The organism is Alteromonas sp. AWM4_230 (assembly GCF_056158305.1).
Genome location: NZ_JBSWTB010000001.1, coordinates 2,872,990 through 2,930,660 on the forward strand (window position 1 = coordinate 2,872,990; position 57,671 = coordinate 2,930,660).

Sequence of the window (57,671 nt, forward strand, 5' to 3'; positions counted from 1 at the left end):
ACCCTGTTTTATCGGCTTTTGAGGTGCCTATTGTAGGCTTTCTATCGCTAATAATTTGCCTAGTCAGTTTAATGGCCCATGTAAAACTTCCTGGTGGCCTGCCTGGAACACTTGCCGCAATGATCGTGTGTATTCCCTTGTATTATCTCGTTGAAAGCTGGGGTTTTATACCTGAACATCAGCGTATTATCTTAGATAGTAACGAAATTTTAGGGCTACATATTCCTATATTGCAACTTGGTAGTCTTCAGCATCTATTTGGTAATACATTGGGTTATTTGGCAATCATCGCGCCCTTGGCTATCTTGGTGTCGGTAATAGCAACCAATATTGTGGCTGCGGCCAAGCACTCTGGTAATGATTACTCTTCCCGTAATGTGTTACTTACAGACGCTGCAGCCACGTTTGTATTAGGCCTGTTTGGAGGCATTGGACAAACTACGCCATATCTTGGGATCGAAACCTATAAGCGTATGGGGGCTGGCCATGTCTACGTTATCCTCACTATTATTGCGATGCTTATCGTTTGTTTAAGCGGGCTATTAAACTTAATGCTTAGTTACATACCTGCAACCATTTTTTTTCCTCTTCTGGTCATTGTCAGCATCGATATAGTTAGTCTGGCATTTGCGAGTTCCAGACAGTCAAACCATTCCCCAGCCATTGTTGTTGCCATGGTGCCTGCGGTAATGAACTTACTCTATATAAAGATTGATGAAATCATGACTACACTGCATTTCGGTATGCTATCCGTCCAAAATAAAATAGATACCGCAATGGCAGGTGGATTACCTGACACCTTAAAATTTGGACTACACACGCTGTTATCTAGTGAATGGTACAACAGTTATTACGCACTTCGCGTACTCTCTCAAGGTTACATTTTAACTGCCATCTTATGGGGTTCTACCGTGGCACTCATGATGGATAAACGGTTACGTGAAGCGTCACTATTTCTAATTATTGGTGGACTACTTTCTCTATTTGGAATTGTCCATTCTGTCGCGCCATCAGGGGCGATGTATTTTCCTTGGCAATTGCCTACTCATATTGGTGAGAGGTTACTCTCAATGCCTTATGAAATTGCTGCGGCCTACTTAATAAGCGCCATATTTTTATATGGTTTGTCGTTTCAAAAACAGCAATCGTATTAACAGGCTCTAATATTAAGCTCTTGAACCATATAGTTATTTTAATAACCTTAAGATAGGAATGATTTTGATGAAAATCCCTTTGATTGATTTTAGTTCGTACGATGAAACGAATGAGGAAGCAATAGCAACGATTGGAGAGCAAGTTAGTCGCGCACTAACCGACATTGGGTTTATGGCGGTAACTAATATTGGTATAGATGATGATGTACTGGCGAAAGAGTTTGCAACTAGCAAAGACTTCTTTGCGAAAAGTGACATAGAAAAAGAGAAGTTTGCGTATACCAGTGCCGCAGATAATTTCGGTTACCACGGCATGCTAAAAGAAAAACTAGACCCACTTAAACCTGCGGATTTAAAAGAAACCTTTACCATGCGCGCGCCATTTAAATATGCGCAAGATAAAACGTGTTGGCCATCTCCCGAGTTCCGAGATAACAGCATTAGTTTCTACCACGATTTGATTGCCTGTTCTAATAAAATTCTTACTGTTATAGCGTCAGCGTTAGATGTCGAACCGAACTATTTTGTAAAGTGCTTCAACCATGAGAATGTTTCTTTACGATTACTTCACTATCCATCGGTGGGACCAGAAGTTAACCCCACACAACTGGGGGCTGGCGCACATACCGATTACGGTATTATTACACTGCTATTTCAAGATAGCGTGGGAGGTTTAGAAGTGAAAGACAAAGAGGGTAAATGGCAAGCAGTAGATTATGTTGAAAACGCTATTATCATTAATACAGGTGACTTGATGGAGCGTTGGACGAATGGAAAATATAAGTCTACTCTACATCGCGTCCAGCCAAAAATAGGTCAGCAAGAGCGTTTTTCAATAGCTTTATTCATGGACCCTGACTCAGCAACAAATGTTGAAGTTATTGAAAGCTGTACTAGTGAAAGTAACCCAGCAAAATATCCCCCTATTACCGCTGGAGAACATATCCAAATGAAACTCTTGGCAACCCATACCTAATAAATAATGGGGTCAGAGTCTGAGGTATCCCCACAAATAAAATAACGATATCAGTGAGATAAAAAAGATAGGAACATTCATGACGTTTGGTGATCAGATCAATCGCCAAACTTCACCGAGGCCAAACAGTCATGAATGCCCTATCTATTGTGAATAATGTCGTATTACTTGTCAGCTATAAAATGCATAAAACTCGTCGGAACGCGGTAACAGCGTGCGTCAAAAGCTTGCTCTACGGAGAAAAGATATATGCCTGTCTTGTTTAGTACACACAAACATGCCTGTCACATTTAGTCTTTTTAGTGTAACGAAAGATGCCTGTCTTATTCAGTCTTCGGAGGCTCATATGTGTTATATTTTTAATGCCTGTGGAGTGTTTGACTACACCCCACAGGACTTTTTACAGGTATCCAGCAATGTGTGCAAGAGCTAAACACAAGCCAGTAAAGGCCGTGATAACTTTTGCTACATCAACTTTAACCTGAATGCTGAGTTTGGTAGACATGGCGTTAATCCAATTTACCGACTCAACCGGTTGAGTCATTAAAGACTCGAACTTATATAGCGCCTTGCCGGGCGCTTACCCACTACCTATCGCGAATCGGCTTTGGGCGGCAGCTACAAACTATCTCAGTTATTCATAACAGGGTTGCGATTATTACGCGACTCGACGCGATCAAGTTATGAGTCCGAAATAGTTCTCACCTTCAGCAATCGGCTAAGATTGCCAACGGAGGCCAGCAAGCCTCCTACTTTAAGCAAGCTAACACGGTCAGCTTACTCGCAGATTCAATAAAAATATAACAGTTTACTCGTCCCCAAACTGTCATGCTTATCCGCACTACTTTGGGGTACTTATCCTTTTTGTCTAACGACTTTAACCCACAACCGACAGAGAAATAAAGAAAAATCCGTAATGTCGTTTTTAGCTCATTTATTAAAAACACCAAATCGGCGAGCGGGTGCTTTTGGTGTATTTCACGCAAGACCAGAAAAGAAATATGCCTGTCTTATTAAGTATATTGTGCAAGTGATAGTTTGCTTTTCATGGTGATTCCGTATATCCACAAACATGCCTGTCTTATTTAGTTCCACAAGGTTAGTCGTACCGCTCACAAAGAATAAGACTAGAAATAGTCTTTATATGAAAAACCTAACACCGGAGATAGAATTCGAAGGCGAGACATACCTATTCCTAGCTCAGCAAATTAGTTCCATACCCGAATATGTGCTCAAGGACTGCATCGGTTCTTTAGCGCAATCCCGCGAATTGCTAATAAGTGCAATTGTCTTTGCTATTACTGGAATATAGCCTTCGATTTCAGACTCCGGCACGTGGACATTACGGCGTAATGTGGCCAAAAACGTGCACAAATGAGCCTGCCTTATTTAGTCTACTCCATCCGTGAAACAAATATGCCTGTCTTGTTTAGTATTAGAGCAAACCCACCGAACACCAAGAAAGTAATAAATAGTGCGAACAAAGCAAAGAACTTATTATCCGCAGAACTACTTTCTACTGAATTGTGATTAAATATGACTGACTCCATGTCTTAAAGCTGCCTTTTTTAAATTATTTTAGTCTACACGCTTTCGGTACATCATTTAGCACATAAAGAGCGTATCTTTCGTATCGTGCATTAAAGTAACCACAGGGCGCGCTCGTATTCAAACTTCCTGAAAGAGCGCTAACATTTTTAGTGCTTGCTGGCTCCACACATTCTTTCTGAGGCCATATCCCAATATTCTTGTGCCGTTGACATTCCCATTTCGTCCCTTCGCGTATTTATTTTCTCTATGTCTTGAACTGGAAAAGGTTTAAAGGTACTACCCTCACATTTACCTTGTGTTCCATAGAGTTGAGGCGTGTGAATTCTGTCATAAAGATATACGTAGTTACCTGGGTCAATCTCTTTAGTTAAGGCCAAAGGACGCATCATCGACAGCATATTTTTTTGTAACTGAAGGTCGTGGTCTGCGTGTTGCACAATAATCCACGCCGCTTGAGAAGCTTCTTTACCTACCATCTCTATAGTTGGCCAGCCAAATTCTTCAACTATCTCTTGGACTCTTTGAGATTGCTTTGCGCTAAGCACTCCAAAGTTTAACTGAGTTTTACCGTGCAATGTGTCTTGATCGAGCTTCATCATTTCAAGTAACTCAGCGCGCAAATCGGAGAACTCTTCATTAGCGTATGAGGGATTGCTTAAGGTTGTTATACAAGCTATTAAATATAAATACTTCATCTGTCTCTTCCATGAGGATTAAACACCCATTAAGGGTGAATAATGCGGCTAGTTTAAATAATTAAAATAAGCACAAAATTTATAACTTTTTAGCGGAACATGCCTGTCTTTTTTAGCTTTCAAACCGTCATGCTAATCCACACCATTTTGGGGCACTTTTCCTTTTTTCTTCTTACAACTCTAAACCATAACCAACAGAGAAAAAAAGAAAAAACCGTAATGTCGTTTTTCGCTCATTTATTAAAAACGCCAAATCGACATGCAGAGGATTTCGGTGTATTTAACGCTACACAAACATGCCTGTCTTGTTTAATCCTTAAAATGTGTAGCGAAGCGGAACCGAGCCAACAGTTACGAATCCGACTTGAACACCTTGTTATATTTTATAAACGATACCAGGGAAGCTCATCCGTTATATAAATACCACCTCTTGTGCATTTATTTGAATATGAATCGAAGTAGGCAGCATGGAATTGCTTGTCTTTTAAACGCCAACTATGAAGCTTTGTTAGCATTTCGTGGGTAGATAAGCCTTTGGGATTGTTATATTCATCTTTGTACATCATGTCGTAACTCCCATGAACATCCTCAGCCAGTATTTTATCTACTAAAACCCTTAATTCTTCTTTAGAAATGGCTTTCTTAAGGTAATCAGGAAACTCACGCTGGCAATAAGAGTGCTTGTTTCGCTCTACTTGCTTACTAACACTATTCGCCAATGACTTATAACCAGACTTTAAAGTTGGGAATGCAATTATAGCCAGCAGAATAATAATGATGATTACAAGTTGTCTGTTTGATAATTTCTTCATGTACACCAATGCTAGAGTAAAATATAACAGCTTACTCGTCCCCAAACCTTCATGCTATTCCACACCACTTTAGGGTACTTGTCATTTTTACATGTCACTACTCTAAACCATAACCACAAGAGAAATAAAGAAAAAGCCGTAATGTCTTTTTTAGCTCATTTATTAAAAACACCAATTCGGCGAGCAGGTGCTTTTGGTGTATTTCACGCAAGCCCAGAAGAGAAATATGCCTGTCTTGTTTAGTATTTTGTTTAGTTTTTTAGTTTTGCCCTGTGCGTAACTTTAAAATATTGGGGCGCAGACACTTGTGCAATAGACAAAAACGTGCCTGTCTTATTTAGTTAATGTGCAAACAATGTATACAAAGTAAGAAATATACCCAATAGAAAGAAAGCCCAAGCTACTATAATCATTGTTTGATCACTTATAATATAAAAAGCCTTTCTATCGCCCTGAGCTTTGCCAATTAGCGCCATTTGGGCCAATACTGCAGATATAATTGCAAAAGTTAAGCTTAAAGTGGGATAGTAAAAATCGTTAATCTCATGTCCCTCTAAAATTGTTTTTAGAGCGACAATCAAAAGCCCAATTGTTGACACACTAAGGGTAATTATTTGCTTTGTAACTTCTAGCGCAAGTGTATTTCTGTGTTCCAAGATAGAATCCTTTTTGTCGGTGGAGCTGCACATAACAGTTTACTCGTCCCCAAACCGTCATGCTAATCCACACCATTTTGGGGCATTTCTCCTTTTTTCTTCTTACAACTCTAAACCATAACCAACAGAGAAATAAAGAAAAAACCGTAATGTCGTTTTTCGCTCATTTATTAAAAACACCGAATCGACATGCAGATGATTTCGGTGTATTTAACGCTACACAAAGATGCCTGTCTCGTTTAGCCTTTATTGTTTAGTCCAAAAACACCAAATCGACATACAAATGATTTCGGTGTATTTAACGCTACACAAACATGCCTGTCTTGTTTAGTCTTTTATTAAAAACACCAAATCGACATGCAGATGATTTCGGTGTATTTAACGCTACACAAACATGCCTGTCTTGTTTAGTACACTGAATAAAATTAACTTTAAGTGATTCATACTCGATCTTCCTGAACGTGTTAAGCGCTTTGTTAGCCGCCATTTACCGTTAACAGTTCGGCTGCCGACTTGGCAGCCATAACTACGACAATTCCTAAACTAACCTGCAGGAAAAAGTATAGAAATACAAATTCGATTACAAAGAGTATTTTTCTGCATATTAGGCATTTAGTGACCCAGTAAAGTCCGTAACTTTTTGACTTTTTCCTTCTTGCGGCATACGTGTAACAACGTGAAAACCAAAGTTCAGTTTTAGGATAAAGGCTCTCAAAAAGTTGAATAGCGTTGCAAACAAACGCAATGACAAATGAAATGGCGAGGGAGTAAAAAATTGAGGTTTGTAGCGAATTTGTTAAATCAAACTCTGTGAAATTGAGTTGCTTTCCTACGATTATCGCAAATGAAAGAAGAATAACCTGAGGTGTCAGGTTTCTGAGAAATTCTAAATAAGACTTCTTGCCATGTCTTAAAACTGCTAATTTGTTTTTTAACACTCGATCCATCCTTGGTGGCTAACGCCCTGTTAAGGGGCTGATTAATGTTTGGCTAAAATGTGTAGCGAAGCGAAACCGAGCCAAACTTTAGCAGTCCCGCTTGAACAGCTTGTTAGGCATACTTACGCTATATTTTTTATGACAAAAATAGTAAAGGTAGTTATCGCAATACCAAATGATATCCATGTAACAAACATAGAATAACCGCCCATTTTTTGAACCCAGTCTTGGGGCTCTTCCCCCTGCTCCCAGCATATATGGGATAAAGAGATGGATGTAAAAGAAACAAGTGAAAATAACACGCTACACAAAAAACCAATAAGCGAAATTACAACCAAACACTTCCATTCAGGATTACTAAATATTTTTTCAAGAAAAGTAGCAATTATTACTATTGAACCGGTAGATAGTGTAGATATATGCTTTAGGTATTCAGCCCACAATTTAGATGTTTCGATATATTTCATTGTATGCCTAACAGTTTACTTGTCCCCAAACCGTCATGCTAATCCGCACCATTTTGGGGCACTTCTCCTTTTTTCTTCTTACAACTCTAAACCATAACCAACAGAGAAATAAAGAAAAAACCGTACTGTCGTTTTTCGCTCATTTAATAAAAACAGTAAATCGACATGCAGATGATTTCGGTGTATTTAACGCTACACAAAGATGCCTGTCTTGTTTAGTACCTCTCCTTTTTTCTTACAACTCTAAACCATAACCAACAGAGAAATAAAGAAAAAACCGTAATGTCGTTTTTCGCTCATTTATTAAAAACACCAGATCGACATGCAGATGATTTCGGGGTATTTAACGCTACACAAAGAAGCCTGTCTTGTTTAGCAGTGGTTGTAGGAAGTGCAATTGAAACATAAAAGAGATTAGTGGTAGTATTTTATTCATTTAATTATCCTTAATTAGCGAGTTCATAAACATCCCTGAAAAAGATGACTGTCTTATTTAGGCTTTTTAATGTTTCTTCATAATTAGACGATACAGCACTGACGCTTTCGAAATGGTGCATAATTTTCTTTAATGCTTTCGCCATAAGCGCTAACAGCTCATTGCCTCTAATATAGACAGAAACATGCCTGTCTTGTTTAGTATTCTGCATTAACCCACAACAGACAGAAAAATAAAGAAAAACCTTGATTTCGTTTTACGCTCATAAATTAAAAACAACAAAACAGAGTTCAAACGCTGCAGCTTCATTCCACCCAAAAAATAAACATGCCTGTCTTGGTTAGTATTAACTCAAATAAACCATTGCTTTGTTTCTATCAGTAATACTGATTATATCTAGTATTTTTTCCATAGCCGTCGGGCCTAAAGGCTTTTTAATTTTATTACTGATGATTTTAGCTCCCTTAAGGCGGTCTAGGACTGATAGTGCATCTATAATTTCAAAAGCTTGTTTACTAGAAATGGTATCAACTTTATTAATGCATTGGCGAAGAATATCGAGTCTGTCAAAAATTGAGCTTTTCTCTAGTGATTTTATTAGTGAATCAACATCTAGTGTCGTGTCAATTTGACGAGTATCGGACGGGCTATAACGATTTTTTAGCCAAGTTCCCAGTAATGTGCCAATTGCCCCCAAAAAAACAATCGCTGGCTCATAATCAGGATCACTGATCAACCAAGCTAAAGATAAAAGCGCTGTTAAAAAGGTTATTGTTAATATAGTTTTCAAATTCAGAATTTCCGTAGCAGCTAACGCCGCGCTCTGCGGCAAATTTGGAGCGCAGCGGAAAATTTGTCCGACAGCAGCGCCTTGTTATACCTTTACGGTAATGTACCTAAGCTCTCATACCCCAACAGAGCGAAAGGATTAAATGAACTCATCTCCCATCTCGGTAACCTTCTACGGCCTTGCTTATATGAATCTAAAACTTCTGCAAGATCAGCAGGAGAGTCAATCCCTAAAACCGTTTTAACTCGATCAAAGTATTTTTTCGACTTTGCGCGAGCGAATATTTCAAAAGAACTACCATAATGACCTAAATAAAGCAGAGTTTCTGGCCACCAACGGCTATAGTCATCACTCGCCGAGATTTCAGCGCGCATAAAGGCAACGAAGTCCGCTTGCATTAAAAACCTAAAGTCCAAGCCCGTTCCGTGACACCGCTCTTTCAATAGATCTGCTCGGAGTGACAACCTTCTTGTTTTTAAGCGTTTGTTCCTATGCTCAAGCGACTCCATATATTGCCGGATGTTTTCGAAACCAATCATAGTATCTCTGCCGTACTCAAACCTTCCCCCAACAAAATATTGCTGCATTAATAGCGAGGAGGCCAACTCAAAACGCTCGTACTTTAGAAACACTGCGAGCGTGTACAAGAAAAGTTCATGAACAATAAATTTGTAGTTATCCAACTCCCAGCGATTATATGAGGTTAGATGCTCAGGCCTATCCATATACGGTATTAGACTTTCAATAAAGCGATGAATCCTTTCAGAAAACTCAGGTAAAGGCTTGTATTGAGCAACCGCTATCATTAGCTGAACATACTCGTTTCTAGAAGGTATAAATGATTCTATATTTGATGTAATTGCATCATCGATTTCACCCTCTACATCGTGAACGCGAAAGCGTTCAAGGTTTTCTGTGAATAAGCTCAAGTACTCATCAAAGCACCCAAAAGCTGTTGACTTGTCATTCTTTATGGCATCTAAAGAACGTTTGTAAGCAGATGAAGTGCCCAGAGAAACAGACTCATTTTCTTCTAAAAAACTAGGCGCTTTCCCAACCTCCGGCTTTACATATAGTGGTTTGTTATAAATCCACCTGAGCAGTTTCTCAAAATTCTCTGCGTAACTATCTGGTTCGCTAAGGTCAATATAAATTCTAGATTTATAGTAAGTTGGTAGGTGTGCCTTGCCGCTCTCATCTCTCTCAGTAACAATAACGACAAACTTATCTTGCTCTTGTTTTTCATATACTTCGCGCGAAATAATTTGAGTCTCAGTGCCAACACCGCCGCATCTTCCGTCTGCTTTTTCTGCATAAGTTCTATCTGAGATTATTGCGACTTTATTAATTTCTGGGTCAGTTACCATCTTTTCCATAAAAGCATACGCATCATGACCTTCTTTTAGATCCCACTTGTCTAGTATCACATCGACACCAGATTCAGCCAGCTCTGTTGCAATCTGAAGAACAAGCTGTTCATGATCATGGCTTGACCAACTGTAAGAGATAAATAACTTTGGATTACTCAATTCTTCATTCCTTGCTGATTAGGTATAACAGTTTACTCGTCCCCAAACCGTCATGCTATTCCACACCACTTTAGGGTACTTATCATTTTTGTATGTCACTACTCTAAACTATAACCACCAGAGAAATAAAGAAAAAACCGTAATGTCGTTTTTAGCTCTTTTATTAAAAACACCAAATCGACATTCAGATGATTTTGGTGTCTTTCACGCAACCCAAACACAAAAAAGCCAGCATAAGCCGGCTTTCAAAACACAAAAATAAATGTCGTTCTAACTAAAAACTACTTCCCCTGCCTAGCAGCCAGCTTTTCCAACTGCTCATCAGTAGCAGGAAGCTGATGCTTCTCTTTCCACTCTGAATACGGCATTTTGTATACCACTTCGCGTGCGGCTTCGTAGTCGATATCAGCGCCCTGCTCGCTTGCAGCGGCTGAATACCATTTCGCCAAACAGTTACGGCAGAAATCCGCCAAAATCATCAGGTCGATGTTCTGAACGTCTTTATTTGCATCTAGGTGTTCTACTAAGCGGCGGAATACCGCTGCTTCTACTTCGGTTTGCGTTTGCTTATCCATTATCTAATACCTCTAAAAAAGCACTTTTCGTTATAGCTTGAACGTGTGGGTTAACAAGTAAAAACCCAACCCGTTATCTCTTTTAAAACCTAAAACGAAAAAAGGGAGCCAAGCTCCCTTTTTACTTAAACATAACTAACTAGGTTTAAAACCTAATTGCTATTACTCTGCGTCGTCAGACTTAGGCGCAGGCTTTTCTAGAAGCTCTTTAATGCTTAAACGTACACGGTTCTGGCGGTCGATTTCCATAACCTTAACGTCAACCATTTCACCTTCTTTAAGGTAGTCAGTAACCTTGTTCACACGCTCGTGAGCGATTTGTGAAATGTGAACAAGACCTTCTTTACCTGGAAGTACTTCTACGAACGCACCGAAGTCTACAATACGTGTAATCTTACCGTTGTAAGTCTTACCAACTTCAATCTCAGCCGTTACTTGCTCAATCTTGCCAATAGCGATGTCTGCTTTCGCACGCTCTGTAGCGAAGATTTTGATAGTACCGTCGTCTTCAATCTCGATGTTAGTGTCAGACTCCTCAGTAATTTGACGGATCATTGCGCCGCCTTTACCGATAACGTCACGAATCTTGTCTTGGTCAATCTTCATTGTGTAAATGCGTGGAGCAAATTCACTTAGCTCTTCACGGTGACCGCCAATTGCTTCGTCCATTACGTTAAGAATGTGCAAACGTGCTTCTTTTGCTTGTTTAAGCGCAATTTGCATGATTTCTTTAGTAATACCTTCAATCTTAATGTCCATTTGAAGTGCAGTAATACCGCCGGTAGTACCCGCTACTTTAAAGTCCATGTCGCCAAGGTGATCTTCGTCACCAAGGATGTCTGAAAGTACAACAAAGTTGTCGTCGCTCTTAACTAGGCCCATTGCGATACCCGCAACAGACGCTTTAATTGGAACACCTGCATCCATAAGCGCTAGTGAAGTACCACATACAGACGCCATTGAAGATGAACCGTTTGATTCTGTGATTTCAGAAACCACACGTACAACGTACGGGAATTCTTCTTCACTTGGCATTACTGCTTGAATACCACGCTTCGCTAGACGACCGTGACCAATTTCACGACGCTTAGGCGAACCAATCATACCGGTTTCACCAACACAGTATGGAGGGAAGTTGTAGTGAAGCATGAAACGGCTGTCGCGCTTACCTTGAAGCTCGTCAATCATCTGTGCGTCACGCTCTGTACCTAAAGTAGCAGCAACAATTGCCTGCGTTTCACCACGGGTGAATAGTGCAGAACCGTGAGTACGAGGAAGAATGCCTGTTGCTACGTCTAGAGCACGAATCATTGCAGGCTCACGACCGTCGATACGTGGCGCGCCAGAAAGGATGCGTGAACGTACTACGTCAGACTCAAGTTCGTGAAGAAGGTCTAGTACTTCTTTCTTGTCTTGCTCTTCGTCTTCAGCAAGGATAGCTTCTAGTGCTTTGTCAGTTGCTGCAGTTACTGCGTCTTTACGCTCTAACTTGTCAGAAATCTGGTAAGCCGCAGTCATTTCAGCTTCAGCTAGTGCTTTAACTTTGTCTTTAAGTGCAGTGTTTTCTGCTTCTGGTGCCCAGTCCCACTTCTCAGTGCCAACTTCAGCAGCAAATTCATTAACTGCGTTAACCACAGTTTGAAGTTGCTCGTGACCGAACATTACCGCACCTAGCATAGTATCTTCAGAAAGCACGTCAGCTTCTGATTCAACCATAAGTACTGCACCTTCAGTACCCGCAACAACAAGGTCAAGCTGGCTTTCAGCTTGCTCTTCTGCGCGTGTATTTAGAATGTATTCGCCGTTGCTATAACCAACACGAGCCGCACCGATTGGGCCGTTGAAAGGAATACCTGAGATAGCAAGCGCTGCAGAAGTACCAATCATAGAGATGATGTCTGTAGGGATATCTGGGTTAGCAGACATTACAGTAACAACAACCTGTACTTCGTTTTTGAAGCCTTCTGGGAATAATGGGCGAATTGGGCGGTCGATAAGACGCGCAGTCAATGTTTCGCCTTCAGATGGACGACCTTCACGCTTGAAGAAACCACCTGGGATTTTACCCGCAGCGTATGCTTTTTCTTGGTAGTTTACTGTTAAAGGGAAGAAGTCTTGATCTGGCTTTGCTTCTTTTTTACCAACTACTGTTACCAGTACAGACGTGTCGTCCATGCTCGCAAGAACCGCAGCTGTCGCCTGACGAGCAATTACACCCGTCTCTAGAGTTACAGTATGCTGTCCATACTGAAATGATTTAGTAATAGGAGTCACTATTTGTCCTTTAATTTCAATCTTTATTTTATCGCTTTTAAACGCGGCGCATAGTATAGCTTTGAAGTAGCTGTAATGCCATTGCCAAATACAGCCCCGCGTGGAATTTATTTAGTGAATTTGCGAAAAATCGCTATCAACCATGGCACCATGACTATATGAAATATCTGTGAAATTTCAATTATTGACTATATTTTCATCATACTGACACAAAACAGCGTATGCTAGAACAAAAAGCGAACAAAGTAACAACCCGTAGGTAATGCTGTGAACCATATACTGGCTATAAACATACGGGCAATAAAGATTATTCATAACAAGAACGTCTAATATTAGTGTGCTAAGGAGATAACCATGTTGGTACTTCGACTTAATAAAGCAGGCATGCCACAAGAGTGGATAGATGTTGAACAAGCCGCAAAGCTTTACAGTCAGGACAAGGTGCTATTCGAGCTAGGCAGTGATGCCATTACGCTTAAAGGTGGCTGGAATCACGAAGGGCTGCAAAGCGAACTTACCCTATCAAGTATTATCGCTTGCGACGGCAAGGTAACAGATTTGTCTGGCAAAGTTGCCCTTACCAACCGCTATTTATTTAGGCGCGACAGCTATTTGTGCATGTATTGCGGCAATAAGTTTACGCCAAAGCAGCTTACCCGAGACCACATTATTCCCCGCTCTCGCGGCGGAAAAGATATCTGGACGAACGTAGCCACCGCTTGTCAGCGATGTAATCATGCCAAAGCAGCGAAAACACCTGAAGAAGCGAATATGCCTTTACTCGCTGTGCCATTTAGGCCCAATGTTTACGAGCGCTTTTATTTAATGAACAGACGCATACTGGCAGATCAGATGGCGTTTTTAGAAGGGCATTTTTCCCACCAGCGGGAATGGACATGTAACGAATGAAATTTGGCGGATAAAGTACAACGAATGAACGGTAACAAATAACATTGAGCGACCAGTAAATTCGAAAACAGGTCGCTCCTTTGTTGAGTATTACAACCCTGTACTCGTTGTCGCTTGCTGTTCTGTAGTAGCTTGCGCTTGAAGATTGCTGTTACCAATCTCGCTTTGCTGTTGCATTAGCATCGCCTGCTCTTCTTTTTGCGCTCTAAACCACAAGCTTAACCAGTCAGAGCACATCTTGTGTTCTAGCTCATGGGCTTCCGCTGTTGGGCAGAAAAGACTTACCTTTACCACTACTTTCGCCAGTTCATTAGTTTTAATCTCAACTTCTGGGTCTATACGAATAAATTCTTGTTCTAAATGACGTTCAATCAAGCCTTTATAACGTTCTGCTACATCGCGAAAATATTCGCAATGGGCTTGAGCGCGAGCATGAAAAGCGGGTAACAAGCTATACGCATTTACCGTAGGCTCGTTAACAATTTCAAACGAGTGCAAACGGTAGCGGCGCATAAAGTTTAGGTTACGCACGGTTTGGGTAACTAGCTGACTGTTAGGTACGTAAACGTGTTTACCCGTGTAGTTAAAGCTTTCTGGGTCAACTTCTAAAAGCGCAGTTTTTGCCCAGTCCATTTCTACTACTTCACCAATGATATTATTCATTTGGATCCAGTCCCCTACCCTGAATGGCCTTGCGCCTAGGTAGTAAATGAAGCCCATAAAACATTGAATAAATTCTCGGGTGGCTAGCACTATAGCAACCATAAACGCGGCAATGGATATAGCGAGTGTTTGTATTTCAGAGCTCCACACCATCATCAACACAATGATGATAAATGCGTTCCCTAACTGCTCTAAAATATTAATCTGGTTTCTTCTATCTTCCCCGCGCTGAGAACTGATTCGTCTTATCAGCAACAGCACACCTTTTTTAGAGAAGTGCAATACAATTAAAAGTAGTAGTGATGTCAGCAGTTTATACTCATTGGCAAACGCAATAAGCTGATTCCATAACTGCGTGGGGTCTATCACAATCTCCATGTATGCTCCGTCTGTACTGGCGAGGGTAAATCTTTGAATAAAAATAAAAAAGCGCCGACGAATGTCAGCGCTTTTCATTATGAAGCATGTAAACCTGCGGCACAATGCCGACCAGTTGCAACAAGTATTATTTAGTCGCGAATTTGGCCTTCACCATTCACCAGATATTTCTCTGAAGTCAACGATTCTAGGCCCATTGGACCATAAGCATGTAGCTTAGTTGTAGCGATACCAATTTCGGCACCTAAGCCAAGCTGGCTGCCGTCAGAGAAGCGTGAAGAAGCGTTAACCATTACCACACTTGCATCTACTGCGCGTTGGAATAGCTTACCTTTCTCAGCATCTTCAGTAACGATAACTTCTGTGTGGTTACTACCGAATTGAGCAATATGATCTACTGCACCTTCGAAGTCATCAACAACGCGAATTGCGATTTCTAAACCAAGATACTCTTCACCGTAAGCGTCTTCTGAAATTACGTCAGCGCCGTCGAAATACTGGCTACCTTTTTCGTTTACGTGAACCGTTACGCCTTTCTCTTTAAAGGCATCGGCCACTTTAGGTAAGAAATCACCCGCAATAGCTTGGTGTACAACCAAACCTTCAAGTGCATTACACACACCAGTACGCTGGGTTTTACCGTTTAGAAGTATAGCCATAGCTTTTTCTAAATCAGCATCCTTATCTACATAAAGGTGGCATACACCTTTGAAGTGCTGGATAACCGGTACTTTAGCGTTATCAGTTACGTAGTTGATAAGGCCTTCACCACCACGTGGAATAATAACGTCGATGTAGTCGCGTTGTTCCATTAGCTCTTGCATTAATGCGCGGTCTGGGTTTGGTACAACGGTAACTAGCGCTTTAGGCAAGTTATGCTTTTCAAGCACGTCTTGCATAAGTTCAGCAATGGCTAAACTTGTATCAAGGGCTTCTTTACCGCCACGTAAAATTACGGCATTGCCCGATTTAAAGCACAGCGCGCCAGCGTCAGCGGTAACATTAGGTCGTGCTTCATAAATCATGCACACAACGCCTAGCGGTATACGCATTTTCTTAATTTCAATTCCGTTAGGACGTGTACCAATAACACGCTCTTTGCCTACCGGATCGTCTAGTTCAACAATAACCTCAATACCTTCAGCCATTGATTCAATACGCTCATCGTTAAGGATTAGGCGGTCAATCATGGCTGCATCTAGATTATTTTCTCTAGCGCGCGCAACTTCCTTTTCGTTTACTTCAATAATTTTGCTTTTATTTTCACGAATTGCCGCGGCCATATCAGTTAACACCGCGTTTTTCTGGCTCTCACTTAGAATTGCCAGTGTACGTGCAGCTTTTTTCGCCTGTTGTGCTAACTCTGTAATAATACTCATTCTTTCTCCAGATTTGCTATGTGCTGATCAGAAATAATTGGCCCTGTTTTTTCCTCAAACTCGTGGGCGAATTCTTCACTTTCCTGATTCGCAATAAAATTCAATAAACAACTACTGTAGTTCGACTTGGCTTTCACCAATTTAGTGCCGTCTTCTTTACGTACCAATATGGTGTCGCCTACCGAGAACTCACCTTTTACGTCTATAATTTCGCTACTTGTTAGTTGCTCTGCGTCAGTATGTAAAGAGTCGTCGAAGTCGCCTTCTACTATCACCTCACCTTGCGCATTTGACGTATGGCGCATCCAATGCACATTCTCTTGCATTGGCTTGGCGTGAGGTTTGAAATGCGTGCCTGGGTTTTCACCTGCTAGCAGCATATTAAACGACAGTTCAGTAAAGCCGTTAATAATATATGTATCTATACCATGCGAAACAGCTTTCTCGGCCGCTTCAATTTTGGTGCGCATACCACCGGTGCCAACACCGCCTTTAACCGCACCACCAGCCATGTCATAAACGCTCTGATCGATGGTATCAACCGATTTAAGCAGTTTTGCGTCGTCATGTTCATGTGGGTTCTTGTCGTACAACCCATCAATGTCTGAACAGATGATCAGTGCATCAGCTTCAGCCGCCGACGCCACCATGGCCGATAAATTATCGTTGTCACCAACCTTCAATTTGTCGGTAGTTACAGTATCGTTTTCGTTAACGATAGGCAGAATGTTGTTGTCTAACAAACTGAATATGGTTTCACGAATACTTACGTAACGCTCTCTGTCTCTCAAATCAGCATGGGTAAGTAGCATCTGGGCAGACGGAAAATCGAACAGTCTGTCCCACGTGGCAATCATTTCGGTTTGACCCGCCGCTGCCATGGCTTTCTTAACCGCGATATCTGACTTTTCTTGCTCTGGAAACAGGTGCGCACCCGCTGCGACAGAACCGGAAGACACGAGTACAACCTGTGTACCGTTAGCTCTGCATCGCACGATAAATTGCGCAATGCTCAAAAGATAATGACTGCTACAACCTTGCTGGTTGGGCGATATTAGTGCACTACCTACTTTGATGACTACGCGTTTCCAATTAGGATGACTCATAATAAACTTTTTAACCTTAAGATTGTTGATTCGCTAATTCTTCACTGGCTTGCACAAACGTTTCTTGTACGTTCGACGATGGGTTTTCGCTAAGGCGACTTACCATATATAGCGTTAACGTACTCACCGCAAACCCTGGAATAATTTCATAAATAACGCTGCTTAACGTTTTACCGTCAGCTAAAACGGGCGCATAAATCCAAAACAGTACGGTTACCGCACCACTTATCATGCCCGCCATTGCCGCTTTCGCTGTCAGGTCCTTCTTATACAGACAAAACAGTACTAATGGACCAAATGCGGCGCCAAAACCGGCCCAAGCGTTACTTACTAAAGATAAAATTGTGTTCGACGCATCCATGGCTAACAGTAATGCAACTACAGCCACACCTGCTACACCATATCGCCCAATTGTTACCGTTTGCTTTTCACTTAACGATTTTTCAGGCGACTTTTTATTTACCATTACGCGGTAAATATCTTCTGTTAACGAACTTGCGCTAACTAATAACTGCGACGAAATTGTACTCATGATGGCCGCCAAAATTGCTGCCATCAAAAATCCACTAATTAATGGATGGAAAAGCAACTGCGAGAAAATAATAAATATCGTCTCTGGGTCGTCGACTGCAAGGCCAAACTGGTTAGCATAAGCAATGCCTACAAAGCCCGTAGCCAATGCACCAATAATTGTCACTGTCATCCACGACATACCAATATTTCTTGCAGTTCCAATAGCTTTAACAGAGCGAATTGCCATAAACCGCACGATAATGTGTGGCTGGCCAAAATAACCTAAGCCCCACCCTAAACTTGAAAGCAAACCGACTATCGTTAGCGTTTCTAACGATTCTGAAAAATTCGGTACAGATTGATAAGCGGCGCTTGTCATTTGCGATACGCTATCAAATTCGGTAAATGCGACAATTGGCACTAAAACCAATGCCACAAACATAATGCACCCTTGCACAAAGTCTGTAAGGCTCACTGCTAAGAACCCACCCAAGAGTGTGTAAGACACCACAACACCTAGAGTGATAAACAAGCCCAGTTGATAATCGACCGAAAATGCACTTTCGAACAGCTTACCGCCTGCTACTAAGCCTGCAGACGTATACAGCGTAAAGAACAGTACAATGATTACCGCCGAAACGATTCGTAAGCTTGAATTTGGCTTATTGAAGCGCTTGGCAAAGAATTCAGGCACAGTAAGTGAGTCATTAGCCACTTCGGTATAAACGCGAAGTTTAGGCGCTACTAGTAAATAGTTAGCTAAAGCACCAGCAACCAAGCCTATCGCGATATATACCGCGTCAAAACCGGTTAAATACATGGCGCCAGGAAGACCCATTAACATCCAACCTGACATGTCAGATGCACCCGCAGACAGTGCGGTAACTTGAGGGCTTACTTGTCGCCCTCCCAATATATAACCAGAAATATCACTGGTAGATTGTCGGTAAGCAAACAACCCTATCCCCAACATCGCTATAAAATAAACGCCGAGTGATAGGTAACTTTCCATTGGCATAACGTTAGTTATTTCCTCTATTGCTCTTCGAAAACTCGTCAATGATTTACCATTCTGAACTTTTGCTACAACATAGGTCGATGCAAATAATTAAATCGAACAATAATCATTAGAGCTCTAACAATATAAGGATTTGACAAAAAATTTCAAGTTTAATTTTTAAACAACTTAGTTTAAACAGCATTGATGTTTAAATTAACACCAACCATGTTTCACGGTACTTTAATTAAAAACAAAGATATTTTAACTATAATATTCAGCGTTTTACAAAACACCAACTATTCATGAAACAATAAAACTTGGCGCTTAAAGCATAGAAAAAGCACAACTTTACTATCAGCTAAAACATTTTCATTAAAAATGCTTTGTTACATACACTCAGCTGAAATAACATCCAAAAGAAGCTTTTCTACAGGCAACAATTGGGTTAGTTGTGTACAATCTTCGTTATTTAGTGAACGCACCTTTTCTATAAGCATCTCACACGCTTTCTTGTCGTTTTTAACGGTAAATAGCTTCGGATGAATATAATATTTTCGGCATACTGTGGGCGTATTTCCAAGTTCTGCGGCGACGACCTTGCTTAATGTGCTTTCCCACTTTTTGGTTCTGGAATTACTAACTTGGTCATAGACGTAAGGAAGGTTAGTTAATGCGAAACGACTAGAAGCCCAGGTTCTAAAATCTTTGCAACTGAACTGCTCACTTAGCTCTTTGTGAATGAACGCATTTACGTCCTCGCTAGTGACATCGTGCCAATGCTTATTCTTATCTTGATAGCGGAACAAGCAGTAGCCTTGCTGCTGAGCGCAATCGCAAATCAGCGAGGCAAGTTCCGGATCGTTAACCTTTAAGGTTCTTGGCTTGCCATGCTTTCCTGTGTAGGCAAGTTCAACGCTATCCTCACACTGTAATTGCACGTGTTTACGCCGCAAGGTTGTCAGCCCGTACGTTTCATTTTCTTTACTATATTGAGCATTGCCTACCCTCGCACCTGTGTAATCAAGCAGAAGGCACACCAGCGCACATGCTCGTTCTTGCGTCCAAGTTGGTTGCGAAATCAAAGAAAGGCAGTGTTCTCGAAATTTAGAAAGGGCGTTGCCGAAAGCAAGCAGTCGCTCGAATTTTTCGACTTGCTGCTGTTCGTGCCATTTGTCATGGTAAATATACTGTTTGCGTCCTTTCTCATCATAGCCAACGGCTTGTATACTGGCTTTACTATCACGGCTGATAAAAGTGTTTTGCCAATTGGGTGGAATAACAAGCTTCTTAATACGTTTAATCACCCGCTCACCCGTTACTTTTCTTCCACTGCTGTAGCGATAATAAAAACGTTTGTTCCCGCAAGGGATGCGTTTAATTGTCAGGTGGCTATCATCTGAATACACATTGCAGTAGCCTTTAGTCCTTTTCATTTTAGTTACTCCTTTTCCCCTACTTGCCCCAAAACAATAACAACTGAATAGCTGTAAGAGCACGCGTTAAGGGCGGCTTTGCTTCAATACTGACATGCCGTTGCGTTTTGGTGGAAAGGTCAGTTCCCCCCGAACTACAGCGCTTAACTATAAGAAGAATTTACAGCTTAAATAAGGTAATTGATCACTTGCCTCTAAACCTTTCGCCGAGTTTATTTATCTAGCCAGAGCTTTATCTACCCAGAGCTTTATCTACCCGGAGCTTTATCTATCAACAATGGCTTTCAACCTACGCTGTAACAATTTTTCACATCCCGTGTAAAATAATCGCAGTATCACCCCTTATCCTCACCAGTAAAGCTGGTAGGGGCACCTTCATCACCAATATTTGTCGTCAATAGCCAGCCCTTTTATTAACTAAATCATATGTAATGAATATAAAATATCGCTAGTTTTCAGTTATTTAGAGAATACCGCCTTACAAATTAAACTAAAGTATTAGCGCTACTTGTACTTCAGCGGAATACAAATTGAATAGTTAATTACAAATAGTAAATAGCTGCAGACAGTTGAAAGAGACATCTGCAAACAGTTGCTTGTGAGGTTTATGTGAAACCGATTGTCGGCAAGTAACGCGTTGAACTAATGTTGAACTAATTAAGTGAATTTAATTAGAGAGTCCAAGAAAGAAGTCGAGGATTTAAAGATGAGTATTCAGAATTCGAACAAGGTTGATTCAGAAAGCGCTAAAAGTAGCGAGCATGAGAACTTGAGGGCTAATGTTGTCTCTAACGATGAGCTACAAGTAGCAGCTGTATTTAGTTCAAAGCAGAAAGTACGAGAAGTACTAGAGATAGTACAAAATAAAACATCGGTAGAATCATCGCAAATAGAGATCATTGAAGCAGGTGACGCTAAATTAAGTGAAAAACTAGAGCGAAACAGCGAATCAATTGGAAAGAGTATGTGGTCTTCTCACCTTCTTCTTGGTTCACTTGGACTTGTAGCCGGCTTAATTGCCGCTTTCTTATTAACTCAATTTGGGCCTGCCCTTACGCAGCAAAACCCATTGTTTACCTACATTGCATTAATAAGCCCTGGCCTCTTCATTGGGCTGTTCGTAGCTGGGCTAATCGGCTTGCGCCCGGATAGAAACGAAGTGATACAGACGGTAAGGCATGCCGTTCGCTATGGCAAAGTGGCGTTAGTGATTAATCTTAGAAAGTCTCAATCATCATCAAAGGTGTCGCAGGTGTTGAAGCAGCATAGCGATAACGTGGTTGAATCAATTCGGTAGTGAAATTAATTACATGACATGAAAGCATGCTAAACGGCAGAATGTGTTAAAGTATTTAATTGTTGATTGAGCTTGCTACTTAAAACTCGCTTCTTAAAAGATATTGAAGGGCAATATACCGAATTTCGCGTATATTGCCCTTTAACGTTTGGTTTGTAGCAATTTGAAAGAAAGACTAGGCACCAATTGTATGGATTTGATATTTTTTGATTTAGATGGGACTTTGTTAAATAAGTCTTCAGAAATTTCTTCTTTCACAAGAGAGACCTTGGGCTTATTGAGTGAAAAGGACATTGCCTTTACGGTTGCTACAGGGCGCACCATGCATTCAGCGCAGTTCGTACTGAAGGATCAGTCTTTTGTTCTGCCTCATATTTATAATAATGGCGTAGCCATATGGGACCCAACCGGAAATGCCCTAACCTTGGAAAACCTGCTCGCCCCTAGCGAAGTTAACCTTATTATTGAGCACGCCGTCAAAAACAATATTACGCCTTTTATTAACACGGTTAATATGGATAGCCCTAATCACGAGCATGTGATCTATCATTCAGCGCCGAAACATCAAGTGGAATTCGATTTAATCGAAAAATACTTTTCGCGAACAAAAGCGCGGCTTGCCACCATCGAGACCTTACCTGCTAATGCTCATATCACAAATATCAGTATGATTGGCGATGCAGCCCTTGTTTACGATATGTACAAGCAATTAAACATGCATGATGAATTAATCGCATATTCTGGCCCTGCGATTGAAGGCGACGAGTACCGTTGGATGGATGTGCACCACAACCTTGCTAATAAAGGCAGCGCAGTTGAATCATTACGCAATCAATTAGACGCAAGCAACGTTATTGTTTTTGGAGATAGTGATAACGACTTAAGCATGTTTAAACTTGCTGACGAAGCTTATGCGCCTTCAAACGCCAAACCTTATATTAAGGATGCCGCCACTTCTGTAATTGGGCATCATGATGAAGATGGAATCGCTCGCTTTTTAAGAGAGCGATTCTCACTTTAACCGTTTTCGGCGTTTAGGCTACAGAACAAGGTGAAAACGTAGCCCACCTTTATGTAGCCAGCCTTTATAAGCGTCCACCTCAATAAGGGCCCATTGCTGAATCCTATAGATGGCGGGCCCAGATTATGTTCACTTGTTCATGGGCTACCATTCGATAGGCTCTCTGTCTTTTAAGAACTGTCCGTGAGGGCCACCTTCTTCCATAGTAGCTAGCCAAATTGCGGTATCCGCACCTTCTTCTGGAGTTTTAGGCGCGTCGCTGCCACCCATTCGAGTATGCACCCAGCCAGGCGTCATGCTGTTTACCGTAACATCAATCTTTTTGCCATCTGCAGCTTTATCGACCTCGGCAGCCATTTTTACGGTAAGAGCATTAATGGCAGCTTTCGTTACTGCATAGCATAAAGGCCCTTTTAAGCCTTCCGCAAAGCTACCGTAACTGGAGCTTATGTTAATAATGCGACCATACCCTCGTTCAATCATTTGCGGTAAAGTTTGCTGAATAAGTGTTAAAGGAGCACTCACGTTCACCTGCATAGATTTCGCTAAACTTTCAGAATTAACTTCCTTCCAATCGGTATCGTCTAATATCCCCGCGTTATTTATCAGAATATCGATGGGGCCATACACGGCTTCAGCACGCACAAACGCGTCTACAATGGCAGTTTCGTTATCAAGGGGCAGTTCAATAACATGTATATCCCCACCTACTATTTCCTTTTTAGCTTCAAGACCGGACTCTTCATCTCGACATCCCATCAATACTTTGTAGCCTTTAGACAGCATTCCTTTCACTATTTCCAGGCCTATACCTCGATTGCCACCAGTTACTAATACGTTTTTCGTCATACCAATACACTCCTTGCATTTACGCTTGGGCTTGTTTTGCCTCAAAGCGATTGGATAAATAAAAACACAGCGGGAAAATCACACTCCACACTAAAGCGATAAAAATATAAGAGAGCATCATGCTGGTACCTAACTCGACCGCACCGAACTTGGCTCCAGCTATATAGCTAAGAGGCGCAAAGACAGCCCCCGCGATTGCAGCGATACCCATTCGACCGTTAAACACAGTTAGACTGTGATAAACCGTACCCGCGAACGCGGCCCAGAGAAGGCTAAGCCATATGGGAATTGGCCAAAAGCTCACTAGCACCTCTGTCTGATTGAAAATAAATAACCCGCTTAAAGTGAGTAAGGCGTCGACCACAGTGCCAAGTAGAAAAACTGCACTCATAAGCTTTAGGTCTTCGACGCGTTTCGGGGAGAATACAATCCAAATCAAAAGTAGCCCTAATACGGGAAGTACAGCGCTATTTTGAAACAGAATCACTAACCACCATATGGCTTGAAACCAGGCGAAATTGGCAACTTTGAGTACCACAGTTTTATTCATTACGAACACTCTTACTTTTCATAAAAAAATATACGCTTACCGTCTAGTGATAGTTCAAATCTAAGCTATCAAAAGTAAACGAAAACAAACGGGTGTAAGTATGAATGCATAAGCTATTTGCTTTTTCCAATTACAAAGGATGTGTTATTCGTGAAAATGGTTAAGTACTACATACTGGGTGCACTACTAGCGTTGGTGCTAACGCTAACTGTGCCTGTGATATTGCTAAAAATTGCATTTGGATGGACAGCCTTTTCGCTTATAGCGGTAAGCAGTGCCTATTTACTTAATTACCCAAGTCTATTTCGCAAACGCGAAGATGGATCTATTCCCTTCTATATCCGTTGGGTTTTCGTACCCTTCTTACTGGGTTCGTGGCTTTATAACGAGTATGCACGGAGAACCGACAAGGTTCCCCCACTCCAAAAAATTGAACCTCATCTTTTTCTCGCATGCCGCATGTCTAATAAGCACGTAGACCTGCTTAACGAAAACAATGTCGATGCCATCCTCGATGTAACCGCAGAGTTTGACGGGTTAGATTGGACAGCGTATCAAGAAGATTATAAGTATTTAAACATACCCGTTTTGGACCATACTAGTCCCACCTCAGAGCAACTTGTTCTTGCTATCAACTGGCTCAATCAACAGATATCTGACAACAAAAACGTTGTTGTTCACTGCGCACTTGGCCGAGGCCGTTCGGTGCTAGTGGTAGCAGCTTACCTTCTGGCAAAAAATCCAAACTTAAGTGTAGATGAAGCCTTAAAACAGATTAATCAAATACGCCAAACGGCAAGGCTCAATAAGCGACAGTTAGCGTCGTTACAAAAAGTAAGAGATGGCGGGCTCTTGTCTTTACGAAAAGATCTTACATTGATTGTAAACCCGGTGGCGGGCGGCGGTAAATGGAAGCAGTACCGAGACGAAGTCCTTTCTAGACTGAATGAAAAGTTTAAGGTAACGATAAAAGAAACCACACCTGAAATAGACGGCAAAGCGTTAGCAGAACAGGCCAAAGATGAAAAAGCGGAGATTGTCATTGCCTGTGGTGGAGACGGTACGTTGACCGAAGTTGCGTCCGCGTTAATTAATACTGACATCACAATGGGTATTATCCCCTTTGGAACGGCCAATGCGCTTAGCCAAGTACTGCACGGATATGTTAGTAAGGTTATGCCTATAAGCACAGCGTGCGACATCATAATAAGGGGTGACACGTTAAAGATTGATACCGCAACCTGTAACGATAAAGTCATGTTGTTGGTAGCAGCCGTCGGGTTTGAAGAGCAAATGATTTCGGCCGCTGATAGAGAAGAGAAGAACGTGGGCGGGCAGTTCGCCTATTTAAAAGGACTGTGGAATGCCATTTCTAATAACGAAAACATGACATTTGAAGTAGCAAAAGATGATAAAGCGGCTGAAACATTAGAAACACCTAGTTTTGTTATCGCCAACGCTGCACCTATGACGACGGCATTGGCGCAAGGCGCAGAGCAGCCAGATATTACTGACGGAAAATTAGATCTTACCTGGCTATTGCCACAACCAAGCTCTGACAGACAGTTTGCATCGTTAGCCGAACTCGTTTTAAGCCCTGCCGAATCAAAAAAGCAATCAGACTCCATACGCCATGAACGCGCATCATCTATAACATTGACATTCGATAAGCCTACTGCCTATGCAGTAGATGGTGAAATCTATGAAGGCGATGAACTTGTTATAAAAACCGTTCCTAGAAGTCTCACCGTACTCGCCAACTTTGAAGATAAGGATTAATTGATACATGGCTCAGAAAAGTAATTTCGAAGAAATTTTTAGCTTTCTCAATGACAAATTTTCTAACGAAACGGAGTACCTGCAAGCTGTACATGAAGTACTTGAAGATATAGTTCCTGTTTACAATGCAAATGAACAATACAAAGCATTCGATATAATAAGACGTATCTGCATGCCAGAACGGGTAATTTATTTCACAGTCTCTTGGATGAACAGTGAAGGCAACATTGAAGTTAACCAAGGCTGGCGCGTGCAGCACAACTCAGCAATGGGCCCTTATAAAGGCGGCCTGCGTTTTCACCCGACCGTAAATTTATCGGTGCTAAAGTTTTTAGCCTTTGAGCAATGTTTTAAAAATGCGTTGACTGGCCTTCCTATGGGTGGCGGCAAAGGCGGTTCAGACTTTAACCCTAAAGGTCGAACCGACCGAGACATTATGCTGTTTTGCCAAGCATTTATGCGTGAGCTACAGCGACACATAGGCGCCAATACCGACGTACCAGCTGGCGACATTAATGTTGGAGCCCGTGAAATAGGCTACCTTTATGGCGAGTACCGCAGGTTAAACAATAAGTTTGAAGGTGTATTAACAGGTAAAGGCTTAGAATTTGGCGGCAGCTATGTTCGAACAGAAGCGACAGGCTTTGGCTTAATCTACTTTTTAGAAGCTGCGTGCAAGCACCGAGATGCAAAAATAGAAGGCCAGACCATAGCAGTATCTGGTGCGGGTAATGTAGCACTGCATGGCGCACTTAAAGCGGTAGAAAAAGGTGGGAAGGTTATCTCCCTCTCTAATAGTCGAGGGCTTTTACATAATGAAGATGGGTTAACTGATACTGCGCTTAAATGGGCGATAGATAATCACGCAAACCGTAACAATATTCTTGCGGATATGGCTGACGAAAGCATGGGTAAGTGGGTACCTGATAAAAAGCCATGGCATTTGAAATGTGATATTGCTCTACCCTGCGCAACGCAGAATGAGCTACTCGAAGACGACGCAAAAGCATTACTGGATAATGGCTGCCAAATGGTTTTAGAGGGTGCGAACATGCCGTGCACGAACGAAGCGCAATCACGCTTTTTAGACGCTAAAATTGTTTACGTTCCGGGTAAAGCATCAAATGCGGGCGGTGTTGCTTTATCTGGCTTAGAAATGAGCCAAAACGCAATGTTCAATCAACGTGACGCTAATACGCTAGATGACCAACTATATTCTATTATGGAGAGTATTCATCAACGCTGTCTAGACGAAGGAAAGGTAGACAGTGGTGATAGCAAGTACGTAAATTATATGAAGGGCGCTAACATTGCAGCGTTCAGGCGACTTGCTGACGCCATGGTCGCACAAGGCGTATAACCCCTCTCCTTTTTATCGCAGCTTGTCGATAGGTTTACGGTAAAGCCGCCGTGAATTTATCGGCAACCCCTTTGTAAATATTGCTCTACATCTTTGCTACCCCTACCTTTTAGTCGACGATGAACCAAGAAAAGCAAGCAAAATCATAAACTAATACACATAAGATTCATGGAATAAAAATCGCATTACTAGAAGTGTCATTCACTTTTAAATATGCAAAAGGAACTTACCATGAAAATTTTTGAAGCACTGCGTCAGGACCACGAGAAACAACGTTTACTGTTGAAGATCTTGGCTGAAACTAGCGGTAACACTGCGGCACGTCGCGAATACTTTGAAGAGTTAAAAACACAGCTTGAAAGTCATGCGATTGCGGAAGAGCGCCATTTTTATACTCACCTGTTAGAGAAAGATTCTACGGTGGATTTAACGCGCCACGGTATCGCAGAACACCATGAAATTGATGAACTGCTATCGAAGTTAGACGAAACGGACATGAGTTCACCTGCTTGGTTACGTCATTTAAAGAATCTACAAGAAAAGGTAGAGCATCACCTTGCCGATGAAGAGCAAGAGTTTTTCCAAGTTGCTGGCAATGTTTTAAATGATCGTCAGAAAACCAAGCTTGCTGAAGAATATCAAAAAGAAATGAAACAAGAGCTAGACGAAGAAAAAATTACGGCTTAAATAGAAACACTGAAGCGCTTTTAAGCGCTTCGCATTTTTATCAGTGTTACATGAAAAAGCCAGCTTAAAAAAGCTGGCTTTTGTTTGTTTTCATTACTGCTTTACAACACTTATTGCATTGTTACTCGCGCAGTATAGCAAGTGACATCAACTACTTTTTGGCAATGATATAAATTGCGTGGATAACGCCTGGAAAATAACCAAGAATAGTTAGCAGGATATTAATCCAAAAGTGGGCACCTAGGCCAACTTGTAAAAATACGCCTAGTGGTGGAAGTAAAATTGATAAAAGTATACGAATGATGTCCATAATAAATTCCTTGTTTTTGAAGTAATTTCACAACTCAGTAGGCAAAATACTCACACGTGGTGAAAAATTTAGGCCTATAGAGCGTTTCTATACGTCTCGTTATTAGTTTTTGCATTAACAATGCCAAGTCGCCTTAACAACGCCAAGTCGCATGAACAGTGCCAAATGGCAGGAATGAAGACAAATCACCTTCATATAAGTACATACCCAGCAACAAAGCATTGCGTATACTTAGAAAATAAACTTTTCCTTATAAGAAAGCTATTCACCGAAAGGCGTATTTTGAAGCCAATCTTCAAGGTCTGAACGATTCAGCGGACGGCTAATATAATAACCTTGAGCAATATCGCATCCCCACTCTTTCAGAATTTCAAGGGAAGCTAAATCTTCTACACCCTCGGCGACCACTTTCAAATTAAAGACATTCGCCAAACTAAGCACAGTATGAACAATTTGTTGATCGTTCTCATCGCTAGCCAGAGAAAGAATAAAGCTCTTGTCTATTTTAATCGTTTTAACAGGTAAGTTCTTTAAATAGGCCAATGACGAATAGCCAGTACCAAAGTCATCAATTGCGAAGTGAAAGCCTCTGGCGGTTAATTCGTTAAGGTTTTCAATGGCAAGTGATGCATCAGCAACTAAATCACTTTCGGTTATTTCAAGCTCTAAAGATTCTGGCGATAGCCCTTCTTTCGTTAACAGGGCTACTAGCTTGCTGAGTAACACTTTATTTTGAATGTCTTGCGTCGACAGGTTCATAGCAACGGTGAACCGATAACCTTTCGATCTAAAGTAAGATAAGTCAGTAATGGTTTGCTGCATCACCCAGGTCGTTACTTGCTCTATCAACCCTGCTTGCTCGGCAATAGTAATAAATTCATCTGGCGGTACAAAACCAAGCGCGCTATTGTTCCAGCGGATCAACGCCTCCATGCTGCAAACTTTCATCGTTTGCAAGTCAACCTTGGGCTGGTAAACCATAGACAATTCGTCCTGCTGGCTTACAAGCGACCGCTTCAATTCCGTTGTTATGGCAAGCCTGCGATTATACCTATCCTCTAAATCGGTCCGATACCGCACACACCAGCTATCACTATGAATAGCCTCATCGGTCACTATGTTCATCTTTCTAAATAGTTCTTCAGAAGAAGAGGCATCTTGAGGACACTCGATTATCGCCATAGCAACTTTAACGGGTATGGCGATTAAGTTGCTCTCAACAGGCTGTTCCAAAATGTGTTTAAGTGTTTCCAACTGATCGTCGTTTAACGATTCGTGTGAAATATACAGTATCTCGCCGCCAGCAAGCCGTGCTGAGGTGCCCGGCCAGCGCTGCAAACGTTCAGAAAGTGCCTTTAACGTGTTATCACCATTTGAGTAACCATATAAGTCATTTATGGTTCTAAACCCAATAACCGTTATAGCTACAACTTGAACCGCTTGCCCCTCTTTTATTTGTGACTCAAAATAGTCTTCAACATAATTACGATTGAAAAGACCGGTTAATACATCGTGTTCCGCCTGGTAGCGAATGTGCTTTTCACGACTCTTAATACTCTCTTGCATGCTGTCTACGGCGACGGCAAGTTCTGTAATTTCTTTTAGTTTCGACGGTGATTCAAGAGTTGAACCATAACTACCCGATGCTACTTTATTTACGGCTTTAACTAGTTTAGAGACAGACTCGCTCACATTTCTTGCAAGAAACAGAGAAAGCCCGAGTGCAACTAAAATTGCTAGCAGACAGGATGCTAAAATGGTTAATTGAACTCTCGTAAAGGCGTTGAAATAAGACGTTGTATCGACGGCTAATGTAATAGCGACAGGTAAATTTTGCTCAGAGCCTATGCTTACCTTACGCGCCAAGTAAGTTAATTCGTCTTTAAAGGTCACATCCACCCAAGACGGGTCTTGTTCTGATGTAATTATTCGATGTGCTTCACCTTTATCTAATGTTGCTTTAATGATCTCGTTTGAATCTGCTTTAGAAATAATAATCTCTGCATCAACAAGTTGTTTTAGCTGTTCCAGTAAATCATCGTCAAATTCAACACCAATTAGCATGTAATATCTGAGTGTAGGGATCTCTACCCGAATAAGGTTAAGCTGAATTAAATCATTAGATACAACAAAAAAGCCGCTGTCTCGATCTTTTGCAACGAGCGATAAACTGCTCTCTACATCCTGACCAACTTCGAATAAGTCTGTATGGGTTGCAACAACTTTGTGGTCTAGGCTCACTAACGCGATAATTTTGGTATTTAGGCGATCTGCATAACTCGTAAATGCAGCTTCAATAGAGGGAATATTCTCGGTTCCAACGGCGCGCCTAAAATCAAAGGAACGAGCCAAGACTTTAGATACACTTTTAATAACGGCTTGCCTGTCGGCAACAACTTTATCGAAAACTTTTTCAGCCAATTGAATATCGTGATCGATATTCTGAACAACGAGAGTGTTTGCAGAACGCCAAACAGCGCCAATAATCAGAAGTGATGCTATAACAATCCCAATTAACAAGGTTTGGAATAAAGTCTGGCTTAGTGTCTTTTGCACTATAGTGCCCCGTGAAGATTGTTGTGAATTTAAAGCAGTCGAAATAGATATTGATGTTAAGAATAGCTGATTAACTATTATAGGGACAGGTATAACATCCTGTAAATTTTAGATTTTAACGCTTTGTTACAAATGTCTTGTTCTCAACCAGATATTTGCTAAAGCTGCGCTACTACAGCAAAAAAGCGGAGAAAAGCAAAAAGCCAGCATAGCGCTGGCTTTTGATTCTATTTGGTGCGGAAAGCGGGACTTGAACCCGCACGAGCTATGCTCACCACCCCCTCAAGATGGCGTGTCTACCAATTCCACCACTTCCGCGAAACTTTTTATATACTTAGTTTGAACCTTCAGAGCCATCAGCTACTGGAACATCAGAGCCATCAGCTGCTGGCACATCAGAAGCATCAGCTTCAACCGCTGGCACGTCGCTTTGCGCCGCGTCTTCAATAACTGGTACATCCTGGTCAGCCGGAAGCTGTACTGGTTCTTCAACAGCCGCTGGAACTTCTAAGTTGTTCCATTCATCTTCAGCACTTTCGCGGTTAGCGGTCAATGCACCTAAAGTAAGGCTAATGAAGAAAAATAAACCCGCTAAAATACCAGTGGTACGCGTCATAAAGTTACCAGAACCAGACGAGCCAAATACTGTGTTTGAACCACCTGAGCCAAATGAAGCGCCCATATCTGCGCCTTTACCCTGTTGAATTAGAACAAATCCAATAAGTAAAAGTGCAACAATTAGGTATGCTACTAATAGCACTTCGTAAATCATAAATACCTCGTCAGTTTGCCGCTTGGCAAATTGAAATAAAATCTTCAGCCTTTAAACTGGCCCCGCCAATCAAACCGCCATCTACGTCTTTTTGCGCAAACAAGGTGTTGGCATTATCTGGCTTAACACTTCCGCCGTATAAAATACGTAGGCCCTGTGCCAGCTCTGTGTCTACTTTATTAAAGTAGCCACGAATAAATTCGTGAACGTCTTGTGCTTGTTCTGGGCTTGCAGTTTTACCTGTACCTATTGCCCAAATTGGTTCGTAAGCTATAACTGTTTTGCTTAGTTCATCCACAGACATTGCATTAACAAGTGCGTCTAGCTGTTCACCAACAAACGACTCTACGTTGTCAGCCTCTCTCACTTCAAGGGGTTCACCCACACAAATGATAGGAACTATGCCAGATGCGACACACTGCTTAGCTTTTAGCGCTACAAGTTCGCTTGACTCACCTTGGTCTTCGCGTCTTTCAGAGTGCCCAACGATTGCGTACTCACAACCTGCTTCTTTAAGCATTTGGACTGATAGCTCACCAGTATGTGCGCCATTTTCTAAATGACTTACGTTTTGAGTACCGATAGCAAATGAACGAGTTTCAAAAGCATGTAAAAGTAGAGAAGGAGCACAAATCACGATTTCCGATTCAGCTTTTACATCAGCAAGTTTCTGATTAAATTCAGCAACTAATGCCAAATTTCCATTCATTTTCCAATTGCCAGCCACGAATGGCTTTCTTACATTTTCACTCACAACGCAGACCTTAGCCCTGTCTTTAAAGCGGGCGTGATATTAACTATTTAATTGAAAAGATACAAGCACAAAAAGCAAAATTTCCTGCTACGCCAACTAATTGGCGAGATTACGAACAGTTTCTGCAATATGCTCAGCCCATTTATGAGATTGAGCATCGTCGTTCGACTCTACCATTACACGGATTAGTGGTTCAGTACCACTTTTACGCAGTAATACCCTACCCGTCTTACCTAATGCAGACTCCGCTTCTTTCTTAGCGTTTTGTACATCTTGGTGTGAAAGGTAATCCACTTCTTGGTTTGCGTAACGCACGTTAACCAATGTTTGCGGGTACATGTCAAAACCGCTCGCTAAATCATGGAGATCCATATGAGAGCGTAACATAGCAGCAAGTACCTGAAGCCCTGCAACAATACCATCACCAGTCGAGCTCATATTAAGGTTAAGTACATGACCTGAATTCTCACCGCCAATAGCCCAGCCTTTTTGCTGCAGCAATTCCATCACGTATCTGTCGCCTACGTTACTTCTTACAAATGGAACGCCCAGCTTTGAAAGCGCATTTTCAAGACCTAGATTACTCATCAAGGTGCCAACGACACCACCTTGCATTTTGCCATTTTTAAGTGCGTCACGCGCAATGATGTAAACAATCTGGTCACCGTCTAAAACGTTTCCTAGGTGGTCTACCATCATAATGCGATCGCCATCGCCATCTAGTGCAAAGCCAAGGTCAGCGCCGGTTTCTTTAACCTTTTCTACAATGGCGTTCATAGAAGTTGCGCCAACGCCGTCGTTGATGTTTAGGCCATCAGGCGCTGTTCCCAGCTCAATGACTGTTGCGCCTAGCTCGCGAAGAACGTTTGGTGCTATGTGATACGTTGCGCCATGCGCGCAATCTACCACTATTTTTAGACCTGTTAACGATAGCTCAGACGGGAATGTACCCTTACAAAATTCAATGTAACGACCTGCTGCGTCATTAATTCGTGTAGCTTTACCTAACTTGTCAGAAGCTACGCATGTCATTGGGCGCTCTAACATGTCTTCAATAGCTAGCTCGATGTCGTCATCTAGCTTAAAGCCTTGAGCAGAGAAGAATTTGATGCCGTTATCGTAAAAAGGGTTATGGGAGGCACTGATTACGATACCCGCTTCAGAACGGAATGTTTTCGTTAGATACGCAATAGCCGGTGTGGGCATAGGTCCTAGCAAGCCGATATTAATGCCTGCAGCCGATAGACCAGCTTCTAGAGAGGACTCTAGCATGTAGCCAGATATACGTGTGTCTTTACCGATAAGTACTTTATTTGTGCCGCGGCCAGCTAGAACTTTACCTGCGGCCCACCCTAATTTGGTAACAAACTCTGGGTTGATATTGCTCTCACCCACTTTTCCACGTATACCATCGGTGCCGAAATATTTGCGCTGAGTCATTATTATTCCTTATTTAATCGTATTCAGCATTTTCACGATATTGACAGCGTCCGCTGTTTCTTTAACGTCGTGAACGCGAATAATCTGTGCGCCCATTTGGGCGACAATTGTAGCGAGGCTTACGCTTCCAGCCAAGCGCTCATCTACTTTTCTGTTAAGCAAATTGCCTATCATTGATTTGCGTGACATTCCAACTAAGACAGGAAAGCCCAACGACATAATATCAGGCAGATGTTTAACCAGGGCATAGTTATGCTCTAGCGTTTTACCAAATCCGTAGCCTGGGTCGAACAATATCGACTTTTTCGCAATGCCAGCTTGCTCACATACTTTTGCGCGAGCTATTAAAAACTGGCTTACTTCGTCAATAACATCACTATATTCAGGGTTGTTTTGCATAGTTCGAGGTTGCCCCTTCATATGCATTAAGCACACGGGGACGTTAGCATGAGCTGCGGCTTCCAATGCACCGGGTTCTTGTAAAGCACGTACATCATTAATTAACCCTGCACCCGCGTTGACTGCTTCACGCATTACTTCTGCTTTACTGGTATCAATAGATATCACAACATCGCTATTTTTAGCGACTGCCTCAATAACAGGTATTGTGCGGTCTAGTTCTTCTTGCAAAGATACATCAGGGGCGCCAGGTCGCGTAGATTCTCCACCAATGTCAATGAAGGTCGCGCCATCACCTATCATACGATGCGCATGTTCAACGGCTTGCGTCACATTGGCGTGCTTGCCACCGTCAGAGAAAGAGTCAGGGGTTACATTTAATATGCCCATCACATGAGACTGTGATAGGTCGACGAAGTGCTTTCCAAACTGCATGAATTACTCGCATTATTGTTCTTTAAAGATGAAGCTATAAAGCAAACTGATTTTAACCCACAGAGATAGCGATAAGCATTAGATTAAAATCAAACTGCTCTAACAAAAAACGCCAGCTGAACTGGCGTTTTTTAATTAGTGTAAAGGCTTAGCTTGGAATATCGCCCGGCTTGCCTACAGACGGTTTATCAACACCATCGTTTTTAATTTCACCTTCGCGAACTGGTGCACCACCACTTGGCTTATCGCCACCAGACGGCTTGCTGTCATCCCAGTCTGCAGGAGGACGAACGTCAGTGCGGTTCATCAGATCATCGATTTGCTTAGCATCAATGGTCTCGTACTTCATCAGTGCGTCTTTCATTGAGTGTAAGATATCAATGTTGTCTTCAAGGATTTTTTGAGCGCGTTCGTAGTTGCTGTCAATCAATGACTTGATTTCGGCATCAATAGCACGTGCTGTGTCATCAGACATATTCGTTGCCTTCGACATAGACTTTCCTAGGAACACTTCACCTTCGTCTTCAGCATAAAGCATTGGGCCCATTTTGCTCGACAAGCCCCACTGAGTCACCATCTTGCGTGCAATTTCAGTTGCGCGCTCGATATCGTTAGACGCACCCGTTGTTACTTTGTCGTCACCGTAAATGATGGCTTCAGCAATACGCCCACCAAACAAGCTAGAAATCATGCTTTCTAAGTGTTGTTTAGAATGACTTACACGGTCTTGCTCAGGCAAGTACATAGTCACACCCAACGCGCGACCGCGTGGAATGATCGATACTTTGTAAACCGGATCGTGCTCTGGCACTAAGCGACCAACAATGGCGTGACCTGCTTCGTGATAAGCTGTCATTTCTTTTTCAGGCTCAGACATCACCATAGACTTACGTTCAGAGCCCATCATGATTTTGTCTTTCGCTTTCTCAAACTCTTCCATTGAAACCAGACGTTTGTTACCACGGGCAGCAAACAATGCGGCTTCATTTACTAGGTTCGCCAAATCAGCACCTGAGAAACCTGGTGTACCACGAGCAATTACAGAAGGTTCTACGTTGTCAGCAACAGGTACTTTGCGAATATGAACCTTAAGAATTTGTTCACGACCGCGAATATCTGGCAGACCTACTACAACCTGACGGTCGAAGCGACCAGGGCGAAGTAGCGCAGGGTCAAGAACGTCTGGGCGGTTAGTTGCCGCAATAACGATGATGCCTTCGTGGCCTTCAAAGCCGTCCATTTCAACAAGCATTTGGTTAAGTGTTTGTTCACGCTCGTCGTGACCACCACCTAAACCAGCACCACGTTGACGGCCTACCGCATCAATTTCGTCAATGAAGATAATGCAAGGCGCTGCTTTTTTGGCTTGTTCGAACATATCACGAACACGCGATGCACCAACACCCACGAACATCTCAACGAAATCAGAACCCGAGATAGTAAAGAAAGGTACTTTTGCTTCACCCGCGATAGCTTTCGCAAGTAACGTTTTACCCGTACCAGGAGGACCTACCATAAGTACGCCCTTCGGAATTTTACCGCCAAGCTTCTGGAACTTAGACGGGTCGCGAAGGAAATCTACCAACTCAGATACGTCTTCTTTAGCTTCATCACAGCCTGCTACGTCGGCAAATGTCGTCTTGATTTGGTCTTCACCAAGTAAGCGAGCTTTGCTCTTTCCGAAAGACATAGCGCCACGGCCGCCGCCACCTTGCATTTGACGCATGAAGAAAATCCATACACCAATAAGCAATAGCATGGGGAACCATGAAATGAAAATTGACGTTAGAAGAGACTGCTCTTCCGGTGGTTCACCGTAAACTCTTACGTCGTTTTTAACTAAGTCAGATACTAACTTGTCGTCGAAGTAAGGTACGAATGTTTGGAAAGTTTCGCCTGAACGCTTTGTACCGCGAATTTCGCCACTATTGTTGATGCGAACTTCACGAATATTTCCCTGTTCTGCTTCTCTCAAAAACGTTGTGTAGTCAGTTTGCGAACGAGACGATTCACTCGGTGAAAAGCTCTGAAAAACCGACATTAAAACAACGGCGATGACTAACCATAAGATTAAATTTTTTGCCATATCGCTCAATGCTACTAACCTCTATAAACCCGAATTGCTTGTATATTCAACAAGTTGTTTATTGAATAAACGGCACAACTCGCAACGAAAACCGCTTAACCCAAAGCGTACTACACTTTATACCCACAAGCCACCAAATACACCTCACGAGAACGTGATCTGGACGAGTCAGGCTTACGCGTCTTTATGGTTGTGAAAGATTGTTTAAGTGCGTTCATGAACTCAACAAAACCTTCACCTTGGAACACCTTAATGACAAAAGAACCTCCAGGCTTTAAAACTTGGTGACACATATCTAGCGCTAGTTCGCAAAGGTACATAGAGCGAGATTGGTCAACCGAAGCGTTACCTGCAAGGTTCGGTGCCATATCAGACAACACAATATCTACGGTGTTCCCACCGATTCTGTTCAATAGTGCGTCGAGAACCGCGTCCTCTCTGAAATCACCTTGTAGAAAGTCTACGCCAACTATCGGATCCATGGGCAAAATATCGCACGCGATAACTTGACCATTGTCGCCAACAAGCTGTGCAGCTAGCTGAGACCAGCCCCCCGGTGCAGCACCAAGGTCTACAAGTGTCATTCCTGGTTTTATAAGCTTATCTTTTTTCTGGATTTCTTCCAGTTTATAAATAGCTCGCGAGCGCCAACCTTCCTTATTTGCTTTTTGCACATAATGGTCGTTGACGTGTTCTTGTAACCAGCGTTTACTGCTGGCGGAGTGTTTCTTTTTTGTCATTCCAGTACAATGTCATTAGGATTGTAGAGAAGATGGCGTTAGAATACGTTATTTCAAGCATAAACTAACAGATTAATTGTAAGAAATATTACTAGATGAAACTTTCAAATAAACAGAAACAATTCCTAAAAGGTCTTGCACACCCGTTAAAACCTGTTGTGCAGCTAGGTGGGAACGGCCTGACAGAAGGTGTCGTTGCAGAAATCGACAACGCACTTAGTCACCATGAATTAATTAAAGTTAAGGTACCAACTGATGATCGCGAAGAAAAAGCGCTTATCATGGATGCCATCGTACGTGAAACCAACTCAGTTAAGCTTCAGGTAATTGGTCATACGCTAATTATCTACCGTCAAAGCGAAGACTGTAAAATTCAGTTGCCAAAATAGCGGCAAAATAACTGAATAAAAGGTGCCGTTCCCTTTCGGCACCATAGTTTTTCTTCTTACTTCCCGTTAACATCACGTTAATAATAGTGAACAAATAGGGTTTAAGGGAAAACTATGACGCTAAATAATCTTACCGCCGTTGTCACTGGCGGTTGCTCAGGACTTGGTCACGCCACTGCTATCGCGCTTCGCGATGCGGGCGCCAACGTCAGCCTTTTCGACCTAAACGACGAACTTGGCGCGCAACGTGTTGAACAATTAGGTAGTGACAATACACATTTCACCAAAACCGATGTTCGTGATGAGGCCTCTGTTCAGGCGGCGATAGACGCGACAACCGAAAGGTTTGGCGCCATTTCTTTAGTGGTTAACTGCGCAGGTATTGCGCCCGCAAAACGTTTACTCGATAAAGAAGGCAACCCTGCCCCTCTTGGCGATTTTCAAAAAACTATCGATATTAACTTGGTCGGCAGCTTTAATGTGTCGCGCTTGGTGGCAGCAGCTATGGCCAAACAGTCGCCTGTTAACGATGAAGGCGAACGCGGCCTTATTATCAATACTGCTTCAGTTGCAGGTTACGAAGGTCAAATAGGTCAAACTGCTTATGCAGCAAGCAAAGGTGGAATTATTGGTCTAACCCTGCCAATGGCTCGCGATTTAGCGCCGCTAGGCATCCGCGTTAATACGATAGCGCCTGGCGTGATGGGCACGCCTATGCTGCTTGCTATGCCTGAAAAGGTGCAAGACGCCCTTTCTGCCAACGTACAGTTTCCTAAGCGTCTAGGGCTGCCCCAAGAATTCGCAAAACTGGTTATTCACATGGCGAACAATAGCTACTTAAATGGTGAGACCATTCGCTTAGACGGCGGTCTTCGCATGCCGCCTAAATAGCCGAAGAAAGTTAATCAACGAGGCAATCGGTAACGCCTCGTTGAATATTAAACGCTTAGGGTAGTCAATACCTACACCGCCATTAAATACCTAGTTTTAATTAGATCTTAACGATACCGCGAACACTATCATAAATTCGAGTATGGGCTCTTTGATTAGCTTTTGCTTCGTAAAGTGCCTTATCAGCTTTTAGCAATTGGTGAGCAATCGGGTTCGTTTGTTCAAGGTCATCTTTTTCTAAGACAGCAGCACCAATACTTGCCGTTAAGGCCTGTCCGCTGGGTAAACTAATTTTGCTTATGCCATTATGCAGCCGTTCGCTAAAAGGTTTTATATCTTTTATATCCGTGTTAAAAAGCACGATCAAAAACTCTTCGCCGCCCCATCTCGCCACAACGTCAGTCTCACGCACATGCGCTTTCAACACGTGAGACAATTTTATTAGTATTCTATCGCCTTCTTCATGGCCAAAGGCGTCGTTAATCTTCTTAAAAAAGTCGATGTCTAAAAGCAGAAAAGATAGAGGGACAAAGGCGCGACGGGATTGAGAAATCATTTTTAACACATCATCATTTGCCGCGCGACGATTAAGTAGTGGAGTCAAAGTATCTCGACGGCTTACGGCCGTAAGCTCTTCGGTCTTCTTTTCAAGCTGGCCTTTTGCTTCTAACAACTCTTGATAAAGCTTATCTCGTTCTTTTGCAACGTATATCGCCCAGTACAATATGTTACCTGTGACCGTGATATTCGCTACAGCGGGCACTCTAGCGCCCGAGCCCGATAGCAAAGTGATTTGAACTTCTAGATATTCACCATTGGCAAGGAGTATTGGTTTTATATAACTTTCATAAAATATCGAACTCGCCTTAGAGACTATATCGATTACTTTCTTCCCAGAAGTCCAATCTAACCCTAGAAACGACTTAGCATGAGGATTAAGCCATTTTATTTCTGTCGTTTCAAAATCCGATTTAAGTAACAAACAGGGAAAGTCTTCCTCTATTGCTTCTTTCAAGCTGCGAACCCCTCAAATAGGGTAAACACAGTAGCCGGATCAGTCATGTGTAAACAATGTCCATAGGCGTCGACGATATGCATTTTAGCGTCCGGAATAGCGTTATACATGTATTCCCCCACGTTTGTTGACGCTAAATTATCGTGCTTGCTTTGTAAAATAAGTGTAGGAAGCATTAGTTTTGGGAGCTGTGCTCTATCGTCAGAGAAAAACGTAGTTTTGGCAAACGGCTTGGCATATTTAGGATCCGTAGAGCAGAAGCTTGTTTCAAGTTCTTGAATTAAGTCTGCGTTATTATCTTGCCCCATTACCAAAGGCGCTAAATAATTTGCCCACCCCACATAGTTCTTATCCATAAGGTTTAATAGTTCTTCTAAATCTGCTTTGTCGAAGCCTCCCATGTAGTCAGGGGGGAAATTTAGAAAGCAGGGGGACGGACATACCATGGCAAGCTTAGAAAAAATGTGAGGTGATTGGATAGCCGCGCGCATGCCAACCATACTGCTAACCGAGTGCCCGATGAAGATTACATCCTGGAGGTTTAACGCCTCACATATTTCTATGACATCTTGAGCATATCCATCGAGTGTCGCATAGCGATTAGTATCGTAAGCTGAATAATCAGAAGCACCGCATCCTACATAGTCAAATAGAACTACTTTATACTTTTCTACAAGGAAGGGTAATAGGTGGCGCCACATCTGCTGATCACAGCCAAAACCGTGGGCTAACATTATAACCGTACTTCCTGAACCATGAGTTGTGACGTTATTCCTAGCCACTACGCTGCAACTTGGCTGCATGGTTTACCTTCTTATTTTTTTTAAGGGGCAGCACGATTAGTTCTAACATTGATGCGGATAATAATGTTATGATTACCAATGCTGCCTAGCATATGTATTACTACTTATATATTACACCAAGATACCATTACAATTTCAGGAATAAGATTATCTTTTCGTCTATTCGCCATCACCACCGTTCACAATAAGCGCGATATTGTATAAACGGTTTACCGCATGGTAGTTAATGGAGTTTTTAGGGTAACGCCCTTTACTACTAATTTTACCGGCCTCTTGCTCCATCAAAATAGTCAGCGCATCGTCCACGGTTTCTACCGTATAAATATGAAATAGCCCTTTTTTCACGGCGTCGATAACTGTGGCATCTAATACCAAGTTTATCGCATTCGATTTAGGAATAATAACGCCCTGCGTACCAGTTAGGCCGCGGTGCTGACATAAGTCAAAAAAGCCTTCTATCTTTTCGTTTACCCCGCCAACGGCTTGCACTTCACCATATTGGTTTATTGAACCTGTAATAGCCAAGGTTTGTAGGCATGGAATTTCAGTCAGCGCAGATATAAGCGCAACCAATTCGCCTAGTGATGCACTGTCGCCGTCTATATGACCGTATGACTGTTCTAATGCGATGTTTGCAGATAACGTTAACGGGAAGTGCTGAGCGTATTTATTACCTAAATAGCCGTTCAGCAACATAACCCCTTTAGAGTGTATGGGCTGTCCAAGCTCTACTTCACGCTCGATATCAACTACGCCACTTGCCCCGGCAAACACAGTAGATGTAATGCGTGCGGGTGTACCAAATGCGGTGTCGCCAATATCCAATACGGTTAACCCGTTGACTTTTCCTACCGCTTTGCCCTCAGTGGCAATAAGCACGTGCCCTTCTTTAATATCGTTTAAAAGCGTTTGACTAACGCGGCCTGTGCGACGTTTTTTGGCACTTAATGCTGTCTTTAGATGATCAAGTTCTAGCGTGTCGGCATTCGACTTCTTACAGAAATAGTAGGCTTCATTGACCAGCTCGATAACTTCAGCAAAATGCGCGGAAAGCTTTTCTTTGTGTTCCGCCATTCTAAGCGAATACTCTACCAACCTGCACATGGCATTAGCGGTTATACCCTCAAGCCCTAATGTATTAAGATGCGCACGCACCTTGCCTACAAAGTCGAAAAGTGCCTGTCGAGTAACAGGGATTTCTAAATCAAAATCGACTAGTACTCTGAATAGCTCGTCAAACTCATCATCATAATCTTGCAGGGTGTAGTACAAATCGCGGGAGCCTAACAAAACGATTTTCACATTTAAGTCGATAGGCTGAGGGTTGAGCGTGATGTTATTCACCATACCCACGTCTTGCTGGGGTAAATCCATGCGCAAGCGCTGAGACTTAATGGCAAGTTTCAGGGTATCCCACACAAAGGGCTGCTCTATTAGTTGGTCGACATCCAATAAAAGGTAGCCACCATTTGCCCGGTGCAGCGCACCTGACTGTATCATTCTGTAATTGGTAAATACGCTACCATGAATGTTGGTGTATTCAATTTTACCGAAGAGGTTTTGATAGGTAGGGTTCGGCTCGTAAATAACAGGTGCCGCATCGTCTAATTTATTTGATACCAATACATTAGGAAGAAACTGCTCTTCTAAAAATATCTTCTTATCAAAATCGTCACTCTTTTCCTCTTTTTGCTCTTCATTACGAATAACTAAGATAGCGTTAACCAAAGCGGTTTTAAGCTGTTTTAGATACTTCATAACCCCAAGCTCAGAGGCGTATTTGTGCTCAAACACTTTGATAAGCGGCTTAATCACGTGCTCTGCAGTCTTTTTGTCTAGCTCACGCAGACGCTCTGAGTTTTCGCGTTTCCACGTAGGTAAACTCAACAGACTTTCACTCAGTCTGTTTTCTAAGTCATCAATGAGCGTATAAAAGCCTTCTCGCTGCTCGTCAGTGAGCGATGCAAAATCAGTATCTCTTATCGGCTTGCCGTTGATGATGGGTGAAAACGTAATTGACCCACCCTCTTCGTAAAGGGCAACATCGTTAGCTTGTGCGTAACGCTCTACAGCATCTATAGCAGCGTCGTACTTTTGTTCAAACTCTCTGGAGATAGAGGCGCGGCGGCGCTGATAACCAGGGTTATCAAATGCAATAGGCAGTGAATCCAACACATCATCAATAAGTGCAGCCATATCTTTTTGAAATGCCTTGCCACCACCTGGCGGAAATTTTAGCGCTACAGGTTGGCGTTCATCATCGAAGTTGTTGATATAACACCAATCATCGGGTGCGCAAAGCTGTGCGACTTGGCGTTCAATGTAGTCTTTTACTAAAGTGAAACGCCCTGTGGCAGGCTCACCCATTACGTAAAGGTTGTAACCTTTGGTGTTAATACCTAATCCAAACGTGAGCGCTTCCCGTGCACGCTCTTGCCCAATAAAAGTCGCGTTTAGCGCTTCATCGTCTTTTAAGGCACTGTTTACCGCTCGGCGATTTATGGTAGGTGATAGCGCGTCTACATTTAACGCATATATATTAGTGTCTACAGACATGCCTGTTCTATTTTCGTTTCTTTACTTAAGTGAAACCCTAATTAACAGCACTGTCAAACGGTTAACTCTAATAAGGCAGCTTTACGTTGTTAATTGCACAACAAACAACCAGCTTGGCGTCTTAATGCATTGATTAACGCATAAGGAGCAGGCTCTAAGGTTTCTGTTCATATTGATACATAGAGAAACAAGGTGTAGCTTTTTAACAGCAGTAAGTGCGATACATAGTGAAATTTAGATTAGCAAGCAGCCAACACGAATAATAAAAAACAAAGGTCAGAACAATGACGACAATAACGAAAGCTAGCAAAACCGTGCTCTTTTCGAGTCTACTGGGTGCTATATTTTCTCCATTTTGCCTCGCTAAGGTAAATTATGCGGACAATTCTGGTTTTTCTATCACTAACGAAAGTGAAAGTATGGCCCCTATCGAAACAGTGTATTCTCACTTTATTCAACACGTGGATAAATGGTGGCCGAAAGATCACACTTGGTGGAAGGGTACGCTTAGTATTGATGAACAAGCCGGTGGTTGTTTCTGCGAAGTTACACAAACAGCAAGTGCGGCACACATGCAAATAAGCTATGTTGAGCCTAACAAAAAAGTGGTAATGACCGGCGGATTAGGACCTCTTCAAGAAATGGGCTTATCAGGTGCGCTCACTTGGGAATTCAGCACCGTAGAAGAAAACGCCTCATCGAACGATGATACAAAGCGCGAACCCTCACCAAAAACAAAGGTTACCCTTACCTACCACGCCTCTGGCAATATTCACTTCAACGGACAAAGAGCATCGAACGAGGACGCTGCCAATTTGGTCAAAGTTGTCGATAAAGTGCAGGCGCAGCAGTTAAATGCATTAACCGCCTTTAGCAATAAACAATTTAACGAATCGGATAAAGACAGCGCTAAGCGTTAATAGAAATGACCAAAAATAGGTCGCTATGTGAATTTTACGCGAAAGTTTAAGCAAGCCATCTTCGTTAACGCGCTTAAACTGCTGCATTAATGCTCACTTTTCATGCAAGCAGAAATAAATATTGCCTAGTTCAGTGTTAAGCTATTGAGGCATGGCTTAGCGCTGGGTTATTCTATTGGGCTATATGTATGTAAAGTGGGAAAATCCCACGTGCGGTTAAATGGCAAGAATGCAGGAGAGGTTTCAAATTCTCTTGTAAATCGTTCGCCTTGTGCCGCCCCATAAACGTTTTAACTTTTTAATGCGGAAGCCTAAGTTTCATGGCCGATAATCAGTACAATCCGAAAGACATTGAACAGCGTGTTCAGCAATACTGGGAAGATAACCAATCTTTTAAAGCAAACGACGATGTAGACAAAGAAAAATTCTACTGCCTGTCGATGTTCCCCTATCCTAGTGGCCGACTACACATGGGTCACGTGCGCAACTACACCATTGGTGACGTAATTAGCCGTTTCCAGCGTATGCAGGGTAAAAATGTATTGCAGCCTATGGGTTGGGATGCTTTCGGTCTTCCGGCGGAAAATGCAGCGATTAACAACAATACTGCACCGGCGAAATGGACATACTCCAACATCGATTACATGAAAAACCAGCTTCGCTCGCTAGGTTTTGGTTACGACTGGGACCGCGAAGTCACAACATGTAAATCTGATTACTACCGCTGGGAACAGTGGTTCTTCACACGCCTTTATGAAAAAGGCCTTGTGTACAAGAAAAATTCTACCGTGAACTGGGACCCTGTCGATCAAACTGTTCTGGCTAACGAGCAGGTAATCGACGGTCGCGGATGGCGTTCAGGCGCCCTAGTTGAACAAAAAGAAATTCCACAGTGGTTTATTAAAATTACTGACTACGCTGAAGAGCTTTTACAAGATTTAGAGCAGCTTGAAGAATGGCCGGATCAAGTACGCGCCATGCAAGCAAACTGGATTGGCCGCTCTGAAGGCGTGGAAATTACGTTTGACCTAGCGTCAGCGGTTAATGATATTGCCGATTTAACGGTATATACCACCCGTCCGGATACCTTCTACGGCGTAACTTATGTAGCAGTAGCGGCGCAGCACCCATTAGCTGAGTTTGCAGCGCAGTCCAATCCAGATTTAGCAGCCTTTATTGATGAGTGTAAGAACACCAAAGTTGCAGAAGCTGAATTAGCGACGATGGAGAAAAAAGGCTTTGCCACTGGCTTTGAAGTTATCCATCCACTTACTGGTGAAAAGCTTCCAATTTGGGTCGCTAACTTTGTATTGATGGACTACGGTTCAGGCGCAGTTATGGCAGTACCTGGCCACGACCAGCGCGACTGGGAGTTTGCCACAAAGTACGATTTGCCTATTAAGCAAGTTATTGCGCCGAATGCAGGCGATGAAGATAAATGCGACCTTTCAGCTTCTGCGTTTACAGAAAAAGGTAGCTTAATTAACTCGGAAAAATTTGACGGGCTTGAGTTCGATGCGGCATTTAACGGTATCGCTGATGAGCTTGAAAACAAAGGCTGTGGTAAGCGCAAAGTAAACTACCGTTTACGTGATTGGGGCGTAAGCCGACAGCGTTACTGGGGCGCACCTATTCCAATGCTTAATTTGGAAAACGGTGAATCGGTTCCGGTTCCTGCTGACCAACTGCCGGTTGTGCTACCAGAAGACGTAGAAATGAATGGCGTAACCTCGCCAATTAAAGCTGACCCTGAGTGGGCTAAGACTACATACAATGGTGAAGCTGCGTTACGTGAAACTGACACCTTTGATACCTTTATGGAGTCATCTTGGTATTACGCACGTTACGCAAGTGCTACCAATAACGATGCTATGCTTGACCCGACTTCAGCCAACTACTGGCTACCGGTAGATCAATATATTGGTGGGATCGAGCACGCCATTTTGCACTTGCTTTATTCGCGCTTCTTCCACAAATTGCTACGCGATGAAGGCTTGGTGAACTCTGACGAGCCATTTAAGCGCCTATTGTGTCAGGGCATGGTATTAGCCGACTCTTACTACCGTGAAGACGCGTCTGGTAAGAAAACTTGGTTCTCGCCTACTGAAGTAAGCACAGAGAAAGATGACAAAGGACGCATTGTTAAAGCGTGGCTAACAGCAGATGGCGAAGAAGTTATTCATGGCGGCATGACCAAAATGTCTAAGTCGAAGAATAACGGTATCGACCCGCAAGAAGTTATCGACTTATACGGTGCCGATACAGTCCGTCTATTCACTATGTTTGCAGCGCCACCAGAGCAAACCCTAGAGTGGGTTGATTCTGGCGTTGAAGGTGCAAACCGCTTCCTACGTCGTATCTGGAAGCTTGTTACCGAGCACGTGGAAAACGGTACGGCAGAAGCTATTGACGTTAAGTCACTGTCGAAAGACCAGCAGGCACTTCGCCGTGAAGTACACAAAACGATTGAGAAAGTGTCTGATGACTTAGGTCGTCGCCAAACCTTCAACACAGCAGTTGCTGCAGTAATGGAGCTTTTGAACCATCTTCAAAAAGCGCCACAAGAAAACGCTCAGGATATCGCTATTATGCGCGAAGCCTGTGAGTCAATCTTGTTGCTGCTTAACCCTATTACTCCGCATATTGCTCATGAGCTTTGGAAAGTACTAGGCCACAGTGAAGATATCGACTCAGCGCCATGGCCACAGGCAGATAAAGCAGCTTTGGTTGAAGACGAGAAACTTATTATTGTTCAGGTTAACGGTAAGGTTCGCGCGAAAATGACCATCGCAGCTGATGCAAGCAAAGAAACAATTGAAGCGTCTGCAAAAGAGCAGCCTAACGTTCAGCAATTTATCGAAGGTAAAACCATTCGCAAAGTGATTGTTGTTCCTGGCAAGCTTGTCAACATTGTAGCTAACTAGGTCAGATGGTAATGAAAAAGCACTTACAATTTGCAGTCGCTGTGTTAGCTACCGTTTGGGTTACAGGCTGTGGTTTTCATTTGCGAAGTAGCCCTAGCCTACCCGACGACATTAACACGGTTGCCATTGAAAGTGCTCGAGCACACGCGCCCCTTGCGCGTGCGCTCGATAAACGCCTTAACGTTTATGGTTTATCCAGTGTTAACGTGGATAAAACAACCCGCTCTAATCAACACGTAAACATTTACTTGCTACCAGAGAAGTTAGAGCGCCAGTTGCTGTCTGTTTATCCGTCAGGGCAAGTTGCCGAGTACGAACTTATTTACGTAGTTCGTTATCGTGTTCAATTCCCCGGTAAAGAAGCGGTAATGGCCCAATTTGAAGTGGTACGTGACTATCAAGACGATCCGGACCAAGTGTTAGCAAAGTCTCGTGAGCTTGAACTAATGTTAAGCGAAATGCGCAACGAGGCGGCAGATATCATGATTAGACGCCTTTCTAGTCAGGCAGTTGCTGCGCCTAATGTTTCGTCACTATAAATCAAATAGACACCAGAACTCTTCATGCAGATTTATCCAAACCAATTTAGCCAAGATATTTCTAAGGCATTACGTCCATGCTATTTGGTGTTTGGAGACGAGCCTCAGCAAAAATTTGAGGTTATCGAGCAAATTCGCGCTAAAGCAAAGACTAATGGTTTTGAAGAACGCACTGTGCTTGTTGCTGAAACAGGCTTTAACTGGAACCAGTTAATTGAAGCTACGCAAAGCATGTCGCTTTTTTCTAGCCAGCAGTTTATTGAATTAGAGTTACCCACAGGAAAGCCAGGCACTGAAGGCAGCAAAATGCTGCAAGAAGTCGCGGCGTCATTAAACCCTGATATTTTGTTGCTGGTTCACGGCCCCAAAATTGGCAAAGACGTGCAGCGCGGCAAATGGTTTAAAGTGCTTGATGATTTGGGCGCGTCGGTATTGTGCTACCCGCTAGAGGGCAAGCAGCTCAATGCATGGTTAAATCAGCAGTTAAATGCACACCAACTCTCCGTATCTGCGTCTGGCGCTAAGATGATTGCTGATTTCTGCGAAGGCAACATGCTTGCTGCTAAGCAAGAAATTGACAAGCTCGCCCTGCTCTATCCGCACCAGTCAATTACAGACGAACAAATTGAAAAGGCGATGGTCGACCAATCGCGCTTCAACGTTTTCCAATTGGTTGACGTTATGCTTAGCGGCGACAGTACTCGCTGCATAAAAATGCTATACCGATTAGAGAGCGAGGGTCTGGAGCCAAACATTATTATTTGGGCGCTGATTCGAGAGTGGGAGCAGTTATGGAAACTAAAACTAGCGCAGCAAAGCGGTGCCCCCATTCAGTGGCAAAAGTTTGGTATTTGGCGTAATAGACAAGGTTTTTATCAAAGTGCCTTGAATCGTCTGAGCGTCGCCCAGTTAGAAGATATCCAAAAAGCGCTGACCCAGTCAGATCATGCATTTAAACAAAATGTGATTGCTCGCCCTTACGTTGAAATGTGTCACTTGTGCATGATGTTTATGGGTATGGACCTTCGCGACATTCCACTGTTACAAGCATAATGGGCCATTCTAGGTGACTCTATCGCGCGCTTCTCAATCGAATCCTTCCGTGAAAGCTATTCTTGGCGGTACATTTAACCCGCCGCACAAAGGCCATATTGGTGCTGCACTGAAAGCCGCTGATGAAGTGGGTATTGAACATGTTTATCTAATGCCGTGCAAATTAGCCCCCCACAAGTCGGTAGGCGTTTCAGAAACCCACCGGGTAAGAATGATTGAACTTTGTGCCCAAAACAATGACAGACTTATTCCAGAGTTAATTGAACTGACGCTTCCGTCACCCTCTTATACGGTAAAAACACTGCGAGCGTTGAAAGAAAAAAGCAATGATACAATCTGTTTTTTCATTGGCGCAGATTCACTGTATAATCTGGATAAATGGTACGAGTGGGAAGACCTGCTCGATTACTGTCACTTAGTGGTTATGCGCAGAGACGACGAAGAATTTTCGCCGCCCCCTGCGATACAAGCTTGGTTAGATCGTCATGTGACTAACGATAAAAGTGTTATTCACACGAAGCCTTCAGGCCATGTAGTGTTGACCAACACACCACTGTATAGTGTTTCATCTACTGAAATTCGTGACGTACTAGCAGATGCTGCCACGTCTGACGAAGCGAATGCGCCAAACGCTTTAAAGGCTACTTCTGTCGAGTCATGGCTAGAAGAAAGCGTATTAGCCTACATAAACGAACATCAGTTATATAAAAGTTAAGTAAGTGAGGAAAGCTCTTGGAGAGTCAACAGCTCAAACAGTTTGTTAAAGATAAAATTGACGACATGAAAGGCCGTGATGTTATCGAACTAGACGTTCGCGGCAAATCAACAATTACAGATACCATGATCATTTGTTCGGGTAACTCTAAACGCCATGTATCTTCTATTGCTGAAAACGTAATGGTTGAAGCAAAAAATGCCGGCCATGCTCCTGGGAGTGTAGAAGGTAAAGAAACAGGTGAATGGGTTCTTGTGGATTTTGGTGATGTTATCTTGCATGTTATGCAGGACGAAACCCGTGACTTCTATCAGTTAGAAAAGCTGTGGGCGCAGTAATTTAGACGCTGGCTAGAAATACATAGCTACACGGTCGATAAAGGCCATACCTCATTAGCGTATGGCCTTTATTGTATAAAAGAAAAACTCATTCCTGCGGTAAGGGTACATTAAGTGCGTATACAAATTGTGGCGGTCGGAACAAAGATGCCAGCCTGGGTTAACACAGGCGTTGAAGAATTTATTCGTCGATTCCCCAGTGATATGCCGGTGTCATTTACGGAAATAGCCGCTGGTAAACGAGGTAAGAACGCCGATATAAAGCGCATTTTAGAGAAAGAAGGCGAGCAAATGCTGGCTGCTATTCCTAAGGGAAACCGCATTGTTACCTTAGAAGTAACGGGTAAGCCTTGGGACACCCCTACACTGGCTAAACAACTCGACAATTGGAAAATGGACGGGCGCGATGTAAGCCTTCTTATCGGCGGGCCTGAAGGATTGGCGCCTGAGTGTATTGCGGTGTCTGAGCAAAAATGGTCCTTATCGGCCCTCACGCTTCCCCACCCTCTTGTTCGCATTATCCTTACCGAAAGCCTATACCGCGCATGGTCGGTCACGCAAAACCACCCGTACCACCGTGAATAAGAAATCGCTACACTAATGCAAAGGAAGTCAATGCCTCGAAAACGACAAGCAATTCGCGATCATTCAGCTGAGGCGAACTTGTTCGCTCGCCGCGCGACTATCGCTTTTATTATCGTTGTTGCCATGTTGGGCATTGTGCTAAACAACCTTTATTCGTTACAGGTTACCCAATTTGAAGATTACCAAACCCGCTCTAACGGTAATCGAATCAAAGTTTTACCCATAGCGCCAAACCGCGGTCTTATTTACGACCGAAATGGCGTTCTTTTAGCAGAAAACCGCCCGGTTTTTAGCTTAGAAGTCATTCCCGAACAAGTCGATGATATTGATCAGACCCTTGCTGATTTAACCGAATTAATGGACATCACAAGTGATGAGTTAGAGCGCTTCCAGTCCACGCTTAAGGGAACCCGTCGATTTAAACCCGTAGCCCTTCGCACACAATTAAGCGAAGAGGAAGTTGCGTTGTTCTCTGCCAGTAAACACAAGTTTCCGGGTGTTCAAATTGAAGCCCGCTTAGCTCGTCATTACCCTTATAAAGAAACGCTTACCCATGCACTGGGTTATGTTGCACGCATTAACAAGCGAGACTTGCAAAAGCTTGTTGAAGCAGGACAAGAAGATAATTACGCGGCAACTCACGACATTGGCAAGTTAGGTATTGAGAAATACCACGAAGAACTGCTGCACGGTAAAGTTGGTTATCAGCAGGTTGAAGTAAACAATCAGGGCCGCATCATTCGGGTGTTGAGTGTTGAACCGCCGACGCCGGGCAAAGATATAGTGCTTAACTTAGACCTAGAGCTCCAATTAGAGGCTCAGCGAATAATAGAAGGTATGCGCGGCGCAGTAGTTGTAACCGATGTTAAAACCGGTGGCGTACTTGCCCTATACTCTAACCCCAGCTACGACCCGAATTTATTCGTGCACGGTATCAGCAGTAAAAATTATTCTGCGCTGTTGAATTCACCAGACCGGCCACTTATTAACCGGGCTACTCAAGGCCAATACCCTCCCGCTTCTACCATCAAACCTCATTTAGGTTTTGTTGGTCTTGAAGAAGGCGTTATTACAAAAGACTATACGGTTAACGATACAGGTCGATATAAATTACCCAATGTGTCCCACGTATGGCGTGACTGGCGTCGATGGGGCCATGGAAAAGTAGATGTCTCGAAAGCCATTGAGGTGTCTTGTGATACTTACTACTACGAACTGGCCTATAAATTAGGGATCGATAAAATTAGTGAGTCTATGTATGAATTCGGCTTCGGAGATTTTACCGGTATCGATCTTTATGAAGAATCTGACGCAAATATGCCAAGTCGAGGCTGGAAGCGCGCACGATTCAATCAGCCTTGGTACATTGGCGACACTATACCTGTAGGTATAGGCCAAAGTTACTGGACCACTACCCCTGTGCAATTGAACACATCAGTTAACACCTTAATCAATGTCGGCGAACGCTATATCCCTCAAATTATTCGTGGCTATATGAATACAGATAGCACTGTTGACCTTATCCCACTTAAGTCGCTTCGGCCTATAGAAATTAAAAACCGTGAAAATTTAGACGTTGTATTAAACGCCATGCGCGATGTGGTAAGTGGCGATGAAGGCGGAGCACGCCATGCGTTTGCAGACACACCATATGATTCAGCGGGTAAAACAGGTACAGCACAGCTCTTTACTGTTGGCCAAAATGAAGAATACGATGCGGAAAAAATAGATGAGCGCCTTCGCGACAACGCCATGTATGTGGGCTTTGCACCTTTCAACGATCCCGAGATATCAGTAACTGTGGTACTTGAAAACGTAGGTGGTGGTAGTAAGAACGCAGCGCCTGTCGCGCGTCAAATCATGGACTTTTATTTCAGAGATCGTGTCTTTGAAACTGTAAAAGCTGACTCGGCAAACAGTGATAATAAATTAGGGACAAACCAGTGAAACGAACCACCATAAACCCTAATAAAATAAGTTTTCTTCAGCGCATTCATATCGATGGCTGGCTGCTCGTTGGTCTACTAATGTTAAGCTGCGTTGGATTATTTACGCTCTATTCTGCATCTGGACAAGATATGGAGCAAATGGAGCGTCAGTTTATCAGACTGGGTTTTAGTTTTATCGTCATGTTCGGCCTAGCCCAAGCCCCTTTGGGCGTGTTTAGGTTTTTCTCAACCTATGCCTATGCTGCTGGTCTATTAATGCTTATAGCCGTATTGCTGTTTGGCGACATGGGTAAAGGTGCACAGCGCTGGCTCGATTTAGGCTTTATTCGTTTTCAACCCTCTGAATTAATGAAGCTTGCCGTACCCATGATGGTGGCGTGGTATATTAGTAAATTTACTATGCCGCCTCGCACCACACATATCATTGTTGGCTTTGGCCTAGTGGTTGTGCCCACCATCTTAATTGCTAAGCAACCCGATTTAGGAACTTCACTGCTGATTGCGAGTTCAGGCATCTTTGCCATATTTCTAGCAGGTATGAGTTGGCGTCTTATTTCAATAGTAGGCGGGCTTATTGGTGCATTTGCGCCTGTTATGTGGTTTTTCTTAATGAAAGACTATCAGAAGCAACGGGTTCTCACCTTTTTGAACCCAGAGAGTGACCCTCTCGGTTCGGGCTACCACATTATTCAATCTAAAATTGCCATTGGTTCAGGCGGGGTTGACGGTAAAGGATGGCTACAGGGTACACAATCGCAGCTAGAGTTTTTGCCAGAACGCCATACCGACTTTATTTTTTCTGTATTTAGTGAAGAATTTGGTCTTACCGGTGTCATGTGCCTAATGGCAATTTACATCTTTATTATCATGCGCGGTCTGATCATCTCCAGTCGCGCTCAAGATGCTTACGCGAAACTACTCGGTGGTAGTATCACCCTTACCTTTTTCGTTTACGTGTTTGTGAATATGGGCATGGTGTCCGGATTACTCCCTGTGGTAGGCGTCCCCCTTCCCCTAGTGAGTTTTGGTGGAACATCTATGGTGACTTTGATGGCAGGTTTTGGCATTCTTATGGCCATTGCTACTCAAAAACGTTTAATGTCTAGATAACTTGTATGTTGCAGCGCCTTTTTCCGGTACTTAATTTAGTTAATGCAAACGCAATTCGTGCAAGCTTGCGAAACGCAGGTTTTACGCACAAACACTTTATGCGTTGCAGCGTCGCTATATTTACCGCCGTTTTGTTAGTGGGGTGTCAAAGCGCGCCTTCTCAATCTAGCCGCTACACTCAAAAGCAAGATTCGGCACCAAAACACGTTGCCAAAAAGCCAGAAACATTAGACGCGGTACCCAAGTACGAAGCCTATCGCATGTTCAACAGCAGGCCCTACAAGGTGCTTGGTAAACACTATACCCCTATGAATGACGGTAAAGGCTATGAAGAGGTGGGCTATGCGAGTTGGTACGGTCAAAAGTTTCATGGTCACTTAACCTCAAACGGTGAAACCTATAACATGTTTGCTATGAGCGCAGCTCATAAAACACTGCCGCTTCCCTCTTATGTACGCGTAACTAATTTGGAAAACAACAAGCAAGCCATAGTTCGCGTTAACGACCGCGGTCCGTTTCACGATAACAGGATCATAGACTTATCTTACGCCGCTGCCGTGAAGCTTGGCTATCACAGTAAAGGTACTGCAAAAGTTAAATTGGAAGTTATCCATTTTGACGAACAAAACAATGTTACGGTAGGCAATAACCCAACGGTGACCTACGATGAGTACTTAGGCATAGCTGTAGCTCCTCCTTCAGAGGTAGCCAGTACGTCGCCTAAGCCCCCTCTCGATTCAGCGGCAGCTGATAAAACAGCAAGTATACCAAGCAGCAATACAGTGGCCGACGCTGTCTACATACAAGTTGCAGCACTCTCAAACGCGGAAAAAGCAAAATCCATATCCAACGTACTGTCGGCCTTGTATCAAATTCCCGCTCATTTGCCGGTGGCTGATAACATTTACAAGCTCCAGCTTGGGCCTATTCACGACGAAGCTGTCGTAGCAGAGGTGCTCGAGCAGTTAAAGCAAAACGGTTACCCTAACGCTTACGCAATTACACAAACGCTATAAACTGTTACTGAGTGATCAATAGCCCAGCTTTTTTGCGCGGAGATGTTCTTACCCGTTGAAGGTTGCCCCACAAATAATTAAGAACTTGTTATCTTGCCAATGTCTTCCCGTTTATAAAATCAACGACATTGTGGCAGCTTTGTGTCATTCAGCAGGCAATATCACGGTTTCTTCGTCTTATCCCTACTATCCCTTAAACTTTTTTGATAAAACCTAGTCTTATATGCAGCCTTTCGTTAAGATCTCTTATTGCCCCACTAAAATATGGGTAAATAGTCAGAGTTCGGATACGAACTGGATAAAAGCTAAAATTGGGTAGCCATGTTTTAAGGTATTCGCTTCGCGGTTATCGCAACAACAAGGTAAGCTTTAACTCACACGGATAAACGGTCAAAGAAATTAGAACCATGCTCAGAATAATTCAACGCGCTAAACCGTCATTACTTTCATTTGCCTTTTTGGTAATGGGGACATTACTGCATACAGCTAACGCTGCGGTAGTGACACCGCCAGCCCCCACTGTAGCTGCAGAAGGTTTTTTACTTACCGACTATGAAACCGGTAACGTTATTGCTTCAAAAAACGCAGATATGCAACTTGCGCCAGCAAGCTTAACCAAAATCATGACAATTTATGTCATTGGTAAAGAGCTTCAAGCGGGCAACATTAGTCTAGACGATGAAGTCACTATTTCTGAGAATGCATGGGCAAAGAAATTCCCAGATTCATCAAAAATGTTTATCGAAGTAGGTACGCAGGTTTCTGTAAGTGATTTGCTTCGCGGTATTGTTGTGCAATCAGGAAACGATGCCTGTGTTGCAATGGCCGAACACGTTGCAGGCTCGGAATCTGCGTTTGCTAGCATGATGAACGCTCACTCAGCATCACTTGGTATGACAAGTTCTCACTGGGTAAACGCACACGGCTTGCACGACCCCGACCACTACACTACACCACGTGACATGGCTGTTTTGTCTCGCGCGCTTATTGCTGAGACACCAGAAATGTACAAAATCTACAGCGAAAAAGAATTTACCTATAACGGTATTAAGCAATACAACCGCAACAGCCTACTGTGGGATAAAAGCTTAAACGTTGATGGTATCAAAACTGGCCACACGTCAGACGCGGGTTACAGCTTAATTACTTCAGCGGAACAAGGCGGAATGCGCCTAATCTCAGTAGTTATGGGTACAGACAGCGAACGCGCGCGTAAGGTAGAAAACAAGAAGCTGCTTAAATACGGCTTCCGTTTTTACGAAACACTTACGCCATATGAAGCTGGCCATAGTTTTGTAGCCCATCGTATCTACATGGGTGATAGAGAAACCGTAGACCTTGGAATTAACCAATCTACCCCCATTACTATTCCGCGCGGTCAGGCGGCAAACTTAGAAGCTAACTTTGAGCTTGACGACAAGCTAGAAGCACCACTTGCAAAAGGCCAAGTTGTGGGGAAACTTTACCTACAGCTAGATGGTGAAGATGTAGCGAGTTACCCTTTGGTAACACTTCAAGAAGTAAAAGAAGGCAGCTTCTTTAACCGCGCTAAAGACTACATTATGCTTCAGCTAGGTTTTGACGACGAGTAAGTTACCATACTGAAAACGTTAAAAAGCTAGTTGTGAAGCGGCCAGATTTGTTACAATCTGGCCGTTTTTTTATATGATATTTTAAGTACCAAGGATATCGCATGGATACCCGTTTCGACGAACTACTAGATTTTCCAACAAACCAAACCTTTAAAGTAATGGGCGTTGCCCACGAAGACCTACCAGAACAGGTAGTAGGATGTCTTCAACAGCATGCACCTGGCGACTATTCACCTACGGTGAAACCAAGCAGTAAAGGTACTTACCACTCGGTGTCTATCAGTGTGCGTGTAACCAGCAAAGAGCATATGGAAACCATTTACACTGAGTTAGCTAAATTAGAGCTTGTAAGGGTTGTACTTTAAGTGAATGAGCAGTCGACATCGGCTACCGTAGATGGCGTTATTGTACGTCAACTAGGTCGTCAGCCTTATGCGCCAATCTTTGAAGCGATGAAACGCTTTACTGATGAACGCGACCAGAATACGCCAGATGAAATATGGCTTGTGGAACACGATGCGGTATTTACTCAAGGCCAGGCGGGTAAGGCTGAGCACATATTGATGCCTGGCGATATACCCGTGGTTCAGGTAGACCGTGGCGGTCAAGTTACCTACCATGGCCCAGGTCAGCAAGTCATTTATTTGATGCTTAACATAAAGCGCCGCAAGCTGGGCGTACGTCATTTAGTCACTGCAATGGAAGAAGCAGTGGTCGGACTACTTGCCAAGTATGACGTCAAGGCCTATCCAAAGCCCGACGCGCCTGGGGTATACGTCGACGAGAAGAAAGTCTGTTCGCTTGGTTTAAGAATACGTAATGGCTGCTCGTTTCACGGTTTGGCTTTAAATGTTAATATGGACCTATCACCGTTTCAGCGTATCAACCCATGTGGTTACGCCGGTATGGAAATGATCGATACCGCGCGCCTTAATGGTCCAACGACACTTGAAACCGCTGGTGAGGAATTAACGCACCTGTTGCTAGAAGCGCTTTCCCTTGCACAGCCAACATATAAAGAAGGTTTTGATGAGTAACGCACGACCTCAAGCGGGGGTAAAACTTCGCGATGATGAAAAAGTAAAACACATACCCGTCACCATTATTCCTACAGAAAAGGAAGAAATGCTGCGCAAGCCTGAGTGGATCAAAATCAAACTTCCTCGCACTACCGAGAAAATTGACCACATCAAAAAAACGCTGCGCAAAAACAATCTTCATTCTGTGTGTGAAGAAGCAAGCTGCCCTAACCTAGCGGAGTGTTTTAATCACGGTACCGCCACCTTCATGATTTTAGGTGACATTTGTACCCGTCGATGCCCTTTCTGCGATGTAGCCCATGGTAAGCCGCTTCCGCCTAGTGCAGAAGAGCCTGAAAAACTCGCCAAAACCATCGCCGAAATGAACCTGCGTTATGTGGTGATCACTTCTGTTGACCGCGATGACCTTCGCGACGGTGGCGCTCAACATTTCGTTGACTGCATTAACGCAATTCGCGAACACAGCCCATCGACAACCATTGAAGTGTTAGTCCCTGATTTCCGTGGTCGCATGGACCGTGCGCTTGAGATTTTCAAAAACGGCGTACCCGACGTATTTAACCACAACCTTGAAACCATTCCGCGCTTATACCGAGAGTGTCGTCCAGGGGCAAACTATCAGTGGTCACTGGACTTACTTAAAAAGTTTAAAGCACAGCACCCAGATGTTATGACGAAGTCAGGCCTTATGATGGGAATGGGTGAAGAAAACGAAGAGATTCAAGGCGTACTTGATGACTTGCGTGCTCACGACGTTGATATGCTAACTTTAGGTCAATACCTTCAGCCAAGCCGACACCACTACCCGGTTAAACGTTATGTTCACCCGAAAGAGTTCGATGCTCTAGGTGACTATGCTAAAGAGATTGGCTTCACCCACGCAGCATGCGGCCCTATGGTTCGCTCTAGCTACCACGCCGACCAACAGGCAGCGGGCAAGGAAGTTAAATAAAAAATGCGACATAAA

The 57,671-nt window shown here is 43.0% G+C and carries 54 protein-coding genes and 1 tRNA gene (1 of these 55 running past the window's edge); 25 read left to right on the forward strand and 30 right to left on the reverse strand.

Features of this window, described 5'->3' with window-relative positions; all coding sequences use genetic code 11:
* Both ACXACS_RS12360 and ACXACS_RS12365 read left to right on the forward strand, forming a co-directional pair.
* Positions 1-1,154, forward strand: partial view of a hypothetical protein gene (locus ACXACS_RS12360; RefSeq protein WP_474806955.1) — the 3' portion only. 508 nt of this gene lie to the left of the window's left edge; the window shows 1,154 of its 1,662 coding nt (coding positions 509-1,662); its start codon lies beyond the left edge, outside the window; the stop codon is at positions 1,152-1,154.
* Between the two features lie 67 nt (positions 1,155-1,221).
* Positions 1,222-2,130 (forward strand): isopenicillin N synthase family dioxygenase, encoded by a 909-nt coding sequence (locus tag ACXACS_RS12365; protein WP_474806957.1) that lies wholly within the window; start codon positions 1,222-1,224, stop codon positions 2,128-2,130.
* Positions 2,131-2,530: 400 nt separating this feature from the next.
* On the opposite strand, the gene ACXACS_RS12370 is transcribed toward ACXACS_RS12365, so the two are convergent.
* Positions 2,531-2,674 carry a hypothetical protein gene (locus ACXACS_RS12370; protein ID WP_474806959.1) on the reverse strand — a complete coding sequence of 48 codons (144 nt, stop codon included), beginning with the start codon at positions 2,672-2,674 and terminating at the stop codon, positions 2,531-2,533.
* 528 nt (positions 2,675-3,202) lie between these two features.
* Between ACXACS_RS12370 and ACXACS_RS12375 the strand changes: the two genes are divergently transcribed.
* A complete protein-coding gene (locus ACXACS_RS12375) occupies positions 3,203-3,442 on the forward strand; it encodes a CcdB family protein (protein ID WP_474806961.1) in 240 nt (79 codons plus the stop codon).
* 385 nt (positions 3,443-3,827) lie between these two features.
* Here the strand turns inward: ACXACS_RS12375 and ACXACS_RS12380 are convergent, their stop codons facing one another.
* The 10 genes from ACXACS_RS12380 to pnp form a co-directional block, all read right to left on the reverse strand.
* The gene (locus ACXACS_RS12380; protein ID WP_474806963.1) at positions 3,828-4,376 is read right to left on the reverse strand and encodes a DUF6624 domain-containing protein; all 549 of its coding nucleotides are present in this window, start codon (positions 4,374-4,376) and stop codon (positions 3,828-3,830) included.
* Between the two features lie 383 nt (positions 4,377-4,759).
* Positions 4,760-5,188, reverse strand: a complete 429-nt coding sequence (locus tag ACXACS_RS12385; protein ID WP_474806965.1) for a hypothetical protein — start codon at positions 5,186-5,188, stop codon at positions 4,760-4,762.
* 341 nt (positions 5,189-5,529) lie between these two features.
* A complete protein-coding gene (locus tag ACXACS_RS12390; RefSeq protein ID WP_474806967.1) occupies positions 5,530-5,844 on the reverse strand; it encodes a hypothetical protein in 315 nt (104 codons plus the stop codon).
* A 476-nt stretch (positions 5,845-6,320) separates the two neighbouring features.
* Entirely contained in the window at positions 6,321-6,782 is a 462-nt protein-coding gene (locus ACXACS_RS12395) for a hypothetical protein (RefSeq protein ID WP_474806968.1), read from the reverse strand.
* A 122-nt stretch (positions 6,783-6,904) separates the two neighbouring features.
* Positions 6,905-7,249: a hypothetical protein gene (locus ACXACS_RS12400; RefSeq protein WP_474806970.1), complete on the reverse strand. Its 345-nt coding sequence runs from the start codon at positions 7,247-7,249 to the stop codon at positions 6,905-6,907.
* A gap of 446 nt (positions 7,250-7,695) precedes the next feature.
* On the reverse strand, positions 7,696-7,896 hold the full coding sequence (locus tag ACXACS_RS12405; protein ID WP_474806972.1) for a hypothetical protein: 201 nt from the start codon (positions 7,894-7,896) through the stop codon (positions 7,696-7,698).
* A gap of 135 nt (positions 7,897-8,031) precedes the next feature.
* Positions 8,032-8,475: a hypothetical protein gene (locus tag ACXACS_RS12410; protein WP_474806974.1), complete on the reverse strand. Its 444-nt coding sequence runs from the start codon at positions 8,473-8,475 to the stop codon at positions 8,032-8,034.
* Positions 8,476-8,567: 92 nt separating this feature from the next.
* Positions 8,568-10,004, reverse strand: a complete 1,437-nt coding sequence (locus tag ACXACS_RS12415) for a TIR domain-containing protein (RefSeq protein ID WP_474806975.1) — start codon at positions 10,002-10,004, stop codon at positions 8,568-8,570.
* A 281-nt stretch (positions 10,005-10,285) separates the two neighbouring features.
* Complete coding sequence (locus ACXACS_RS12420; RefSeq protein WP_012518312.1) at positions 10,286-10,579, reverse strand: DUF1244 domain-containing protein; 294 nt, start codon at positions 10,577-10,579, stop codon at positions 10,286-10,288.
* Between the two features lie 162 nt (positions 10,580-10,741).
* The gene (pnp, locus tag ACXACS_RS12425) at positions 10,742-12,853 is read right to left on the reverse strand and encodes a polyribonucleotide nucleotidyltransferase (RefSeq protein ID WP_474806976.1); all 2,112 of its coding nucleotides are present in this window, start codon (positions 12,851-12,853) and stop codon (positions 10,742-10,744) included.
* A gap of 354 nt (positions 12,854-13,207) precedes the next feature.
* Between pnp and ACXACS_RS12430 the strand changes: the two genes are divergently transcribed.
* Entirely contained in the window at positions 13,208-13,762 is a 555-nt protein-coding gene (locus ACXACS_RS12430; protein ID WP_269916549.1) for an HNH endonuclease, read from the forward strand.
* Positions 13,763-13,852: 90 nt separating this feature from the next.
* Here ACXACS_RS12430 and ACXACS_RS12435 read toward each other — a convergent pair whose 3' ends face one another.
* The 5 genes from ACXACS_RS12435 to ACXACS_RS12455 all read right to left on the reverse strand — a co-directional run bounded on the left by ACXACS_RS12435 (position 13,853) and on the right by ACXACS_RS12455 (position 20,234).
* The gene (locus ACXACS_RS12435; RefSeq protein ID WP_474806978.1) at positions 13,853-14,803 is read right to left on the reverse strand and encodes a mechanosensitive ion channel family protein; all 951 of its coding nucleotides are present in this window, start codon (positions 14,801-14,803) and stop codon (positions 13,853-13,855) included.
* Between the two features lie 131 nt (positions 14,804-14,934).
* Positions 14,935-16,182 (reverse strand): glutamate-5-semialdehyde dehydrogenase, encoded by a 1,248-nt coding sequence (locus ACXACS_RS12440; RefSeq protein ID WP_474806979.1) that lies wholly within the window; start codon positions 16,180-16,182, stop codon positions 14,935-14,937.
* On the reverse strand, positions 16,179-17,288 hold the full coding sequence (proB, locus tag ACXACS_RS12445) for a glutamate 5-kinase (protein WP_474806981.1): 1,110 nt from the start codon (positions 17,286-17,288) through the stop codon (positions 16,179-16,181). The genes ACXACS_RS12440 and proB overlap by 4 nt, the downstream gene beginning before the upstream one ends.
* Before the next feature lie 16 nt (positions 17,289-17,304).
* A complete protein-coding gene (putP, locus tag ACXACS_RS12450; protein ID WP_474809265.1) occupies positions 17,305-18,819 on the reverse strand; it encodes a sodium/proline symporter PutP in 1,515 nt (504 codons plus the stop codon).
* Positions 18,820-19,187: 368 nt separating this feature from the next.
* A complete protein-coding gene (locus tag ACXACS_RS12455) occupies positions 19,188-20,234 on the reverse strand; it encodes a DNA topoisomerase IB (RefSeq protein WP_474806983.1) in 1,047 nt (348 codons plus the stop codon).
* Between the two features lie 706 nt (positions 20,235-20,940).
* Between ACXACS_RS12455 and ACXACS_RS12460 the strand changes: the two genes are divergently transcribed.
* The gene (locus ACXACS_RS12460; protein WP_179983340.1) at positions 20,941-21,531 is read left to right on the forward strand and encodes a hypothetical protein; all 591 of its coding nucleotides are present in this window, start codon (positions 20,941-20,943) and stop codon (positions 21,529-21,531) included.
* A gap of 190 nt (positions 21,532-21,721) precedes the next feature.
* The gene (locus tag ACXACS_RS12465; protein ID WP_474806985.1) at positions 21,722-22,552 is read left to right on the forward strand and encodes an HAD family hydrolase; all 831 of its coding nucleotides are present in this window, start codon (positions 21,722-21,724) and stop codon (positions 22,550-22,552) included.
* A 144-nt stretch (positions 22,553-22,696) separates the two neighbouring features.
* Here the strand turns inward: ACXACS_RS12465 and ACXACS_RS12470 are convergent, their stop codons facing one another.
* Together ACXACS_RS12470 and ACXACS_RS12475 are read right to left on the reverse strand one after the other, a co-directional pair.
* Positions 22,697-23,401 carry an SDR family NAD(P)-dependent oxidoreductase gene (locus ACXACS_RS12470; protein WP_474806987.1) on the reverse strand — a complete coding sequence of 235 codons (705 nt, stop codon included), beginning with the start codon at positions 23,399-23,401 and terminating at the stop codon, positions 22,697-22,699.
* A 19-nt stretch (positions 23,402-23,420) separates the two neighbouring features.
* Positions 23,421-23,951: a DUF2878 domain-containing protein gene (locus tag ACXACS_RS12475; RefSeq protein ID WP_474806989.1), complete on the reverse strand. Its 531-nt coding sequence runs from the start codon at positions 23,949-23,951 to the stop codon at positions 23,421-23,423.
* Positions 23,952-24,101: 150 nt separating this feature from the next.
* Between ACXACS_RS12475 and ACXACS_RS12480 the strand changes: the two genes are divergently transcribed.
* The 3 genes from ACXACS_RS12480 (at position 24,102) to ACXACS_RS12490 (ending at position 27,777) form a co-directional block, all read left to right on the forward strand.
* The gene (locus ACXACS_RS12480; RefSeq protein WP_474806991.1) at positions 24,102-25,730 is read left to right on the forward strand and encodes a diacylglycerol kinase family protein; all 1,629 of its coding nucleotides are present in this window, start codon (positions 24,102-24,104) and stop codon (positions 25,728-25,730) included.
* A gap of 7 nt (positions 25,731-25,737) precedes the next feature.
* Positions 25,738-27,090: an NADP-specific glutamate dehydrogenase gene (gene gdhA / locus ACXACS_RS12485; protein WP_474806993.1), complete on the forward strand. Its 1,353-nt coding sequence runs from the start codon at positions 25,738-25,740 to the stop codon at positions 27,088-27,090.
* 231 nt (positions 27,091-27,321) lie between these two features.
* A complete protein-coding gene (locus tag ACXACS_RS12490) occupies positions 27,322-27,777 on the forward strand; it encodes a hemerythrin domain-containing protein (protein WP_474806995.1) in 456 nt (151 codons plus the stop codon).
* Positions 27,778-27,928: 151 nt separating this feature from the next.
* Here ACXACS_RS12490 and ACXACS_RS12495 read toward each other — a convergent pair whose 3' ends face one another.
* From ACXACS_RS12495 to rlmE, 9 genes are all read right to left on the reverse strand, one after another.
* Positions 27,929-28,087, reverse strand: coding sequence for a YqaE/Pmp3 family membrane protein (locus tag ACXACS_RS12495; RefSeq protein WP_015067141.1), 159 nt, complete (start codon positions 28,085-28,087; stop codon positions 27,929-27,931).
* Between the two features lie 261 nt (positions 28,088-28,348).
* A complete protein-coding gene (locus ACXACS_RS12500) occupies positions 28,349-30,643 on the reverse strand; it encodes an EAL domain-containing protein (protein WP_474806998.1) in 2,295 nt (764 codons plus the stop codon).
* A gap of 232 nt (positions 30,644-30,875) precedes the next feature.
* Positions 30,876-30,961 (reverse strand) — tRNA-Leu (locus tag ACXACS_RS12505).
* Positions 30,962-30,977: 16 nt separating this feature from the next.
* On the reverse strand, positions 30,978-31,415 hold the full coding sequence (gene secG / locus ACXACS_RS12510; protein WP_474807000.1) for a preprotein translocase subunit SecG: 438 nt from the start codon (positions 31,413-31,415) through the stop codon (positions 30,978-30,980).
* Between the two features lie 10 nt (positions 31,416-31,425).
* On the reverse strand, positions 31,426-32,169 hold the full coding sequence (tpiA, locus tag ACXACS_RS12515; protein WP_474807002.1) for a triose-phosphate isomerase: 744 nt from the start codon (positions 32,167-32,169) through the stop codon (positions 31,426-31,428).
* Between the two features lie 96 nt (positions 32,170-32,265).
* A complete protein-coding gene (glmM, locus tag ACXACS_RS12520; RefSeq protein WP_474807004.1) occupies positions 32,266-33,609 on the reverse strand; it encodes a phosphoglucosamine mutase in 1,344 nt (447 codons plus the stop codon).
* A gap of 9 nt (positions 33,610-33,618) precedes the next feature.
* Positions 33,619-34,443, reverse strand: coding sequence for a dihydropteroate synthase (folP, locus tag ACXACS_RS12525; protein WP_474807006.1), 825 nt, complete (start codon positions 34,441-34,443; stop codon positions 33,619-33,621).
* Between the two features lie 148 nt (positions 34,444-34,591).
* Positions 34,592-36,538: an ATP-dependent zinc metalloprotease FtsH gene (gene ftsH / locus ACXACS_RS12530; RefSeq protein ID WP_179983328.1), complete on the reverse strand. Its 1,947-nt coding sequence runs from the start codon at positions 36,536-36,538 to the stop codon at positions 34,592-34,594.
* Positions 36,539-36,639: 101 nt separating this feature from the next.
* Positions 36,640-37,269: a 23S rRNA (uridine(2552)-2'-O)-methyltransferase RlmE gene (gene rlmE / locus ACXACS_RS12535; protein ID WP_014949364.1), complete on the reverse strand. Its 630-nt coding sequence runs from the start codon at positions 37,267-37,269 to the stop codon at positions 36,640-36,642.
* A gap of 95 nt (positions 37,270-37,364) precedes the next feature.
* Here rlmE and yhbY point away from each other — a divergent pair, with 95 nt between their 5' ends.
* Positions 37,365-37,658, forward strand: coding sequence for a ribosome assembly RNA-binding protein YhbY (gene yhbY, locus ACXACS_RS12540; protein WP_014949363.1), 294 nt, complete (start codon positions 37,365-37,367; stop codon positions 37,656-37,658).
* Between the two features lie 114 nt (positions 37,659-37,772).
* A complete protein-coding gene (locus tag ACXACS_RS12545; protein ID WP_474807010.1) occupies positions 37,773-38,549 on the forward strand; it encodes a 3-hydroxyacyl-CoA dehydrogenase in 777 nt (258 codons plus the stop codon).
* 100 nt (positions 38,550-38,649) lie between these two features.
* Here the strand turns inward: ACXACS_RS12545 and ACXACS_RS12550 are convergent, their stop codons facing one another.
* The 3 genes from ACXACS_RS12550 to ACXACS_RS12560 form a co-directional block, all read right to left on the reverse strand.
* The gene (locus tag ACXACS_RS12550) at positions 38,650-39,564 is read right to left on the reverse strand and encodes a GGDEF domain-containing protein (protein ID WP_474807012.1); all 915 of its coding nucleotides are present in this window, start codon (positions 39,562-39,564) and stop codon (positions 38,650-38,652) included.
* Positions 39,561-40,367, reverse strand: coding sequence for an alpha/beta fold hydrolase (locus tag ACXACS_RS12555; protein ID WP_474807014.1), 807 nt, complete (start codon positions 40,365-40,367; stop codon positions 39,561-39,563). Before ACXACS_RS12555 ends, ACXACS_RS12550 begins: the two co-directional genes overlap by 4 nt.
* Positions 40,368-40,526: 159 nt before the next feature.
* Complete coding sequence (locus tag ACXACS_RS12560; RefSeq protein WP_474807016.1) at positions 40,527-42,923, reverse strand: Lon protease family protein; 2,397 nt, start codon at positions 42,921-42,923, stop codon at positions 40,527-40,529.
* Positions 42,924-43,207: 284 nt separating this feature from the next.
* Between ACXACS_RS12560 and ACXACS_RS12565 the strand changes: the two genes are divergently transcribed.
* The 14 genes from ACXACS_RS12565 to lipA all read left to right on the forward strand — a co-directional run bounded on the left by ACXACS_RS12565 (position 43,208) and on the right by lipA (position 57,656).
* Positions 43,208-43,843: an SRPBCC family protein gene (locus tag ACXACS_RS12565; protein ID WP_474807018.1), complete on the forward strand. Its 636-nt coding sequence runs from the start codon at positions 43,208-43,210 to the stop codon at positions 43,841-43,843.
* A gap of 320 nt (positions 43,844-44,163) precedes the next feature.
* Entirely contained in the window at positions 44,164-46,767 is a 2,604-nt protein-coding gene (gene leuS, locus ACXACS_RS12570; RefSeq protein ID WP_474807020.1) for a leucine--tRNA ligase, read from the forward strand.
* 11 nt (positions 46,768-46,778) lie between these two features.
* Complete coding sequence (locus tag ACXACS_RS12575; protein WP_474807022.1) at positions 46,779-47,306, forward strand: LPS-assembly lipoprotein LptE; 528 nt, start codon at positions 46,779-46,781, stop codon at positions 47,304-47,306.
* A 24-nt stretch (positions 47,307-47,330) separates the two neighbouring features.
* On the forward strand, positions 47,331-48,359 hold the full coding sequence (gene holA, locus ACXACS_RS12580) for a DNA polymerase III subunit delta (RefSeq protein ID WP_474807024.1): 1,029 nt from the start codon (positions 47,331-47,333) through the stop codon (positions 48,357-48,359).
* 49 nt (positions 48,360-48,408) lie between these two features.
* Entirely contained in the window at positions 48,409-49,074 is a 666-nt protein-coding gene (nadD, locus tag ACXACS_RS12585; RefSeq protein ID WP_474807026.1) for a nicotinate (nicotinamide) nucleotide adenylyltransferase, read from the forward strand.
* Positions 49,075-49,091: 17 nt separating this feature from the next.
* Positions 49,092-49,412: a ribosome silencing factor gene (rsfS, locus tag ACXACS_RS12590; protein WP_118495087.1), complete on the forward strand. Its 321-nt coding sequence runs from the start codon at positions 49,092-49,094 to the stop codon at positions 49,410-49,412.
* A gap of 114 nt (positions 49,413-49,526) precedes the next feature.
* Positions 49,527-49,997: a 23S rRNA (pseudouridine(1915)-N(3))-methyltransferase RlmH gene (gene rlmH / locus ACXACS_RS12595; RefSeq protein WP_474807028.1), complete on the forward strand. Its 471-nt coding sequence runs from the start codon at positions 49,527-49,529 to the stop codon at positions 49,995-49,997.
* A gap of 30 nt (positions 49,998-50,027) precedes the next feature.
* Positions 50,028-51,944: a penicillin-binding protein 2 gene (gene mrdA / locus ACXACS_RS12600; protein ID WP_474807030.1), complete on the forward strand. Its 1,917-nt coding sequence runs from the start codon at positions 50,028-50,030 to the stop codon at positions 51,942-51,944.
* On the forward strand, positions 51,941-53,056 hold the full coding sequence (gene rodA / locus ACXACS_RS12605; RefSeq protein WP_474807032.1) for a rod shape-determining protein RodA: 1,116 nt from the start codon (positions 51,941-51,943) through the stop codon (positions 53,054-53,056). The genes mrdA and rodA overlap by 4 nt, the downstream gene beginning before the upstream one ends.
* A gap of 98 nt (positions 53,057-53,154) precedes the next feature.
* Positions 53,155-54,072, forward strand: a complete 918-nt coding sequence (locus ACXACS_RS12610) for a septal ring lytic transglycosylase RlpA family protein (RefSeq protein WP_474809267.1) — start codon at positions 53,155-53,157, stop codon at positions 54,070-54,072.
* Positions 54,073-54,479: 407 nt separating this feature from the next.
* Positions 54,480-55,664, forward strand: a complete 1,185-nt coding sequence (locus ACXACS_RS12615) for a D-alanyl-D-alanine carboxypeptidase family protein (protein WP_179983315.1) — start codon at positions 54,480-54,482, stop codon at positions 55,662-55,664.
* Positions 55,665-55,765: 101 nt separating this feature from the next.
* Entirely contained in the window at positions 55,766-56,029 is a 264-nt protein-coding gene (gene ybeD / locus ACXACS_RS12620) for a DUF493 family protein YbeD (protein ID WP_474807034.1), read from the forward strand.
* Entirely contained in the window at positions 56,030-56,701 is a 672-nt protein-coding gene (gene lipB, locus ACXACS_RS12625) for a lipoyl(octanoyl) transferase LipB (RefSeq protein ID WP_474807036.1), read from the forward strand. It abuts the gene before it with no gap.
* Entirely contained in the window at positions 56,694-57,656 is a 963-nt protein-coding gene (gene lipA / locus ACXACS_RS12630) for a lipoyl synthase (RefSeq protein ID WP_179983312.1), read from the forward strand. The genes lipB and lipA overlap by 8 nt, the downstream gene beginning before the upstream one ends.
* Positions 57,657-57,671: the final 15 nt, after the last annotated feature.

Bases quoted from the DNA above. Each gene is read 5' to 3' on its own strand.
- ACXACS_RS12560 (WP_474807016.1), bottom strand. From the start codon at position 42,923: ATGTCTGTAGACACTAATATATATGCGTTAAATGTAGACGCGCTATCA.
- holA (WP_474807024.1), top strand. From the start codon at position 47,331: ATGCAGATTTATCCAAACCAATTTAGCCAAGATATTTCTAAGGCATTA.
- glmM (WP_474807004.1), bottom strand. From the start codon at position 33,609: ATGACTCAGCGCAAATATTTCGGCACCGATGGTATACGTGGAAAAGTG.
- ACXACS_RS12440 (WP_474806979.1), bottom strand. From the start codon at position 16,182: ATGAGTATTATTACAGAGTTAGCACAACAGGCGAAAAAAGCTGCACGT.
- ACXACS_RS12475 (WP_474806989.1), bottom strand. From the start codon at position 23,951: ATGAATAAAACTGTGGTACTCAAAGTTGCCAATTTCGCCTGGTTTCAA.
- yhbY (WP_014949363.1), top strand. From the start codon at position 37,365: ATGAAACTTTCAAATAAACAGAAACAATTCCTAAAAGGTCTTGCACAC.
- ACXACS_RS12385 (WP_474806965.1), bottom strand. From the start codon at position 5,188: ATGAAGAAATTATCAAACAGACAACTTGTAATCATCATTATTATTCTG.
- ACXACS_RS12490 (WP_474806995.1), top strand. From the start codon at position 27,322: ATGAAAATTTTTGAAGCACTGCGTCAGGACCACGAGAAACAACGTTTA.
- mrdA (WP_474807030.1), top strand. From the start codon at position 50,028: ATGCCTCGAAAACGACAAGCAATTCGCGATCATTCAGCTGAGGCGAAC.
- ACXACS_RS12465 (WP_474806985.1), top strand. From the start codon at position 21,722: ATGGATTTGATATTTTTTGATTTAGATGGGACTTTGTTAAATAAGTCT.
- ACXACS_RS12555 (WP_474807014.1), bottom strand. From the start codon at position 40,367: ATGCAGCCAAGTTGCAGCGTAGTGGCTAGGAATAACGTCACAACTCAT.
- ACXACS_RS12435 (WP_474806978.1), bottom strand. From the start codon at position 14,803: ATGGAGATTGTGATAGACCCCACGCAGTTATGGAATCAGCTTATTGCG.
- gdhA (WP_474806993.1), top strand. From the start codon at position 25,738: ATGGCTCAGAAAAGTAATTTCGAAGAAATTTTTAGCTTTCTCAATGAC.
- ACXACS_RS12405 (WP_474806972.1), bottom strand. From the start codon at position 7,896: ATGCAGAATACTAAACAAGACAGGCATGTTTCTGTCTATATTAGAGGC.
- ACXACS_RS12610 (WP_474809267.1), top strand. From the start codon at position 53,155: ATGCGTTGCAGCGTCGCTATATTTACCGCCGTTTTGTTAGTGGGGTGT.
- ACXACS_RS12615 (WP_179983315.1), top strand. From the start codon at position 54,480: ATGCTCAGAATAATTCAACGCGCTAAACCGTCATTACTTTCATTTGCC.
- ybeD (WP_474807034.1), top strand. From the start codon at position 55,766: ATGGATACCCGTTTCGACGAACTACTAGATTTTCCAACAAACCAAACC.
- ACXACS_RS12400 (WP_474806970.1), bottom strand. From the start codon at position 7,249: ATGAAATATATCGAAACATCTAAATTGTGGGCTGAATACCTAAAGCAT.
- secG (WP_474807000.1), bottom strand. From the start codon at position 31,415: ATGATTTACGAAGTGCTATTAGTAGCATACCTAATTGTTGCACTTTTA.
- ACXACS_RS12455 (WP_474806983.1), bottom strand. From the start codon at position 20,234: ATGAAAAGGACTAAAGGCTACTGCAATGTGTATTCAGATGATAGCCAC.
- ACXACS_RS12380 (WP_474806963.1), bottom strand. From the start codon at position 4,376: ATGAAGTATTTATATTTAATAGCTTGTATAACAACCTTAAGCAATCCC.
- ACXACS_RS12565 (WP_474807018.1), top strand. From the start codon at position 43,208: ATGACGACAATAACGAAAGCTAGCAAAACCGTGCTCTTTTCGAGTCTA.
- proB (WP_474806981.1), bottom strand. From the start codon at position 17,288: ATGAGTCATCCTAATTGGAAACGCGTAGTCATCAAAGTAGGTAGTGCA.
- ACXACS_RS12575 (WP_474807022.1), top strand. From the start codon at position 46,779: ATGAAAAAGCACTTACAATTTGCAGTCGCTGTGTTAGCTACCGTTTGG.
- ACXACS_RS12460 (WP_179983340.1), top strand. From the start codon at position 20,941: ATGAGTATTCAGAATTCGAACAAGGTTGATTCAGAAAGCGCTAAAAGT.
- ACXACS_RS12495 (WP_015067141.1), bottom strand. From the start codon at position 28,087: ATGGACATCATTCGTATACTTTTATCAATTTTACTTCCACCACTAGGC.
- putP (WP_474809265.1), bottom strand. From the start codon at position 18,819: ATGCCAATGGAAAGTTACCTATCACTCGGCGTTTATTTTATAGCGATG.
- ACXACS_RS12420 (WP_012518312.1), bottom strand. From the start codon at position 10,579: ATGGATAAGCAAACGCAAACCGAAGTAGAAGCAGCGGTATTCCGCCGC.
- folP (WP_474807006.1), bottom strand. From the start codon at position 34,443: ATGCAGTTTGGAAAGCACTTCGTCGACCTATCACAGTCTCATGTGATG.
- ACXACS_RS12370 (WP_474806959.1), bottom strand. From the start codon at position 2,674: ATGACTCAACCGGTTGAGTCGGTAAATTGGATTAACGCCATGTCTACC.
- ACXACS_RS12365 (WP_474806957.1), top strand. From the start codon at position 1,222: ATGAAAATCCCTTTGATTGATTTTAGTTCGTACGATGAAACGAATGAG.
- ACXACS_RS12470 (WP_474806987.1), bottom strand. From the start codon at position 23,401: ATGACGAAAAACGTATTAGTAACTGGTGGCAATCGAGGTATAGGCCTG.
- ACXACS_RS12430 (WP_269916549.1), top strand. From the start codon at position 13,208: ATGTTGGTACTTCGACTTAATAAAGCAGGCATGCCACAAGAGTGGATA.
- lipA (WP_179983312.1), top strand. From the start codon at position 56,694: ATGAGTAACGCACGACCTCAAGCGGGGGTAAAACTTCGCGATGATGAA.
- ACXACS_RS12545 (WP_474807010.1), top strand. From the start codon at position 37,773: ATGACGCTAAATAATCTTACCGCCGTTGTCACTGGCGGTTGCTCAGGA.
- leuS (WP_474807020.1), top strand. From the start codon at position 44,164: ATGGCCGATAATCAGTACAATCCGAAAGACATTGAACAGCGTGTTCAG.
- ACXACS_RS12375 (WP_474806961.1), top strand. From the start codon at position 3,203: ATGCCTGTCTTATTTAGTTCCACAAGGTTAGTCGTACCGCTCACAAAG.
- rlmE (WP_014949364.1), bottom strand. From the start codon at position 37,269: ATGACAAAAAAGAAACACTCCGCCAGCAGTAAACGCTGGTTACAAGAA.